This window comes from Luteimonas sp. FCS-9 (assembly GCF_001014645.1).
Classification (GTDB): Bacteria; Pseudomonadota; Gammaproteobacteria; order Xanthomonadales; family Xanthomonadaceae; genus Luteimonas.
Map to the genome: position 1 here is coordinate 1 of NZ_LASZ01000014.1, position 57,215 is coordinate 57,215.

General features: G+C 72.3%; 43 protein-coding genes, 2 tRNA genes, 2 rRNA genes and 2 pseudogenes (1 of these 49 running past the window's edge). 29 read left to right on the forward strand and 20 right to left on the reverse strand.

Annotated elements, in window-relative coordinates; translation table 11 throughout:
- From WQ56_RS12155 to hemC, 7 genes are all read left to right on the forward strand, one after another.
- Positions 1-1,006, forward strand: a 23S ribosomal RNA gene (locus WQ56_RS12155); the annotation flags it as partial.
- A gap of 159 nt (positions 1,007-1,165) precedes the next feature.
- Positions 1,166-1,279, forward strand: a 5S ribosomal RNA gene (rrf, locus tag WQ56_RS12160).
- Positions 1,280-1,794: 515 nt separating this feature from the next.
- Positions 1,795-1,870, forward strand: a tRNA-Ile gene (locus tag WQ56_RS12165).
- Between the two features lie 366 nt (positions 1,871-2,236).
- Positions 2,237-4,123, forward strand: a complete 1,887-nt coding sequence (gene mdoH / locus WQ56_RS12170; RefSeq protein ID WP_047137396.1) for a glucans biosynthesis glucosyltransferase MdoH — start codon at positions 2,237-2,239, stop codon at positions 4,121-4,123.
- A 60-nt stretch (positions 4,124-4,183) separates the two neighbouring features.
- On the forward strand, positions 4,184-4,864 hold the full coding sequence (locus WQ56_RS12175; RefSeq protein ID WP_047137397.1) for an alpha/beta hydrolase: 681 nt from the start codon (positions 4,184-4,186) through the stop codon (positions 4,862-4,864).
- Between the two features lie 170 nt (positions 4,865-5,034).
- The gene (locus WQ56_RS12180) at positions 5,035-5,760 is read left to right on the forward strand and encodes a LytTR family DNA-binding domain-containing protein (protein ID WP_047137398.1); all 726 of its coding nucleotides are present in this window, start codon (positions 5,035-5,037) and stop codon (positions 5,758-5,760) included.
- A 49-nt stretch (positions 5,761-5,809) separates the two neighbouring features.
- Positions 5,810-6,721 carry a hydroxymethylbilane synthase gene (gene hemC / locus WQ56_RS12185; protein ID WP_047137399.1) on the forward strand — a complete coding sequence of 304 codons (912 nt, stop codon included), beginning with the start codon at positions 5,810-5,812 and terminating at the stop codon, positions 6,719-6,721.
- 26 nt (positions 6,722-6,747) lie between these two features.
- On the opposite strand, the gene WQ56_RS12190 is transcribed toward hemC, so the two are convergent.
- Positions 6,748-7,440 (reverse strand): DUF481 domain-containing protein, encoded by a 693-nt coding sequence (locus WQ56_RS12190; protein WP_082132381.1) that lies wholly within the window; start codon positions 7,438-7,440, stop codon positions 6,748-6,750.
- A 171-nt stretch (positions 7,441-7,611) separates the two neighbouring features.
- Between WQ56_RS12190 and WQ56_RS12195 the strand changes: the two genes are divergently transcribed.
- A complete protein-coding gene (locus WQ56_RS12195) occupies positions 7,612-8,991 on the forward strand; it encodes an FAD-dependent oxidoreductase (protein WP_047137401.1) in 1,380 nt (459 codons plus the stop codon).
- A gap of 16 nt (positions 8,992-9,007) precedes the next feature.
- Here the strand turns inward: WQ56_RS12195 and WQ56_RS12200 are convergent, their stop codons facing one another.
- Positions 9,008-9,613 (reverse strand): hypothetical protein, encoded by a 606-nt coding sequence (locus tag WQ56_RS12200; protein WP_047137402.1) that lies wholly within the window; start codon positions 9,611-9,613, stop codon positions 9,008-9,010.
- Positions 9,614-9,721: 108 nt separating this feature from the next.
- Between WQ56_RS12200 and WQ56_RS12205 the strand changes: the two genes are divergently transcribed.
- The 9 genes and pseudogenes from WQ56_RS12205 (at position 9,722) to bfr (ending at position 21,870) form a co-directional block, all read left to right on the forward strand.
- Positions 9,722-10,690, forward strand: coding sequence for a YafY family protein (locus tag WQ56_RS12205; RefSeq protein WP_047137403.1), 969 nt, complete (start codon positions 9,722-9,724; stop codon positions 10,688-10,690).
- A gap of 269 nt (positions 10,691-10,959) precedes the next feature.
- Entirely contained in the window at positions 10,960-11,310 is a 351-nt protein-coding gene (locus tag WQ56_RS12210; RefSeq protein WP_047137404.1) for a hypothetical protein, read from the forward strand.
- A 184-nt stretch (positions 11,311-11,494) separates the two neighbouring features.
- Positions 11,495-13,603 carry a prolyl oligopeptidase family serine peptidase gene (locus WQ56_RS12215; RefSeq protein WP_047137405.1) on the forward strand — a complete coding sequence of 703 codons (2,109 nt, stop codon included), beginning with the start codon at positions 11,495-11,497 and terminating at the stop codon, positions 13,601-13,603.
- A 73-nt stretch (positions 13,604-13,676) separates the two neighbouring features.
- Positions 13,677-15,887, forward strand: coding sequence for a S9 family peptidase (locus WQ56_RS12220; protein ID WP_231583410.1), 2,211 nt, complete (start codon positions 13,677-13,679; stop codon positions 15,885-15,887).
- An 81-nt stretch (positions 15,888-15,968) separates the two neighbouring features.
- Positions 15,969-16,045: transfer RNA gene (locus WQ56_RS12225), tRNA-Met, on the forward strand.
- A 345-nt stretch (positions 16,046-16,390) separates the two neighbouring features.
- Positions 16,391-20,209 (forward strand): FAD-dependent oxidoreductase, encoded by a 3,819-nt coding sequence (locus WQ56_RS12230; protein WP_047137406.1) that lies wholly within the window; start codon positions 16,391-16,393, stop codon positions 20,207-20,209.
- 204 nt (positions 20,210-20,413) lie between these two features.
- A pseudogene (locus WQ56_RS12235) lies at positions 20,414-20,923 on the forward strand (RNA pyrophosphohydrolase); the annotation flags it as partial.
- Positions 20,924-21,075: 152 nt separating this feature from the next.
- Positions 21,076-21,285, forward strand: coding sequence for a (2Fe-2S)-binding protein (locus WQ56_RS12240; protein WP_047137407.1), 210 nt, complete (start codon positions 21,076-21,078; stop codon positions 21,283-21,285).
- A 111-nt stretch (positions 21,286-21,396) separates the two neighbouring features.
- On the forward strand, positions 21,397-21,870 hold the full coding sequence (bfr, locus tag WQ56_RS12245) for a bacterioferritin (protein ID WP_047137408.1): 474 nt from the start codon (positions 21,397-21,399) through the stop codon (positions 21,868-21,870).
- Between the two features lie 36 nt (positions 21,871-21,906).
- Here bfr and WQ56_RS12250 read toward each other — a convergent pair whose 3' ends face one another.
- Genes WQ56_RS12250 through WQ56_RS12260 form a run of 3 tightly spaced genes read right to left on the reverse strand, consistent with a single transcriptional unit; the run spans position 21,907 to position 26,734 of the window.
- Positions 21,907-24,270 (reverse strand): hybrid sensor histidine kinase/response regulator, encoded by a 2,364-nt coding sequence (locus WQ56_RS12250; protein ID WP_047137409.1) that lies wholly within the window; start codon positions 24,268-24,270, stop codon positions 21,907-21,909.
- 6 nt (positions 24,271-24,276) lie between these two features.
- Positions 24,277-26,085 carry an EAL domain-containing protein gene (locus WQ56_RS12255; protein WP_047137410.1) on the reverse strand — a complete coding sequence of 603 codons (1,809 nt, stop codon included), beginning with the start codon at positions 26,083-26,085 and terminating at the stop codon, positions 24,277-24,279.
- A 52-nt stretch (positions 26,086-26,137) separates the two neighbouring features.
- Positions 26,138-26,734: a DUF4126 domain-containing protein gene (locus WQ56_RS12260; protein WP_047137411.1), complete on the reverse strand. Its 597-nt coding sequence runs from the start codon at positions 26,732-26,734 to the stop codon at positions 26,138-26,140.
- Positions 26,735-26,843: 109 nt separating this feature from the next.
- Here WQ56_RS12260 and WQ56_RS12265 point away from each other — a divergent pair, with 109 nt between their 5' ends.
- From WQ56_RS12265 to nudC, 3 genes are all read left to right on the forward strand, one after another.
- Positions 26,844-27,584, forward strand: a complete 741-nt coding sequence (locus WQ56_RS12265) for a DUF6776 family protein (RefSeq protein ID WP_047137412.1) — start codon at positions 26,844-26,846, stop codon at positions 27,582-27,584.
- Between the two features lie 32 nt (positions 27,585-27,616).
- Entirely contained in the window at positions 27,617-27,991 is a 375-nt protein-coding gene (erpA, locus tag WQ56_RS12270) for an iron-sulfur cluster insertion protein ErpA (protein ID WP_047137413.1), read from the forward strand.
- An 85-nt stretch (positions 27,992-28,076) separates the two neighbouring features.
- On the forward strand, positions 28,077-28,964 hold the full coding sequence (nudC, locus tag WQ56_RS12275) for an NAD(+) diphosphatase (protein WP_047137414.1): 888 nt from the start codon (positions 28,077-28,079) through the stop codon (positions 28,962-28,964).
- Positions 28,965-28,971: 7 nt separating this feature from the next.
- Here the strand turns inward: nudC and WQ56_RS12280 are convergent, their stop codons facing one another.
- From WQ56_RS12280 to WQ56_RS12295, 4 genes are all read right to left on the reverse strand, one after another.
- A complete protein-coding gene (locus WQ56_RS12280; protein WP_082132384.1) occupies positions 28,972-29,421 on the reverse strand; it encodes a DUF2752 domain-containing protein in 450 nt (149 codons plus the stop codon).
- The gene (locus WQ56_RS12285; protein WP_047137415.1) at positions 29,421-29,801 is read right to left on the reverse strand and encodes a CD225/dispanin family protein; all 381 of its coding nucleotides are present in this window, start codon (positions 29,799-29,801) and stop codon (positions 29,421-29,423) included. The genes WQ56_RS12280 and WQ56_RS12285 overlap by 1 nt, the downstream gene beginning before the upstream one ends.
- 96 nt (positions 29,802-29,897) lie before the next feature.
- Positions 29,898-30,215, reverse strand: a complete 318-nt coding sequence (locus tag WQ56_RS12290) for a hypothetical protein (protein WP_156170527.1) — start codon at positions 30,213-30,215, stop codon at positions 29,898-29,900.
- A gap of 112 nt (positions 30,216-30,327) precedes the next feature.
- The gene (locus tag WQ56_RS12295; RefSeq protein WP_047137416.1) at positions 30,328-32,289 is read right to left on the reverse strand and encodes an MFS transporter; all 1,962 of its coding nucleotides are present in this window, start codon (positions 32,287-32,289) and stop codon (positions 30,328-30,330) included.
- Between the two features lie 186 nt (positions 32,290-32,475).
- On the opposite strand from WQ56_RS12295, the gene WQ56_RS12300 reads away from it, so the two are divergent.
- The 3 genes from WQ56_RS12300 to WQ56_RS12310 all read left to right on the forward strand — a co-directional run bounded on the left by WQ56_RS12300 (position 32,476) and on the right by WQ56_RS12310 (position 37,366).
- A complete protein-coding gene (locus tag WQ56_RS12300) occupies positions 32,476-33,558 on the forward strand; it encodes an alpha/beta fold hydrolase (protein ID WP_156170528.1) in 1,083 nt (360 codons plus the stop codon).
- 105 nt (positions 33,559-33,663) lie between these two features.
- Positions 33,664-36,012: a TonB-dependent receptor gene (locus tag WQ56_RS12305; RefSeq protein WP_047137417.1), complete on the forward strand. Its 2,349-nt coding sequence runs from the start codon at positions 33,664-33,666 to the stop codon at positions 36,010-36,012.
- 232 nt (positions 36,013-36,244) lie between these two features.
- Positions 36,245-37,366: a glycerophosphodiester phosphodiesterase family protein gene (locus tag WQ56_RS12310; RefSeq protein WP_082132385.1), complete on the forward strand. Its 1,122-nt coding sequence runs from the start codon at positions 36,245-36,247 to the stop codon at positions 37,364-37,366.
- Positions 37,367-37,387: 21 nt separating this feature from the next.
- On the opposite strand, the gene WQ56_RS12315 is transcribed toward WQ56_RS12310, so the two are convergent.
- From WQ56_RS12315 to purD, 3 genes are all read right to left on the reverse strand, one after another.
- Complete coding sequence (locus WQ56_RS12315) at positions 37,388-37,885, reverse strand: acyl-CoA thioesterase (protein ID WP_047137418.1); 498 nt, start codon at positions 37,883-37,885, stop codon at positions 37,388-37,390.
- Between the two features lie 67 nt (positions 37,886-37,952).
- Positions 37,953-40,202, reverse strand: a complete 2,250-nt coding sequence (gene yccS, locus WQ56_RS12320; protein WP_047137419.1) for a YccS family putative transporter — start codon at positions 40,200-40,202, stop codon at positions 37,953-37,955.
- A gap of 102 nt (positions 40,203-40,304) precedes the next feature.
- Positions 40,305-41,597 carry a phosphoribosylamine--glycine ligase gene (gene purD / locus WQ56_RS12325; RefSeq protein ID WP_047137420.1) on the reverse strand — a complete coding sequence of 431 codons (1,293 nt, stop codon included), beginning with the start codon at positions 41,595-41,597 and terminating at the stop codon, positions 40,305-40,307.
- A gap of 118 nt (positions 41,598-41,715) precedes the next feature.
- On the opposite strand from purD, the gene WQ56_RS12330 reads away from it, so the two are divergent.
- A complete protein-coding gene (locus tag WQ56_RS12330; RefSeq protein WP_197076486.1) occupies positions 41,716-43,200 on the forward strand; it encodes an alanine/glycine:cation symporter family protein in 1,485 nt (494 codons plus the stop codon).
- A 70-nt stretch (positions 43,201-43,270) separates the two neighbouring features.
- Here the strand turns inward: WQ56_RS12330 and WQ56_RS17755 are convergent, their stop codons facing one another.
- The 8 genes and pseudogenes from WQ56_RS17755 to WQ56_RS12375 form a co-directional block, all read right to left on the reverse strand.
- A complete protein-coding gene (locus WQ56_RS17755; RefSeq protein ID WP_052773000.1) occupies positions 43,271-44,197 on the reverse strand; it encodes a hypothetical protein in 927 nt (308 codons plus the stop codon).
- 377 nt (positions 44,198-44,574) lie between these two features.
- Complete coding sequence (purH, locus tag WQ56_RS12345; protein WP_047137423.1) at positions 44,575-46,179, reverse strand: bifunctional phosphoribosylaminoimidazolecarboxamide formyltransferase/IMP cyclohydrolase; 1,605 nt, start codon at positions 46,177-46,179, stop codon at positions 44,575-44,577.
- A gap of 72 nt (positions 46,180-46,251) precedes the next feature.
- Positions 46,252-46,524, reverse strand: coding sequence for a DNA-binding transcriptional regulator Fis (gene fis, locus WQ56_RS12350; protein WP_052773001.1), 273 nt, complete (start codon positions 46,522-46,524; stop codon positions 46,252-46,254).
- Positions 46,525-46,626: 102 nt separating this feature from the next.
- Positions 46,627-47,403, reverse strand: a complete 777-nt coding sequence (locus tag WQ56_RS18150) for a DUF3426 domain-containing protein (RefSeq protein ID WP_082132387.1) — start codon at positions 47,401-47,403, stop codon at positions 46,627-46,629.
- 34 nt (positions 47,404-47,437) lie between these two features.
- Complete coding sequence (prmA, locus tag WQ56_RS12360; protein WP_047137425.1) at positions 47,438-48,355, reverse strand: 50S ribosomal protein L11 methyltransferase; 918 nt, start codon at positions 48,353-48,355, stop codon at positions 47,438-47,440.
- 70 nt (positions 48,356-48,425) lie between these two features.
- On the reverse strand, positions 48,426-48,725 hold the full coding sequence (locus WQ56_RS18155) for a hypothetical protein (protein ID WP_047137426.1): 300 nt from the start codon (positions 48,723-48,725) through the stop codon (positions 48,426-48,428).
- Positions 48,726-48,796: 71 nt separating this feature from the next.
- Positions 48,797-49,573 (reverse strand): annotated as a pseudogene (locus WQ56_RS12370) (alpha/beta fold hydrolase); the annotation flags it as partial.
- On the reverse strand, positions 49,548-50,714 hold the full coding sequence (locus WQ56_RS12375; protein ID WP_231583411.1) for a DUF3182 family protein: 1,167 nt from the start codon (positions 50,712-50,714) through the stop codon (positions 49,548-49,550). The pseudogene WQ56_RS12370 and the gene WQ56_RS12375, both read right to left, overlap by 26 nt.
- Before the next feature lie 275 nt (positions 50,715-50,989).
- Here WQ56_RS12375 and WQ56_RS12380 point away from each other — a divergent pair, with 275 nt between their 5' ends.
- The 5 genes from WQ56_RS12380 to treZ all read left to right on the forward strand — a co-directional run.
- Positions 50,990-51,913 carry a hypothetical protein gene (locus WQ56_RS12380; protein WP_047137428.1) on the forward strand — a complete coding sequence of 308 codons (924 nt, stop codon included), beginning with the start codon at positions 50,990-50,992 and terminating at the stop codon, positions 51,911-51,913.
- Positions 51,910-52,362 (forward strand): hypothetical protein, encoded by a 453-nt coding sequence (locus WQ56_RS12385; RefSeq protein ID WP_343123209.1) that lies wholly within the window; start codon positions 51,910-51,912, stop codon positions 52,360-52,362. The genes WQ56_RS12380 and WQ56_RS12385 overlap by 4 nt, the downstream gene beginning before the upstream one ends.
- Before the next feature lie 542 nt (positions 52,363-52,904).
- The gene (glgA, locus tag WQ56_RS12390) at positions 52,905-54,458 is read left to right on the forward strand and encodes a glycogen synthase GlgA (protein WP_047137477.1); all 1,554 of its coding nucleotides are present in this window, start codon (positions 52,905-52,907) and stop codon (positions 54,456-54,458) included.
- On the forward strand, positions 54,455-56,665 hold the full coding sequence (glgB, locus tag WQ56_RS12395; protein WP_047137429.1) for a 1,4-alpha-glucan branching protein GlgB: 2,211 nt from the start codon (positions 54,455-54,457) through the stop codon (positions 56,663-56,665). The genes glgA and glgB overlap by 4 nt, the downstream gene beginning before the upstream one ends.
- Positions 56,653-57,215, forward strand: partial view of a malto-oligosyltrehalose trehalohydrolase gene (treZ, locus tag WQ56_RS12400; protein ID WP_047137430.1) — the start only. The gene runs 1,198 nt beyond the window's last position; the window shows 563 of its 1,761 coding nt (coding positions 1-563); its start codon is at positions 56,653-56,655; its stop codon lies off the right edge, out of view. The genes glgB and treZ overlap by 13 nt, the downstream gene beginning before the upstream one ends.

The window sequence follows — 57,215 nt, forward strand, 5'->3', positions numbered from 1 at the left end:
TAAACGGCGGCCGTAACTATAACGGTCCTAAGGTAGCGAAATTCCTTGTCGGGTAAGTTCCGACCTGCACGAATGGCGTAACGATGGCGGCGCTGTCTCCACCCGAGACTCAGTGAAATTGAAATCGCTGTGAAGATGCAGCGTTCCCGTGGCAAGACGGAAAGACCCCGTGAACCTTTACTATAGCTTTACACTGAACGTTGAGTTCGTCTGTGTAGGATAGGTGGGAGGCTATGAAACCCTGGCGCCAGCTGGGGTGGAGCCAACCTTGAAATACCACCCTGTCGTGCTTGACGTTCTAACCTAGGTCCGTTATCCGGATCGGGGACCGTGTATGGTGGGTAGTTTGACTGGGGCGGTCTCCTCCCAAAGAGTAACGGAGGAGCTCGAAGGTACGCTCAGCGCGGTCGGACATCGCGCACTGTGTGCAAAGGCATAAGCGTGCTTGACTGCAAGATCGACGGATCAAGCAGGTAGGAAACTAGGACTTAGTGATCCGGTGGTTCTGTATGGAAGGGCCATCGCTCAACGGATAAAAGGTACTCCGGGGATAACAGGCTGATACCGCCCAAGAGTTCATATCGACGGCGGTGTTTGGCACCTCGATGTCGGCTCATCACATCCTGGGGCTGTAGTCGGTCCCAAGGGTATGGCTGTTCGCCATTTAAAGTGGTACGCGAGCTGGGTTCAGAACGTCGTGAGACAGTTCGGTCCCTATCTGCCATGGGCGTTGGAGATTTGAGAGGGGCTGCTCCTAGTACGAGAGGACCGGAGTGGACGAACCTCTGGTGTTCCGGTTGTCACGCCAGTGGCACTGCCGGGTAGCTATGTTCGGAAGCGATAACCGCTGAAAGCATCTAAGCGGGAAGCGCGCCTCAAGATGAGATCTCCCGGGAGCTTGACTCCCCTGAAGGAACCATCAAGACCAGGTGGTTGATAGGCTGGGTGTGTAAGTACAGCAATGTATTGAGCTAACCAGTACTAATGATCCGTGTGGCTTGACCATATAACCTCAAGTTGCTTCGCAACCCGAAGCATCCTTGGCCCACGACACGTAACGTCGTCCCAATGTTCGCTACTTCCCAACCTACGAGAGCGTGAGCGCGATCGGTCCGTCCTCGACATCCGTCGATCACCGGACCCAACCGCGACCCTCCACCCTCTCCCTGGTGACAATAGCTGTATGGAACCACCCGATCCCATTCCGAACTCGGAAGTGAAACGTACATGCGCCGATGGTAGTGTGCATCTAGCATGCGAGAGTAGGTCATCGCCAGGGTCTTTACCCCAAAACCCCCGCCGGGCTTCCGGCGGGGGTTTTTCTTTGCGCTGCTCTCTCTTCGGATGGGCAGCCGCCTGCCGCCCGGAAGCCGCTTCCCTCTCGGTCAAGGCATCGTGCCTTGACTCGGGCGTGCGCCATCCATGGCGCACTCGACGCGGCCACCGGCCGTCAGTCCGCTGCCGAGGGCGTTTACAAGCTGTCTTCGGGAAGCACAGAGTCCGTCTGTTGGAAGAAATTTCTCTGCCTTGCGAGCGAGTCGCTACTTGCCTGCCGGATGCCGGGACGGCCAAGCGGATATCGGGCCGCGACTCGGCGCAGTGCCCGGCAGGCGCTCGCGGGAAAGCGACTTGCGGCGACCGTCCAGACGCCGATCGATACTCAGCTCGGCAGTGCTCGCGAAAAGTAGGCGTGCGACGAGGCGACTGGACTCAAGCGATGCCTGCTCCAGACTCTCCGCCTTACTGCGCCGGCATGGTCCTGGGTCGGCCCGGCTTGATACGATGCGCGCACGCGGGCCTATAGCTCAATGGTCAGAGCAGAGGACTCATAATCCTTTGGTTCCAGGTTCGAGTCCTGGTGGGCCCACCACCTGCGCCCCGTTTCGCGAAACCCTTACAACCGGCCCGCTACATTGCGTTCGACCTGAATGCGATGCGGCGGAACGATGTTGCGAGAACTTGATCGGTTGGCCGCCGCGACGGCAGGTCCCTTGCCAGGACTCGCCGTCGCAATGCCAGTCCTGCCGGCAGTGGCCACGCGCCGTTCCATGCCCGCTTGCCCGATGGCGATGACGGTCCGTTTCGGCGACGGCTGGCTATCCACGACGCCGCCTCTGTCATCTGCCCTCCGCGTTCGGGGGGCTGCTGCGCGTGTCGGCGTTGGCGCCTTCCTGGGTCGCCCGTCCGTTGCATCACGCATGTTGCCGGCCAAGCGGTGGCACGCGTGACCGCGGGCATGTCCCAGGCGGCGCCGCCCCAGCGCGGGGTGTTGCCGCCCGAATGCCCCATCGCCATGCCGGTGCAGTCGCTGCGCGAAGGCGATCTGGTCGGCGCGCGCCTGCCCAGCGCCCCCCGCGGCATGGCCTGGCGTCGCGCCGCGATCCTCGGCCTGACCGGCAGCCTCACCGTGCTTGCCGCCTACCAGATCTGGTGGCTGCTGCGCATCGGCGGGATCGACGTGCTCGAGGGCCTGCTGCTCGCCGTGTTCGTGCCCCTGTTCGCGTGGATCGCCCAGTCGTTCGCCAGTTCGCTGGCCGGCTTCGCGATGGTGCTGCTGCGTCGGCCGGCTCGGCTCGGCATCGATCCGCAGACCCCGTTGCCGGCTCTCGGCGCGCGGACCGCGTTGCTGATGCCCACCTACAACGAGCACCCCGAGCGCCTGTTCGCGGGCCTGCAGGCGATCTGCGAATCGCTGGACGAAACCGGGCAGGGCGACCGTTTCGACCTGTTCGTGCTCAGCGACACCCGCGACGCCGGCATCCATGCGCGCGAACTCCAGGCGTTCTCACGGCTGCGCGCGCAGTGTCCCGGGACCCGGCTCTACTACCGGCGCCGCGACGACAACCGCGAGCGCAAGGCCGGCAACATCGCCGACTGGGTGCGTCGCTGGGGCGGCGGCTACCCCAAGTTCCTGATCCTCGACGCCGACAGCCTGATGACCGGCGACACGCTGGTGCGGCTGGCCGGTGCGATGGAGCGCCACGACGACGTCGCGCTGATCCAGACGCTGCCGGTGATCGTCAACGGCACCACGATGTTCGCACGGATGCAGCAGTTCTCCGGGCGCATGTACGGCCCGGTGATCGCCCAGGGCGTTGCCTGGTGGCATGGTGCGGAGAGCAACTACTGGGGCCACAACGCGATGATCCGCAGCGCCGCGTTCGCCGCGCACGGCGGCCTGCCCGAGCTCCATGGCCCCTCGCCGTTCCGCGGCACCGTGCTCAGCCACGACTTCGTCGAGGCCGCGCTGCTGCGCCGCGGCGGTTGGGCCCTGCACATGGTGCCCACGCTCGAAGGCAGCTACGAGGAAGGCCCGCCGACGCTGACCGACATGCTCATCCGCGACCGTCGCTGGTGCCAGGGCAATCTGCAACACGGCGGCGTGCTGCCGGCCCGCGGTCTGCATTGGGTGAACCGTTGGCACCTGCTGATCGGCATCGGTCACTACCTGACCGCCCCGCTGTGGGCGATGCTGATCCTGGTCGGCATCGCGGTCCCGCTGCAACACGGGATGCCCGGCGTCGACGGTTTCTCGGCCGCCGGCTACTGGATGGCGATCGACGACGGCCGTTTCCTGGGCGTATTCGCGCTGACGATGGCGCTGCTGTTCGCTCCCAAGGTGTTCGGCTACGTGGCCACGCTCAGCGACGCGCGCATGCGCCGCGGCTGCGGCGGCGCGTTGCGCGGGCTGGTCAGCCTGCTGATCGAGAATGTCCTGGCCGCGTTGATGGCGCCGGTGACGATGTACGTGCAGTCGCGCGGCGTGGCCGAGGTGCTGGCCGGCCGCGATTCGGGCTGGGACGCGCAGCAGCGCGACGACGGCCGGCAGACCTACGCCGAGCTGTGGCGCAGCTACCGCGGCACCACGGTGCTGGGCATCGGCATGGGCATCGTGGCCTGGTGGCTGTCGCCGGGTCTGGCGCTGTGGATGTCGCCGATGATCGTCGGCCTCGCCGGCTCGATCCCGATCGTCCGGCTCACCTCGTCGCGCGGGCTGGGGCTGGCGATGCGCCGTGCGCGGCTGTTCGCCACGCCCGAGGAGGCCGCGCCGCCGCGCGTGCTGCTGCGCGCCAGCGAATTGCGCGCGCAGGCCGACGCCCCGCTGGCGCCGCGTGCGGACTGACGCGCGGCGGCCCCGGGAGCCAGCGCTTACACTGGCGGGCGGTCCCACGACGACATCCGCATGAACGACGACACCGCACTGCTCGACTGCATCGAACGCGAGACCGGCCGCGACCCGGCCTGGAGCGTGATCTGGCTGCACGGCCTGGGCGCCGACGGCCACGATTTCGCGCCGATCGTACCCGAGCTGCTCCGCCCGGACTGGCCGGCGATCCGTTTCGTGTTCCCGCACGCGCCGATGCGCGCGGTAACGATCAACAACGGCGTGCGCATGCGCGCGTGGTACGACATCGTCGACATCGACCTGGGCAACCGTGCCGACGAGGCCGGCGTGCAGGCGTCGGTGACCCAGGTCGATGCATTGATCGCCCGCGAAGCCGAGCGCGGCGTGCCGGCCTCGCGCGTGATCCTGGCCGGTTTCTCGCAGGGCGGTGCGATCACGCTGGCCGCCGGCCTGCGCCGCTCGGAGCCGCTGGGCGGCCTGGTCGGGCTGTCGACCTACCTGCCCGCCGCCGGCACCGCGCAAGGCGCGCTCGTCGCCGGCGCGAACGCGCAGCCGGTCTTCATGGCGCACGGCACGCAGGACCCGGTCGTGCCGGCGATCGCGGGGCAGCAGAGCGCCGCGCTGCTGCGGCAGTTCGGGTTCGACGTGCGGTGGCAGACCTATCCGATGCCGCACTCGGTCTGCGCCGAGGAGATCGCCGACCTGGGCGTCTGGCTGAGCGCACGGTTCGCCGACTGACGGCGTGGCGCCGCATGCGCAGCGGGCACGGCGTGTGATGCGGCGCCACCGGCCCTGCCTCGGCAGGGCGCGCGCTGCGGCGGCCCGCTGGCGTGCCGATGCCCGTCCGGGCACCATCGCAGGACCGGGCCACGGGCCCAGGGACCGTGCCTTGACGGGAGCGGAGGACCATGAAGGTCGTGATCGCCGATGACGAGCCGCTGGCGCGCGAGCGCCTGCGGATGCTGCTGGCGCAACTGCCTGGGGTCGAGGTCGTCGCCGAGGTGGGCGACGGCCGCGCCGCGCTGGAAGCCTGCGCCGCGCACGATCCGGCCCTGGTGCTGCTCGACATCGCGATGCCGGGCATCGACGGCCTGGAGGCGGCGCGCCATCTCAACGCCTTCGAGCCGCGCCCGGCGATCGTGTTCTGCACCGCGTACGACGCGCACGCGCTCAAGGCGTTCGAGGCCGCGGCGGTCGACTACCTGGTCAAGCCCGTCCGCGCCGAGCGCCTGCAGGCCGCGGTCGAGCGCGCGCGCGCGTTCACCGCCGGACGCGAGGCGACGTCGGTCGTCGCCGACCGTCAGCGGACCCATCTGTGCGCGCGGCTGCGCGGCAGCTTGCGGCTGATCCCGGTCGAGGACATCCGCTACCTGCAGGCCGAGGAGAAGTACGTCGTCGTGCACCATGCCCGCGGCGAGGACCTGGTCGAGGAATCGCTCAAGTCGCTGGAGGAGGCGTTCGGCGACCGCTTCGTGCGCATCCACCGCAACTGTCTGGTCGCCCGGCACGAGCTGGTCGAGCTGCGACGCGACGCCGACGGCCACGTGCACGCGGTGCTGCGGCATGCCGAGCGTACGCTCGAGGTGAGCCGGCGCTGCGTGGCACAGCTGCGCGACGCGGTGCGCCAGCTCTAGGGACGCGCGCCGTTCGCGTCCCGGCGCCGGGATCGTCGATAATGCCCGGATGGAACGACTGCGCATCGCCACCCGCAAGAGCCCGCTCGCGTTGTGGCAGAGCGAACACGTGGCCGCCGCCCTGCGCGCGCGCCATCCCGGTCTCGAGGTCGAGCTGGTGCCGCTGAGCACGCGCGGCGACGAAGTGCTGGACCGCTCGCTGGCCGCGATCGGCGGCAAGGGCCTGTTCCTCAAGGAACTGGAGATCGCGATGCAGGCCGGCGACGCCGACTGCGCGGTGCACTCGCTCAAGGACGTGCCGATGGAGCTCGAGCCGGGCTTCGCGTTGCCGGCCATCCTGGCGCGGGCCGACCATGCCGACGCGTTCGTCAGCAATGCGTTCGCATCGATCGACGCGCTGCCGCTGGGCGCGCGCGTGGGCACCTCGTCGCTGCGGCGCCAGGCGCAACTGCGCGCCCGCCGTGCGGATCTGGAGATCCTGGACCTGCGCGGCAACGTCAACACGCGGCTGGCCAAGCTCGACAGCGGCCAGTACGACGCCATCGTGCTGGCGTGCGCCGGGCTGCAGCGGCTCGGGCTCGACGCCCGCATCCGCGCGCGGCTGGACGCGCCCGACTGGCTGCCGGCGCCGGCCCAGGGCGCGATCGCGATCGAATGCCGCGACGACGCTCCGCAGCTGCAGGCGCTGCTGGCGACGCTCGACGACGCACCCACGCGGCGCTGCGTCGAGGCCGAGCGGGCGATGAACCGGGCGCTGCACGGCAGCTGCCATGTGCCGGTCGCGGCGTTCGCGCGGCTGCACGACGGCCGCATCCTGCTCGAAGGCCTCGTCGGCTCGGCCACCGACGGCCGCGCGGTCCGGGCGGGCGGCGAGGCCGGCGAGGGCGAAGGCGAGGCGCTGGGCTCGGCCGTGGCCGCGCGCCTGCTCGAGAGCGGCGCGGGCGCGTTCCTGCCGGGGTGAGCGTCGGCCGCGGCGACGCGCGCGGATCAGAAGTGGTACTGCACCTTCACCGAGCTCTCGGTGTCGGTGCTGCCGCGGCCGCCGTTGCCCAGCGTGTCGTGGCGTAGCTCGAAATCCGAGCGCAACGTCCACTGCGGGAACAGCTCGTAGTCGAAGGCCAGCGTCTGCCGCAGGAAGGTGTTCTCGCGACCGGTCTCGACCTGCACCTGCTGGGTGAACGATGCGCGCCGGCCCAGTTCCTGCGACAGCTGGACCTGGCCGCGCGCGACCGGCCCGGGCACCGCGGTGCCGAAGTCGGTGTAGGGCTCGATGCGCACGCCGGTGCCGAACTCGAGCCGCAGCGAGGTCTCGGGGCTGCGGATCGCCTCGATGCCGTAGCTGGCGTCCCATTTCACGTGGTTGCCGCCGGAGCGGAAGCTGTCGCGCTGCGCGAACGGCGAGTGCAGCGCGATCGCGGGGCGGTCGGGCAGGCGGATGACCGGCGGCGCGACCGTCCTGGGGCGGACGCCCGGCGCGCGTGGCGCCCAGATGCGGCGCCGCGCCGCGCTCGCGGTCCATTCCGCGTCGGTGCACTTGAGCCGGAAGCACGGACGGCGCAGCGGCACCTGGCGCATCGCCACGGCGGCCACGGCGGGTTGCTCCGGCGCCGCCGGAAGCGGTTGCGTGTAGATCGGCAGGCCTGCGAAAGCCAGCCACCAGCCAGCGAGCATGTCAGCCATTCATGAAATCGGTTCCAACCGATTATGCCGACGGATCGCGGCGCTTCCAAGCCGATCGCCGTCGATCGGCGCGGCGGGTTCAGCTCGGGTGCGCAGGCGAGTGTCCGGGGGCGTGCGGGGCGGCGGGCTGCGACGGGCGATAATGCCCGCCCCGCGCCGAAGGAACCCACCGTGTCCCAGCCCGCTGTTCCCGACGTCGATGTCGCCGTGGTCGGCGGCGGCGCCACCGGTGCGCTGGTGGCGCTGCACCTGCTCGCCGCGCCCGGCCTGCGCGTCGCGCTGGTCGAGCCGCGGCCGGCGCCGGCGCGCGGCGTGGCCTATTCGACTCCGCGCCCCGAGCACCTGCTCAACGTCAACGCGGCACGGATGAGCGCCTTCGACGATCGGCCCGACGACTTTCTCGCGTTCCTGCGCGACGCGCCCGAGGCGGCGGCGATCCCGGATACGGCCCTGCCGGCGATGTTCGCGCCGCGCCGCGTCTACGGCGACTACCTGCAGGCGCGGCTGGCGACCCAATCGCGGATCGACGCCCTGGCGCGCCTCGAGACGACGGTGGAGGACCTGGTGCCGGGCGAGGGCGGCTTCGAACTGCGGACCGCATCCGGGGCGCCGCTGCGCGCGCGGGCGGTGGTGCTGGCGACGGGCGGCCTGCCTGCGGCATTGCCGGTGCCGGCAGGCGGCGCGCTCGCGGGCGTCGTCGATGCCTGGCGCTACGACGCCGTCGCCGCGATCGACCCCGGGGCCGATGTCGCGATCGTCGGTGCGGGGCTGAGCATGGTCGACGTGCTGCTGACCCTGCACGCCAACGGACATTGCGGCCGGATCGTCGCGATCTCGCGCCACGGCCTGATGCCGCTGGGCCACGTGCCGGGGACGGTGCCCCAGGCCGGTGGCGTCGCGCCGCTGCTGCCGCTGGGCGTGCGCGCGCGCATGCGTGTGCTGCGGCGATGGGCGGCCGAGGCGCAGGCGCACGGCCGGCCGTGGCAGGACGCGCTCGAGCGTCTGCGGCCGCAGGTCCAGGCACTGTGGCAGGCCTGGCCGCCGGCCGAACAGGCCCGCTTCCTGCGCCATGCGGTACGTCACTGGGACATCCATCGCCACCGGATCGCGCCCGAGGCGGCCGCGGTGGTCGAGGCCATGCGCCGGGACGGTCGCTTCTCGCTGCACGCCGGCCGGGTGCTGGCGGTGTCCGTGCACGACGACGGGCGGCTGCGGCTCGACTGGCGCCGCCGCCGGGGCGAACGCGACGAGACGCTCGCGGTCGACCGCGTCGTCAATGCCACCGGCCTGGAGAAACGGCCGACGCAGGTGCCCGGCAGCCTGCCGGCGGCGTTGCGCACCCGCGGGCTCGCGCGTCCCGGCCCGCACGGCATGGGGCTCGACACCGACGAGGCGGGCGGCGTGCGCGACCGGGCGGGCATGCCGGTGCCGGGCCTGTGGACGCTCGGCGTGCCGCGGATCGGCACGCTGTGGGAAAGCATCGCGATGCCCGAATTGCGCGGCCAGGCTGCGCGCGTGGCCGCCGCGGCGCTCGCCCACGTGCGCGGCTGACGACCGCGTCGTCGCGCTACAGGCAGTCGCGGCGCAGCCGGTGGAGTTCCTCCTCGGCCAGCGCGCGACCGGCGCCGAGGTCGGCATTGGCGAGGTTGCGGCGGATCTGCGGGCAGGGATCGGTCGGGCCGCCGCCGAACAGCAGCGCGCCGATGCCTTCGACCACGTCCTGCGCCGAGATCGGCTCGCGCATCGCGAACGCGCCGTCCGGGCGCGGCGGCTCCCGGTGGCGCAGCGGGTCGGGCGCGAAGTCGACCGGGGCGGCCTGAGCCCGCGCCCAGGCCCGGGCCTGGGTTGCCAGCGCCGGCGTGGGCGTGTCGTCGGCGGCGGGCGCGGGCGACGCAGCGAACTCGCCCGCGGCCAGGGCGGGCCGCGGCGCCGGTGCGGCCGGCACGTCGGCTCGCGCCGACAGCGGTTGCCCGGCCGGGGCCCCGGGCGGTGGCGATACGGGCACCGCTGCGGGCGGTGGATCGATCCAGGCCACCTGCAGCGGACGGTCGTGCGCCCTGGCGCGCGGCGGAGCGTCCGGACCGTGCAGCAGCCAGACCGCGATCGCCAGGTGGCAGGCGAGCGTGGCCGTCGCGGCGATGCGGCCGGTGCGCTCGCGTCCGGGCTGGGTCATGACGTCCTGTCCTCCTGTGCGTGCGCGAGTCTAGGGCCGACCCGTTAGCGGGGAGTTATCCGGCTCGCCATCGCGCCGCCGGCCGCGACGACGCGCCATAATCGGCCCATGGACCGATACGAACGCATCCTCTCGCTGCACCGCATCCTCAAGACGTCGCGCTACCCCGTCACGGTGGCCCGGCTGCAGGACGAGCTGGAATGCTCGCGCGCCACGGTCTACCGCGACCTGGCGTTCCTGCGCGATGCGCTGATGGCGCCTGTCGTCGGCGACGGCGATGCCGGCTTCCGCTACGACAGCGACGAGGGCGACCGCTTCGAACTGCCGGGGCTGTGGCTGAGCTCGGGCGAGCTGCACGCGCTGCTCGCCGCGCAGCAGTTGCTCTCGCGCAGCGGTGGCGGGGTGCTGTCGAGCGCGTTGGCGCCGCTGCAGTCGAGGATCGAGAAGCTGCTCGACGAGCACTCGGCCGGCAAACAGTGGCCCGTGCAGCGCGTGCGCGTGGTGCCGCACCGCGGCCGGCGCATGGACGAGCACGCGTTCCGCAACGTCTGCTCGGCGGTGCTCGAGCGCCGGCAGCTCGCGTTCGAATATCGCGCGCGTTCGACCGACGAGCGCACCCGCCGCACGGTCTCGCCGCAGCGGATCACCCACTACCGCGACAACTGGTACCTCGACGCCTGGGACCACGACCGCGACGCGCTGCGCAGCTTCTCGGTCGATCGCATCGCCAATGCGCGCATGCTGCCCGGGCAGGCGCGCGACATCGAGGATGCCGAGCTCGACACCCACCTGGCGGGCAGCTACGGCATCTTCTCCGGACCGCCCAAGGGCGTGGCGACGATCCTGTTCGAGGCCCGCGCCGCGCGCTGGGTCGCCGACGAGCACTGGCACTCGCAGCAGCAGGGTCGGTTCCTGCCCGACGGCCGCTACGAGCTCAAGGTGCCCTACAGCAACGCGCGCGAGCTGTTGATGGACGTGCTGCACTACGGCGCGGACGCGCAGATCGCAGAACCCGTCGCGCTGCGCGAGCAGGCCCGCTCGCTGCTGGAGCTGGCGCTGTCGAAATACGAGCGCTGAGCCCGCGCCTGCCGTCCGCGAGGCCTGTCGCGGCGGCCGCCGCGTCCGCGTAGGGGAGGCGGGCCGCGTCCCGTTGCGCGAGCGTCTTCCGACCTCCGACCTCCGACCTCCGACCGTTGGTCGTCGGCCGCGGCGCGCGCATGACGGCCCGGCCCGGGCGCCGACATCGGGCGTGTGCCTGCCCGGGTGCGCGAAGTCGCAGCCCATGAGATGGGGGCGTTCCAGACTTGCCGCATGGCCCGTCCGGGCAGGCTGCGAGGTCCGTCATCGTGTCGAACGTCGAACATCCCGCTTCCGATCCCCGTCCCCTGCTGGGCGCCGCCCTGCTCGGGCTGCTGTTCCTGGGCGCCGTCGCGCTGCTGTCGTTCCCGGGCCTGCGCACCGGCGTCGGGTTGGCCGGCTGGCCGCCGCTGTGGTTGGTGGGCATGCCCGCGGCCGCATGGACCACCTGGTGCGCGCTTTGCCTGCCGCGCCGCCGCAAGCCGGCCTCGTCAGCGGTCTTGCGGCGGCGTCGGCCGGGCCTTGCCCAGGCCGCGCGCCGTCCCGCGCCGCGTCGCCGCGGGCACGTCTCGGTCCGCGCCGCGCTGGCCGCGGCCGGCCTGTTGCCGATGCCGCGCTGACCGGGGCGCCGCCGGCTCCCCCCGCTGTAGGAGCGCGCTCGCGCGCGATGAAGCTTTCCCGGGAGCGCCTTCGCGCGCGAGCGCTCCCACAGGAACCCCGCCGCCGTGACTTTGGTCACGCGGCCGGCGGCGGTGGTGCGTGCTAGCGTTGGCGGTTGTCCGCCCAGGCACCACCGGAGCCGCCATGTCCCCGTTGTCCAAGTTCTGCCTCGCCGCCGGGGTCGCCGCCGGCCTGTCGATGGGCGCCGCATCCGCCCAGGAGACCGCCGTGAACGACCCCCACCAGTGGCTCGAAGCCGTCACCGACGACAAGGCCCTCGACTGGGTCCGCACCCAGAACGCGAAGGCCGAGGCCGAGCTCGCCGACACGGCCGAATTCCGGCGGCTCGAGGCCGACCTGCTGGCGATCTACGACTCCGACGACAAGATCCCCGTCGCCTACAAGCAGGGCGAGTGGTACTACAACTTCTGGCGCGACCGGAACCACGAGCGCGGCATCTGGCGCCGCACCACGCTCGAGGAATACCGCAAGCCGCAGCCGAAGTGGGAGACCGTGCTCGACCTCGACGCGCTCAACAAGGCCGAGGGGGAGAACTGGGTCTGGCACGGCGCCAGCTGCCTGCGTCCGGCCTACACGCGTTGCCTGATCGCGCTGTCGCGCGGCGGCGCCGATGCCGACGTCACCCGCGAGTTCGACCTGTCGACCAAGTCCTGGGTCGAGGGCGGCTTCTTCCGCGACGAGGCCAAGGGCGGGCTGGGCTGGATCGACGAGAACACCGTCTACGCCTACACCGACTTCGGCGACGGCTCGCTGACCAGTTCGGGCTACCCGCGCATCGTCAAGCAGCTGGCGCGCGGCCAGTCGATGGACCAGGCCACGCTCGTCTACGAGGGCCAGGCCGACGACATGTACATCGCCGCGATGCGCGACGACACGCCGGGCTTCGAACGCGACTTCGTCAGCCGCACGCTGGCGTTCTACAACGACGAGTTGTACCTGCGCGGTGCAAATGGCGAGCTGACCAAGGTCTATGCCCCCAACTCGGCCAACAAGTCAGTCCACCGCGAGTGGCTGATGCTCGAGCTGCGCGAGGCCTGGGAGGTCGGCGGCCGCAGCTATCCGGCCGGCGCGCTGCTGGTGACGAAGTTCGACGACTTCATGGCAGGCAAGCGCGAGTTCGAAGCGCTGTTCGAGCCCAGCGAGACCACCTCGCTCGCCGGCGCGACGTGGACGAAGCACCACCTCGTCCTCAACGTGCTCGAGGACGTCAAGAACACGCTCACGGTGCTGACGCCGGGCGCCGACGGCTGGGCGCGCAGCGCGCTGGCCGGCGTGCCGGAACTGGGCACGGTCGCGGTCAGCGCGGTCGACAGCGACGAGTCCGACGCGGTGTGGATGACGGTCACCGACTACCTCACCCCGAGCACGCTGATGCTCGCCGAGGTCGGCAGCGACAAGGCGCCGGACACGCTCAAGACGATGCCGGCGTTCTTCGATGCGTCCACGCATGAGGTCGAACAGCATTTCGCCACGTCCAAGGACGGCACCCGCGTGCCTTACTTCCTCGTGCGCCCGAAGGACATGCAGCTCGACGGCAGCAACCCGACGCTGCTCTACGGCTACGGCGGCTTCGAGATCTCGCTTACCCCGGGCTACTCGGGCGGCGTGGGCAAGGGCTGGCTGGAGAAGGGTGGGGTGTACGCGGTCGCCAACATCCGCGGCGGCGGCGAGTACGGCCCGCGCTGGCACCAGGCCGCGCTCAAGCAGAACCGCCACAAGGCCTACGAGGACTTCGCCGCGGTCGCGCAGGACATGATCGCCCGCAAGATCACCTCGCCGGCGCACCTGGGCATCCGCGGCGGCAGCAACGGCGGCCTGCTGACCGGCAACATGCTCACCCAGTATCCCGAGCTGTTCGGCGCGGTGGTGATCCAGGTGCCGCTGCTCGACATGCAGCGCTATCACCAGCTGCTCGCCGGCGCGTCGTGGATGGCCGAGTACGGCAATCCGGACAAGCCCGAGGAGTGGGCGTTCATCCGCACGTTCTCGCCCTACCACCTGTTCGACCCGGCGAAGGACTATCCGCCGACGCTGATCCTGACCTCCACGCGCGACGACCGCGTGCACCCCGGCCATGCGCGCAAGATGATGGCCAGGATGTCGGAGGCCGGAAAGGACGTGCGCTACTACGAGAACATCGAGGGCGGCCACGGCGGCGCGGCGAACAACCGCCAGCAGGCGCACATGGACGCGCTGTACCTGACGTTCCTGTGGCAGCAGCTGGCCAAGTGATTCCTCCCCGCACCGGTCGCGCCCGCGGCCGGTGCCCCTGGCAGCGTCGCGATCGCGGCGCACGGACCCCTCGATGACGACCTCCTTTTCCCGCGCCGCCATGCTGGCCGCGCCGATCCTGACGAGCCTGAGCCTGATGAGCGTTTCCCTGTCCGCGTCCGCCGCGCTGCCGGCGCCGCCCGACGCCGAGCAGCGTCCGCATACCGTCGAGGCGCCGCACGGCGCCAAGCGCGAGGATCCCTACTACTGGCTGCGCGACGACAAGCGCGAGGACCGGGCGATGCTCGGCTACCTGGAGGCCGAGAACGCCTACGCCGACGCTGTGCTCGCGCCGCTCAAGGCAGTCGAGGACCGCCTGTACGACGAGATCGTCGGCCGCATCCAGCAGGACGACAGCTCGGTGCCCTACCGCGACCGCGGCTTCTGGTACTACTCGCGTTTCGAGACCGGCAAGGACTATCCGGTGCATGCCCGCCGCGCCGACGCCCCCGGCGTCGACGCGCTGTCGATCCAGGCCGCCAACGCCCGGGGCGACTTCGCCGGCGAGCAGGTCCTGCTCGACGTCAACCAGCTCGCCGAGGGCAAGGACTACTACTCGGTCGGCGACTGGGACGTGACCCGCGACAACCGCATCCTCGCCTACGCCGACGACACCAACGGACGTCGCCAGTACACGGTGCGCTTCAGGAATCTCGAAACCGGCGAGGTCTATCCCGAGACCATCCCCGGCGTGTCGGCGAACCTCGTCTGGGCCGACGACGGCAAGACCCTGTTCTACGTCGAGAACGACCCCGAGACGCTGCTGACCGTGCGTGTGAAGAAGCACGTGCTCGGCACGCCGGTCGCCGACGACGTGCTGGTCTACGAGGAGAAGGACGACAGCTTCTACATGGGCATCGACCGCACGCGCGACGACAGGTTCATCGTCATCGGCGTCGGCAGCACCGTGTCGAGCGAGACGCGCTACGCGCCGGCCGATAACCCGGAGACCTTCACCGTGCTCGCGCCGCGCGCGCGCGACGTCGAGTACGACGCCGATCATCTGGGCGACCGCTGGGTCATCCGCACCAACGCGGACAAGGCGACCAACTTCAAGCTCGTCACCGCGCCGAGCAATGCCACGTCGCGCAAGCAGTGGACCGATCTGGTGCCGCATCGCGACGACGTCTACATCGAAGGCTACGAGCTGTTCGACGGCTTCACCGCGATCGAGGAACGCGCGCAGGCGCTGACCCGCGTGCGCGTGCTCAAGAATGATGGCAGCGACACGTTCGTGCAGGCCGACGAGCCGGCGTACGCGATGGGCCTGTCGATCAACTCCGAGCCCGACACCGACTGGCTGCGCTACAGCTATACCTCGCTGACCACGCCGGCGACGGCGTTCGAGGTCAACACGCGCACCGGCGAGCGTCGCCAGCTCAAGCAGCAGGCGGTGATCGGCTACGACCCGGCGAACTACGTCACCGAGCGCGTGTGGACGACCGCGCGCGACGGCAAGCGCGTGCCGGTCTCGCTGGTCTACCGCAAGGGGTTCGCGAAGGACGGCACCGCCGCGCTGCTGCAGTACGGCTACGGCAGCTACGGCGCGTCGATGGATCCGGGCTTCTCGGTGACCAATGTCAGCCTGCTCGATCGCGGCATGGTCTACGCGATCGCGCACATCCGCGGCGGCGAGGAGATGGGCCGCGCCTGGTACGACGATGGCAAGCTGCTCAACAAGGTCAACACCTTCACCGACTTCATCGACGTCACCGACGATCTGGTGAAGCAGGGGTATGCGGCGCCCGATCGCGTCGCCGCCTACGGCGGCAGCGCCGGCGGCCTGCTGATGGGCGCGATCTCGAACATGGCGCCGGACAAGTACCGCGTGATCCTGTCCCAGGTGCCGTTCGTCGACGTGGTCACGACGATGCTCGACCCGAGCATCCCGCTGACGACCAACGAGTACGACGAGTGGGGCAACCCCGAGGACAAGCGCTACTACGATTACATCCTCGGCTACTCGCCCTACGACAACCTCGAGGCCAAGGCCTATCCGGCGATGTTCGTCGGCACCGGCCTGTGGGACTCGCAGGTGCAGTACTGGGAGCCGGCGAAGTACGTCGCGCGGCTGCGCGACCTCAACACCGGCACGCATCCGGTGGTGTTCCGGACGAACATGGAGGCCGGCCACGGCGGCAAGTCGGGCCGCTTCCGCCGCTACCGCGAGTCGGCCGAGATGTATGCGTTCATGCTCGACCAGCTGGGCCTGCGCGAGGCCCAGGCCGCGCAGGCCGGTCGCTGAGGCGTGCCCGGCGGCCCGTTGACGCGGGCCGCCGGGCGTAGCAGAATGCGCGGCTCGTCGCGAATGCGACGGGTGCCCGATGGCTATGTAGCTCAGCCGGTTAGAGCACAGCACTCATAATGCTGGGGTCGGTGGTTCGAGTCCACCCATAGCCACCATCGGCGCATCCCCGAAAAACCCGCCTGCATGGCGGGTTTTTGCTGTCCGGGGCCCGGTCGCGCCGCGGCTGTGCCGGCCGTATCGCAGGCAGGGTCCGGCCTCCGGCTTGTCCGGCCGCTCCCGGATCGCGCCGCGCGCTCGGCGGCGATGCCCCCCCCCGGCGGGCCCCGTGCCAACGATGCACGCTCGGCCTGCCGCCCGGCAGGTCCGCTCACGGCAACGTGGCGATGTCCGGCGCAGGGTCGATGCATGGACGCCTCTTTCGATCTGCTGTCGCCCTCGCGTGCCGCCCTGCACGGCGGGATCGGCAACGGAATGCGATCGATGCCGCGGGCGCATTGCCGATGAGCGCGCCGACTGCGCCGTTCGCCGGGTTCTGGCAGGCCGGGTTCGAAGGCGCTGACCACGTCAACGGCAGCGCGCAGGCGCTGTGCATGAATTCGGCGACCGGCCACTTGGCCGACCCCGCTGGCGACTACCGCCGCATGGCGCGGCTGGGCCTGCGCTGCGCCCGCGAGAGCGCGGGCTGGCGCTCGATCGAGCGCGCCGGCGACGGGCGCTACGATTTCGACGGCGTTGGCCTCCGGGCGCGTGCTGCGCGTGCGCACGGCATTCAGCTGCTGTGGACGTTCTTCCACTACGGCATGCCGCAGGGTCTGGACATCTTCTCGCCGACGTTCGTCGCGCGCTTCGCCGACTACGCGCATGCGCTGGCGCGGTTTCTGGTCCCGTACCACATGGACGGCGAGGTGCCGGTCTACACGCCGGTCAACGAGATCTCGTTCCTCGCCTGGGCGGTGTGCGAGACCGGGCTGATGCACCCGCACCGCGGCGATCGCCCGCATGACGGCCATGCGCTGAAGATGCAGCTGGTGCGCGCGGCGATCGCGGCGACCGACGCGATCCACGCGGCCGATCCGCGCGCGCGGATCCTGTCGGTCGACCCGCTGATCCACGTCGTGGCCGACACGCCCGAACGCGCCGACGACGCGCAGCGCGAGGCCGGATTCCAGTACCACGCCTGGGACATGCTCGCCGGCCGCCTGGAGCCGCAGCCCGGCGGGTCGATGCGGCACCTGGACATCGTCGGCATCAATTACTACCCACACAACCAATGGATCGTCGGCAGCCGCGACACGTTGCGCTGGCCCGACGATCCACGACGCCGGCCGCTGTCGGCGCTGCTGCTCGACGTGCACGCGCGCTACGGCCGGCCGATGGCGATCAGCGAGACCAGCCATACCGACGCGCAGCGCGGACCGTGGCTGGCCGACGTCTGCGCGGAGGTCGCGCTCGCCCGTGACGGCGGCGCCCGCGTCGACGGGATCTGCCTGTACCCGGCGCTCGACCGGCCCGACTGGGAGCAGCCCGCGCACTGGCATCGCAGCGGCCTGTGGCACGTGCAGCCGGGCACGCTCGAACGCCGGCTCGACGCCGACTACGCGCAGGCGCTCGCGCGTGCGCAACACACGATGCGACGCGCGGACCGTCCGCCGTCCGTCCACTTCGGAACCACCATGAAGACTCTGATCGTGTTCTCGCACCTGCGCTGGGGCTTCGTCTACCAGCGCCCGCAGCACCTGCTCGGCCGCCTCGCGGCGCACTGGGACATCCTGTTCGTCGAGGAGCCGGTGCCCGGCGATCCCGGACTGCACGTCACCACGCCGGCGCCCGGGGTCACCGTGCTGCAGCCGCGCACGCGCGCCGAGGGGCATGGCTTCGCCGACAGCCAGTTCGAACCGGTCGGCGCGCTGCTGCGCGCGTATCTCGCGGGACACGACGTCGGCCGCTACGGCGTCTGGCTCTACACCCCGATGGCGCTGCCGCTGCTCGCCGGTCTGGCGCCGGAGGTCGTCGTCTACGATTGCATGGACGAGCTGAGCGCGTTCAAGGACGCGCCGCCGCAACTGCTGCGGCGCGAGACCACGCTGCTCGACATCGCCAGCGTGGTGTTCACCGGCGGGCCCTCGCTCTACGACGCCAAGCGCACCGCCAGTCCCAACGTGCATGCGCTGCCCAGCAGCGTCGACGCGGCGCACTTCGCGCCGCGCGAGGCAGGCGCGGTGGCGGAGCGGCTGTTCGCGGGCATCGCGCATCCGCGGCTGGGCTATTACGGCGTGATCGACGAGCGCCTGGACCTGGACCTGCTCGCCGGCCTGGCCGACGCCCGGCCCGACTGGCAGGTCTGCCTGGTGGGCCCCGTCGTCAAGATCGACCCGGCGTCGCTGCCGCAGCGCGCGAACCTGCACTACCTGCCGCAGCAGGCCTACGAGGATCTGCCCGAGGTGCTCGCGGCCTGGGACGTCTGCCTGATGCCGTTCGCGCGCAACGAGGCCACCCGCTTCATCAGTCCGACCAAGACGCTCGAGTACATGGGCGCCGGCAAGCCGGTGGTCAGCACCGAGATCGCGGACGTGCGCCGGCTGTATGCCGATGGGGTCGCGCTGGCGACCGGCACCGACGCGTTCGTGGCGGCCTGCGAGGCGGCGCTGGGCGAATCGGGGCCGCAGCGCGAGGCGCGGCAGGCGGCGCAGCGGCGGCTCGTCGCGCGCACGTCCTGGGATGCCGCGGCCGAGACGGTCGCGCGCGAGATCGGCGCCGCACTGGCCCACGGGCTGCGGCCGCGGGCGAAGGCGTACCTGGCTGGCCGCCAGGTCGTCCCGCTGGCGGCGTCCGAGCGCGCGGGTGCGCGCGCCGCACCGGTCGACTGCCTGATCGTCGGCGCCGGGCCCACCGGCCTGTCGGCGGCGCTGCACTACGGTGCCGGCAGCCTGCTCGTCGAGGCCAACGACCGGGTCGGCGGCTGGTGCCGGTCGATCGAGGACCACGGCTTCGTGTTCGACTATGCCGGCCACATCATGTTCTCCAACGACGCCGACGTACTGGCGCTGTACGAGAAGCTGCTCGGCGACAACCTGCATTGGCAGGACCGCGAGGCCTGGATCTACAGCAAGGGCGTGCACACGCGCTATCCGTTCCAGAGCGCGCTGTACGGACTGCCGACGGACGTGCTCAAGGAATGCCTGGTCGGCGCGATCGAGGCGCGCTTCGGCGCGATCGACGGCAGCGGCGAGCAGGCGACGCCGCGGTCCTGCGACGCCCGGGCCGCGCGGCTGGAGGACTGCTGCGCCGACGGCGTCGTGCCCGCGGACCCGGCCGGCGACGTCAAGGACCACGCCGGCACGGCGGTCGCGCTGTCGAAGCGTCGCGCGCCGCGCAACTTCGAGGCGTTCATCTACGAGGTCTGGGGCGCCGGCGTCGCGCGGCATTTCGCCGTGCCCTACAACCTCAAGCTGTGGACGGTGCCGCTGCGGGAGATGGAAACCTCGTGGCTCGGCGGCCGCGTGCCGCTGCCCGATCTGGAGGAGATGATCGACGGCGCGCTGCGCCCGGTCGCGCGGCCGGTCGGACCCAACGCGCGCTTCGGCTATCCCCGCCACGGCGGGTTCCAGGCACTGATGGACGGGTTCCTGCCGCACCTGGAAGGCGAATTGCTGACCTCGACCCGGATGACCGCGCTGCATCCCGAAAGCCGCGTCGCCGAGTTCTCCGATGGCCGACAGCGCAGCTATCGCGCGCTGGTCAGCACGCTGCCGCTGCCCGAACTGGTCCGGCTGATCGGGGACGAGGCGCCGGAGGAGATCCGCGCCGCCGCCGCGGCATTGCGGCACGTCTCGGTGCGGTGCGTCAATCTGGGCATCGGGCGTGCCGGGCTGACCGACAAGCACTGGATCTACTACCCCGAGGACACGGTGTTCCACCGCATCTTCGTGCAGGGCAACGCCAGCCCGCACAACAATCCGCCCGGCGGCTTCGGATTGACCTGCGAGATCACCTATTCGCCGACCAAGCCGCTGCCCTGCGACGATGCCGGGCTCGTCGCGCGCTGCATCGCCGAATGCCGCCAGGTCGGCATGCTGCGCGACGACGATCCGGTGCTGACCGCGAACGTGGTCGACATGCCCTACGCCTACGTGATCTACGACCACGCGCGCGCGGCCAGCGTCGCGACGATCCGGCAGTGGCTCGCCGCGCGCGGCATCGTGCTCGCCGGGCGCTACAGCGAATGGGAGTACTACAACTCCGACCATGCGTTCCTGGCCGGCAAGCGCGCCGCGCAGGCGCTGCGGCAGGCGCGGGTCGCGGGCGTCGGAAGTGCGTGAGGGAGCCGGGCGGCCAGACGGCCGCCCGCCCGGCAAGGCGTCGGGCGGGCAGGCACCGAGCCGGCCGTGTTACCGCATGGCCTGAACGGCACGGTCGCCACCACGGCCCCCGGTGAGGCGTCGCCGGCGCGCTTGTCGCCCCGCGGCGCCCATGGCAGAGTCGGGGACAGTGACGCCAAGTCAATCGCATTAGGAGTCCGCATCGTGATCGATCCGGACGGGTTCAGGCCCAATGTCGGCATCGTGCTGATGCACCCGGACGGGCGCGTGTTCTGGGCGCGCCGGGTGCGTCGCGATGGCTGGCAATTCCCGCAGGGCGGGATGAATACCGACGAGACGCCGCTCGAGGCCATGTACCGCGAGCTGCGCGAGGAGACCGGGCTGCTGCCCGAGCACGTGGCCGTGCTCGGCGCCACGCCCGGCTGGTTGCGCTATCGCCTGCCGCAGCGAGCGATCCGCCGCAACGACCGGATCGTGTGCATCGGCCAGAAGCAGGTCTGGTTCCTGCTGCAGTTCGTCGGCGACGAGACCCACCTGCGGCTCGACCTGTCGGACAAGCCGGAGTTCGATCACTGGCGCTGGGTGGATTTCTGGTATCCGCTCGACCACGTGGTGATGTTCAAGCGCGGGGTCTACGTCAGCGCGCTGCGGCACCTGGCCCCGTACGCACGCCAGGTCGCCGGGACGCAGGCGATCCCCCAGACCGCGGTCGAGCGGCCCCGCGGCCGCCGGCCCCAGCGCCGGGCACGGCGGCCCGAGGCCATGCGCAACCGGGATTCCGACGGGCACAGCTGAACGTTTCTCATTTGACAGTGATTCTCGTTTGTGGCCGAATAGTGTCCTCAGCCCCGGCCAGGACCGCAGCCTTGTTCGTCTGCATCTGCAACGGCGTCACCGACGCCCAGATCCGCCAAGCCGCCGCCAACGGCTGCCGCGAAGTGTCCGAGCTGACGATGCGCACCGGATGCGGCGCGACCTGCGGCAGCTGCACCGACATGGCCGCCGGCCTGCTCGACGAGTACCACGCCGCGCGCACGCAGACGTTCGAGCTGCCGCTGATCGCTTCGGCCGCCTGACGCGCGGCCACCCGCCGTTCAAGTCCCGAGGAATGCGCACGATTCGCGTTCCTTCATCGGCGTGCGCGTCCCGCTAGAGTGGGCGCCTTTCCCCCGACAGGACGCACCGCGATGAAGGGCGACGCGCAGGTCATTCGCTACCTCAACCAGGCGCTGTACAACGAACTCACGGCGATCAACCAGTACTTCCTGCACGCCAAGATGCTCAAGCACTGGGGTCTGGAGGCGCTGGGCAAGCACGAGTACAAGGAATCGATCGAGGAGATGAAGCACGCCGATGCGTTGTCCGAGCGCATCCTGTTCCTCGATGGGCTGCCGAACTTCCAGGCGCTGGGCAAGCTGCGCATCGGCGAGACGCCGCGCGAGATGCTCGAATGCGACCTCGCGCTGGAGATGGACGGCCTGCCGGTGCTGCGCGAGGCGATCGCGCATTGCGAGCAGGTCGGCGATTTCGTCAGCCGCAAGCTGCTGGCCGACATCCTCGAGAACGAGGAGGAGCACGTCGACTGGCTGGAGACGCAGCTCGACCTGATCGCCCGCATCGGCGAGGAGAACTACCTGCAGAGCCAGATGGGCGACGACTGAGCCGTCCGCCGGCGTCTGCGTGGCGCCGGCGGCGTCTCAGCCGGGGACCGGCCCCCGGGCCCGCAGCGCGTCGCGCGCACGGGCGAACGCCGCAGTCAGCCGCCCGACCGCGGCCTCGGCATCGTCGAGCGTCCCCGCACGTGCCGCCGCCTCGATCCCCCGGGCCTCGGCCGACAGCGCCAGCGCGCCGAGGTTGGCGCTCGAGGACTTGAGCGAATGTGCGGCTTCGCGCATCGCCTCGTGGTCGCCCGCCGCCGCCGCGCGTTCGAAGGTGGCGAGCAGGCGCGGCGTGTCGTCGAGGAACACCGCGACCAGCCGGTCGACGTCGTCGCCGAGCAGGTCGCGCAGATCGTCGAGCACCTCGCCGTCGAGGACCGCAGGGCCGGCCGCGACCGGCGCCGCCACCGCGGGCGGCGCGACGACCGGCGACGACGCAGGTCCGCCGGATGCGGACGTCGCCGGCAACGGGACTGCCGGTGCCGGGACCGCATCGGGCGCCGGCGCGGCAGCGCCGCCGGGCGGCCACCAGCGCGCCAGGCAACGCGCCAGCTCGTTGCGGGTGACCGGCTTGGCGAGGTAGTCGTCCATGCCGGCATCGAGGCACTTCTGCCGGTCGCCGGCCATTGCGTTGGCGGTCATCGCGACGATCGGCAGCCGGTGGCCGGCCCCCGATGCCGCCTCGCGCTCGCGCCAGCGCCGGGTCGCGGTGTAGCCGTCCATCACCGGCATCTGGCAATCCATCAGCACGATGTCGTGGCCGCCCTCGGCCAGCCTGGCGAGCGCGATCTCGCCGTTGCTGGCGGTCTCGCAGCGCATGCCGAGCACGTCCAGCAACCGCTGGCCGACCATCAGGTTGACCGGGTTGTCCTCGACCAGCAGCACGCGCGGCGTGCCGGCGGGCGCGTCCTGCGGCGCACCGGTGGCGGGCGGGCGCGGGACCGGTGCGGTCGCGCCGGCAAGCGTCGGCGGCTCGGGCCCGGGGCGCGATGCCGCCGGCGGATCGCCGAGGATCGCCTCGCGCAGGCGCGCGTCGGAGACCTGCCGGCCGAGCAGGATCGCCTCGTCCTGCGGCCCGTCGGCCGGCGGCGCCTCGTCCTGCAGGCACACTAGGCGCGGCCGGCCGTAGTCGGCGTGGCGGGCGAGGTTGCGCCGGAGCGCGACGCCCCCGTCGCGCAGCCCGACCAGGTCGGCGACGACGACCGAGCACGCCGCCGACGGGCCCTTGCCGGCCGCCTCGCGCAGCAGTTCGAGCGCCTCGTGCGTGGTGTCGGCCGACATCACGCGCAGGCCCCAGTTCGACAGCAGCAGTCCCAGGCGCGTGCGCAGCCGCGCATCGGTGGTCAGCAGCAGGGCGTGGCCCGAACCGCCGGCCGCATCGACCGCCGGCATGTCGCCCTGGGCCTTGCGCAGCGGGATCTCGAACCAGAACGTCGATCCGGCGCCGGGCGCGGACGTCACGCCGATCGTCCCGCCCATCAGCTCGACGATGCGCCGCGAGATCGCCAGGCCCAGGCCGGTGCCGCCGTAGAGCCGCGTCGTCGACGCGTCGGCCTGGCTGAAGGCCTGGAACAGCCGCGCCTGGCCCTGCGCGGAGATGCCGATGCCGGTGTCGCGGACCTCGAACCGGAGCTGGTGGCGCGTCGGCGTCTCGCCCAGCCGGCGCACGTCGACGGTGATGCCGCCGCGCTCGGTGAACTTGACCGCGTTGCTGAGCAGGTTGCTGAGGATCTGCCGCAGTCGCACCGGATCGCCGCGGACCGCCAGCCGGACCGCCGGGTCGATCTGCAGCTGCATGTGCAGGCCCTTGGCCTGCGCCTGGCGGTCCATCGGCTGGACCACGCCCTGCAGCAGTTCGCGCAGGTTGAAGCCGGTGACCTCCAGGTCGAGGCGGTCGGATTCGAGCTTGGAGTAGTCGAGGATGTCGTCGACGATGCGCTGCATCTGCTGCGCCGACAGGTAGGCGGTCCGGACCAGTTCGAGGTGGTCGGCCGGCAGCGGTGCGTGCAGCAGCAGGTCGAGCATCGGCGTGATGCCGTTGAGCGGCGTGCGGATCTCGTGGCTCATCGTCGCCAGGAACTCGCCCTTGGCCATCACCGCCGACTCGGCTGCGGTCTTGGCTTGGCGCAGCTGCTGCTCGAGATGGGTGTGCGCGTCGAGTTCGCGCTGCAGCCGCGCGTGGGTCTGCGCGTCCTGCTGCGCCTGCGCGAGGGCCTCGTCGAGTGCCGCGTCGTGGCGGCGCAGCGGCGCGGCGAGCGCCCAGGTAGCGAGCGCGGCGACGGCGGCGAGCGCCAGCGCGACGATCGCCCAGGGGCCGGGGACGGCCAGCGCCTGCAGCAGCGAAGCGGCCGCCGCGGCGAGGGCCGCCGCGAACGCGCTCCAGCGCAGCGCCGATGCCGACATCGCGTCCTACAGCACCGAGTGGTGGAAGTCGAAGTCGAGCGCGTCGGCCACGCGCTGCACGAGGTTGCCTTGGATGTAGTCGATGCCGCTCATCCACAGCGTGGCCGCGGCCTGCGGGTTCTCGACCTGCTGGCCGATCACCTGCAGCCCGAGCCGGTGCGCGCGCTCGACCGCGCCGCGCATCTCGTCGCGCACGCGCGGTTCGTCGAGCTGGCGCGAGTAGCGGCCCGACAGGCGCACGAAGCCCAGCGGCAGCTGCGCGAGCAGCGCGTTGGCCTCCTCGCCGTCGCTGTATTGCCCCAGGCACAGCTGCACGCCGGCCGGCACCATGCGCGCGCAGAACTCCTGCAGCGACAGCGCGTGGATCAGCGCGTCGTCCTGACGGACGTCGATGACCAGCGCGGCGCCCGGGACGCCGGCCTCGTCCAGGCGCTGCAGCAGCCAGTCCGCGTAGCCCGGGTGCACCAGGCTGCGCGAGGACTGCGACACGAACAGCCGCATCGCGCCGCCGCGCTGCGTGCGTTCGGCGAGCGTGGCCACCGCCAGCTCCAGCACGCGCCGGTCGATGTCGAGCAGCAGGCCGGCCAGCTCGGCGGCCGGCAGGATGCGCGCGGCCGAGTGCAGCTCGCCGTCGCGGCCGCGCAGGCGCAGCAGCGTCTGGTACTGCGGCTCGTCGCCGCCGGCGACCGAGACGATCGGCTGGAACGCCAGCTCGATGCGGCCTTCGTCGAGCGCGCCGCGCAGGTCTTCCGACAGCGACGGCGCCGCGTCGCCGGGCGCGGTGGCCGGCGCGGGGATGTGCACCGCGATGCCGGCCGGGGTGCCGCGCGCGTCGCGCAGCGCCTGCTCGGCGGCGGCCAGTGCGCTGCCCGGGTCCTCGTAGGCGTGCGCGAGATCGGCGTAACCGATCAGCGCGCGCAGGCGGATGCTCTGGCCCGCGAGCGGGAACGGGTGGCTGCCGATGCCGTCGCGCAGCCCGCGCGCCCAGGCGTCGAGCGCGGTCCGGTCGACCGTCGGCGCGAAGATCAGGAACGTGTTGTCGTTCAGGCGTGTCGCCGCGGCGCCGTCGACCAGCTGGCGCAGGTGCCGGCCGGCATCGGTGAGGATGGTCTCGAGCCCGGCGTAGCCGTAGCGGTCGCGCAGTGCGGTGATGCCCTCGATCTCGACGAACGCGAGCGCGCCGCGCGGCTGCGCGGGGATCGCCTCGGCCAGCTGCTGCAGCAGTTGCAGCCGGCTGTTGAGCCCGGTCACCGGGTTGCGGCCGGGGTCGGGCATCTGCTGCAGGGTGCGCGCGCGCCGGATGCGGTTCTGGACCGCCGACACCAGATGCCGCGGCCGCACCGGCTTGGTCAGGAAGTCGTCGGCGCCGACCTCCAGTGCCTCGAACTGGCGTTCCGGATCGACGTCGCCGGTCAGGAACACCACCGGGATGTGGCGGTGCGCCGGTTGCTGGCGCAGCAGCGCGGTCAGCTCGGCGCCGTCCATGCCAGGCATGTGCAGGTCCATCAGCACCAGGTCGGGTGCGAAGTCGGCGACGGTCGACAGGAACTCGTTGGCGATCGCGACCACGCGCGCCTGCAGCCCGGCGCCGTTGAGCACGCTCTCGGCGAACAGGGCCTGGCTCGGATCGTCCTCGACGACCAGCACGCGGTATGGCCGGCCCTCGTCGGACAGCGGCACGGTGCCGGCCTCGGCGGCGCCGGCGGCCGCGTCGGTCGCGTCCGGCAGCGACGGCCGGCCGGCATCGGCCGCCCACCGTCGCCAGTACGCAGTGGGGGGGAACTCCGCGCGTTGCGGATTGTCGGCGTCGGACATGGGGGGACTGTGGCGCGAAGCTCGGGAAGGCGCAACTTTACCCGGGCCGCAATCAGGAGCGCGGCAAGGCGGTGGCGCGACGCCGGCGGCCGCGGCCGAACACGCGGCGCCACAGCCAGGCCAGCGCGACCGCGCAGGCCAGCGCGACCGTCGCCACCAGCGCCAGGGCCAGCCACGGCGAGGCCAGTGCCAGTCCGAGCGCGCCGACGGTCAGCACGTCCTCGGCCGACGACGCGGCCAGGTTGCTCGCCGGCCCGGGCGAGAGGTTGAGCAGTGCCCGGGAGCCTGCCTTGAGCGCGTGGCTGGTCAGTGCGACGCCCGCGCCGGTGGCGAGCATGCCGGCGCCCAGTTCGCCGTCGGGCGAGAGCGCGGCGGCGGCGAGGAACGCGCCCGCCGGCACCCGCGCCAGGGTCTGCAGCAGGTCCCAGCCCGAATCGACGCCCGGGATCTTGTCGGCGAGGAACTCAGTCAGCGCGAGCACGCCCGACACGCCGAGCACCCACGGCGAGCTCGTCGCCTCCAGCGCCGGCGGCAGGTCGAGCCAGCCCAGCGCGCCGGCCACGCCGACGCCGAACACGGTCAGGTAGGCGCGCACGCCTGCCAGCCACGCCAGCAGCACGCCGACCGCGAACAGATGGGCTTCGGACATCGGACCTCCGGGCGGCACGGCAGGAAAGGACAACCCACCCCAAACGCCGGCGAGTATAGGCAGCCCGGCGGCTTGACTGCGATTCGCCGCGCTCGCTATATCTCCCCGGATGACCCGACCCGCGCCCTCCGGGCAGTCCCCGTCGCCGTCGCCGCCCGGCACGCCCGTCCGCTCCGCGCAGGGCCTGCGCTGGACGCTGGCCCTGCTGGTGCTCGTGGCCCTGTCGCTGCTGTTCGGCAGCTGGGGCGCCTGGCAGCTGTTCGCGCCGGGCGCGGCCAACCCGCAGCGCCAGCTCGCGGCCCAGGCCGCGCAGATCGAGGACCTGCAGCAGCAGGTCGCCACGCTGACCCGCTCCGACCAGATCAGCCGCGACGCCAACCGCGAACTGCAGGGCACGCTGGCCGAGCGCGACGAGGAGATCGCCGCGCTGCGCGCCGACGTCGCGTTCTACGAGCGCTTCGTCGGCTCTACGACGCAGGGACGCGGCCTGACCGTGCACGAGCTGCGGATGCAGCCGCGGACCGACCAGGGCTGGCACTACACGGCCACGCTGACCCAGAGTCTGGCCCGCGACGCGGCCAGCGCCGGCGAGATGCGCCTGGCGATCGAAGGCACCCGCGACGGTCGGCTCGAGACGCTGGCCTGGTCGGACCTGCGCCAGCGCGCGGACGCGGCCGGCGTGCCGTACTCGTTCAAGTATTTCCAGCAGGTCGAGGGCGACGTCGTGCTGCCGCCCGGGTTCCAGCCGCTGCGGGTGACGGTGCGGCTGGCGCCGGCCGGTCGCGGCGCGGCGGTCGAACGCGCGTTCAGCTGGGCGGACGTGACGCCGCGTTCCGTCCCCGACGCTTGAACGCGGTCGCCGGGCCCCCCATCCTGTCGGGCATGAGCGAAGTGCTGACCATCGAAGGCCCCGGCTACCAGTCCCTGGAGCGGCCGCTGGAGTTCACGCCCGCCGCCGCGGCCAAGGTGCGCGAGCTGATCGACGGCGAGGGCAACCCGGCGCTGAACCTGCGCGTCTACATCCAGGGCGGTGGCTGTTCGGGCTTCCAGTACGGCTTCGAGTTCGACGAGGAGCGCGCCGAGGACGACCTGGCGATCGTCACCGACGACGTCACGCTGGTGGTCGACCCGCTGAGCCTGCAGTACCTGATGGGCGCGGCGGTCGACTACGTCGAAAGCCTGCACGGCGCGCAGTTCACGATCCGCAACCCGAACGCGAAGTCGACCTGCGGCTGCGGCAGCAGCTTCACGGTCTGAGCCAAGGGCGGCGTGCGCGCCGCCGCCTCCCGCCGGTCCCGGCCCGTGTCGCCATCGCGACACAGCGGCCGGCGATAATGCCGGCATGGACTTCCGTTTCGTCGACGCCCCGCTCGATCGCGCCGAACACCTGCGGACCGACAGCGCCGCGCCCGCGCGGCTGTGGCCGGATGCGCGCGTGCTGGTGGTCGACGCGCACGGCGATGCGGCCGTCGACGGCGACGGCGCGCCGCCGGCGCTGACCGGTACCGCACTGGGCGAGCGTCCGGCCTCGGCGGTGTTCCTGGGCCTGCACGGCGAGCGCGGCTGGTTCGCGCTGCCGGCCGAGGATGCGCCCGACGGGCTGCCGGTGCAGGGCTTCGTGGACCTGCGCAGCGCGGCGGCGCAATGGCCGCTGCGCGATTCCACCGCGTTCGCGCAGGCGCGCGCGGTGCTGCACTGGCGGTCGCGGCACCGGCACTGCGGCGTCTGCGGCGCGGCGCTCGCATGGGCGCGCGCCGGCTGGCTCGGCCGCTGCCCGCAGTGCGGGACCGAACACTATCCGCGGACCGATCCGGCGATCATCGTCGCGGTGACCGACGGCCCGCGGCTGCTGCTCGGGCGGCAGGCGGCCTGGCCGGCGCGCCGCTACTCCACGCTCGCCGGCTTCGTCGAGCCGGGCGAGACGCTCGAGCAGACCGTCGCACGCGAGGTGTTCGAGGAAAGCGCGGTGCGGGTGCGCAACTGCCGCTACCTCGCCTCGCAGCCCTGGCCGTTTCCGTCGTCGTTGATGCTCGGGTTCCTCGCCGAGGCCGAGCCCGACGTCCCGCAGGTCAACGACGAGCTCGAGGACGCGCGCTGGTTCGACGCCGAGGCGGTCGGTGCCGCGTTGCGCGACGCCCATCCCGACCTGCTGCTGTCGCCGATGCTGTCGATCTCGCGCTGGCTGATCGCGCGCTGGCACGCGCTGCGCACCGGCACCGACGCCGCTTGAGGCGGATTCAGCCAAGCCCGCCGGGCGCGAGCCAGGTGAAGGGCGGCCAGGGCAGGTTGCGGGCGACCCAGTAGACCGACAGCAGCACCAGCCAGAACGTCGCCGTCGACAGCCGCGCGGCGACCGGCTGCAGCCACGCGGGCCGCCAGCCCAGGCGCCAGGCCAGCGCCAGCGGCGAGAGCGCGAGCAGCACCAGCAGCAGGGGATTCATCGAGAACGCCTGCGGCAGGTCGCCGTGGACGAGTGCGTGCAGGCAGCGGGTGAGCCCGCAGCCCGGGCAGACCCAGCCGGTCGCGGCGTAGAACATGCACGGCGGGAACGGACTGCCCGGCGCGTTCGGATCGAAGGTGCGCAGCAGCCAGACGCCGGCCGCGGCGGCCGCCAGACCGCCGCCCGCGAGGGCGACGGTGGCGGTGCGCACGCGCGCCACGGGGTGCTGGCCGTGCACGTGGGACATCAGACGCCGCTCTGGATCTGGTCGAAGATCATCTGGTACTGCTCCATGCCGCCGCCGAGCGTGAGCGAGTAGATCGTCCACAGCAGGCCGAGGATGCACAGGCCGGTGGTGACCCAGCACCAGGTCTTGGCGGTGTTGGACGCGCGCTGTGCGCCGGCCAGGTCGCCCTGGCCCAGCAGCGTGTTGACCTTGGCCGCGAACACGATCGCGACGATGCCCGGGATCGTGCCGACGATGCAGCACAGGCACAGCGAGAGCACGGTGGCGATGATCGCCCACGCCAGGTGGTTGGGCACCGTGCCCGGGGCGATCGGCGCGCCGGGCAGCGGGGTGCCCGGGGCGGCGTACGGACCGGGCGGGGGCGGCGGGATGGTGCTCATGTGGTGCTCTCCTCGAGGATGGGTAGAACGGTGGACGACAACACGGAACGGCGGATCGAAACGACGGCCGGTGCAGCCTAGGCGCGGACCGCGTCGCTAGCGCGTGGACGACTGGGTGGCGTTGGCCGCGAGCACCGAGGACACGATGGCGGTGGCGATCCAGCACACCGGCCAGGTGAAGAACCCGACGACCACGAAGCACAGCAGCAGGTTGACCAGCGCGACCGCCCAGTAGCCGAACATGAAGAGCAGGCCGGTGCCGACCCGGCCCGCATAGAGGTGGCCGACGCCGAAGGTCTGGACCAGCGCCCCGGGCAGCAGTTCGAGCAGGACGGCGACGCCGCTCGACCGCGTCGATGCGGGTGCGGCCTGCACGTAGACCACGTGCGGCGACGATGGCGTTGGATCTGGCATGCGGCTCCCCGGTGCGGCGGCCGGCACCGGCGCTGGGCCGGTGTGACCTGAACGGCCGCCAGCGTAACCGAGTCGCGCGCCGCTGGGCAGACGGTCGGGCGTCGCCGGCGCCTCAGGCGGCATCGCCGCGCAGCGCGCGCACCTGCGCCTCGAGCGCGGCGGCGGTGAGCCCGGCGGGGTCCTCGACGCGCGGCGCGGCGACGACCTCGACGTGCGCGCGCAGACGCCGCGGCACGCGCATGCGCGCCAGCCGGTCGCCGGCGTGCGCGTGGTGCCGGCTCCACAGGCTCGTCCACATGCCGCGCAGCGCCAGCGCGACCACCGGCACGCGCTGGCCGCGCGCCTGGGCCCGGGCGAGGATGCGCTCGACCCCGGAGCGGAAGGCGGCGATCTCGCCGTCGCCGGTCAGCCGGCCCTCGGGGAAGATGCCGACCAGCTCGCCCTCGGCCAGCGCCGCGTCGATCGCGTCGAACGCGCGCTGCATCAGCGCCGGGTCCTCCTTCGCGCCGGCGATCGGGATCGCCTTGGCGTGCCGGAAGATCCAGCGCAGCCCGGGAATGTCGAAGATCCGGTGGTACATGACGAACCGCACCGGACGCGGGATCGCCGCCGACAGGATCAGCGCGTCCATGTAGCTGACGTGGTTGCAGACGATCAACGCCGCGCCGTCGGCCGGGATCGCCGGATCGACGTCGCGCTCGCGCAGCCGGTACAGCGTGCGCACCAGCAGCATGCTGGCCAGGCGCATCAGGAACTCGGGCACGATCGTGAAGATCCAGATCGCGACCAGCAGGTTGGCGATCGCCAGCGCCAGGAACACCTGCGGGATCGTCAGGCCCGGCAGCGGAATGGTCAGGCCGCCCAGCGACAGCGATTCGCGTTGCACCAGCACGCCGATCACCGCCGCTGCGACGATGAACAGCGAGTTCTGGATGTTGAGCCCGGCGATCACGCGCGAGAGCTCCGAACGCGGCGTGCGGCTCTGGATCAGCGCGAACAGCGGCACGACGAACACGCCGGTGAACAGTCCCACGCCGACCAGGTCGACCACGATGCGCCAGCCGCCCGGGCCGTCGAGGAAGGCGCCGATCGTCAGGCCGGTCTGCGGCGGCAGGCCGGGCCGGGCGAAGTACAGGTCGAGCAGGAACGCGCTGATGCCGAACGCGCCCAGCGGCACCAGCCCGATCTCGACCGTGCGCCCGGACAGCTTCTCGCACAGCAGCGAGCCGGCGCCGACGCCGACCGAGAACAGCGCCAGCGCGAAGATGTAGAGCGCGGTGTCGTTGGCCACGCCGCCCAGGTACACCTCGGCGTAGGTCGGCAGCTGCGCGGTCAGCACCGTGCCGACGAACCAGAACCACGACACGCCCAGGATCGCGTTGCGCACCGCGAGCTGGCGCCGGGCCAGGCGCAGCACCGCCTTCGATTCGGGGATCGGGTTCCAGTTGACCGTCAGGTCCGGCGCGCCGGCGTCGACCTTCGGGATCAGCCGCGCGACGAGGTTGCCGGCGACCGCGAGCGCGATCACCGAGACCGCTGCCGCTTCCGGTCCGTGGCTGCCGGCCAGCTTGAACACCAGCCCGCCGTAGATCATGCCGGCCAGGATCGAGATCGACGTGCCCATCTCGACCAGGCCGTTGCCGCCGGTCAGCTCCTCGGGCCGCAATACCGACGGCAGGATCGAGTACTTCACCGGCCCGAACAGCGTCGACTGGGTGCCGGTCAGGAACAGCGCGACCAGCAGCACCGGCATGCTCTGCAGCAGGAAGCCGGCGGCGGCCAGCGACATGATCGCGATCTCCATCGCGGTCGTGATCACGATCAGCTTCTGCTTCTCGAGCTTCTCGGCGATCTGGCCGGCGATCGCCGAGAACAGGAAGTAGGGCAGGATGAACAGCGCCGGCGCAAGGTTGGTGTAGAGCGTGCGTTCCTCGGTGCCCACGCCCAGGAAGAACAGCAGCGCGATGATCGACTGCCGATAGACGTTGTCGTTGAAGGCGCCGAGCGCCTGGACCGCGAAGTAGGGCGCGAAACGCCGCTGCCGCAACAGCGCGAACTGGGACTGGCCGGACATGGCGGCTCCTGGACGGACTGCGCGGAGCCTAGCAGGTCGGCATCACCGTCGGCCGGGGCAGGGCGGGTGGCACGCGGCTGTCATCGAGCGTATCCAGACTGCCGCGTGCGGCATGCAGGCCGTGCTTTCGGTCTCGATCGATGTCGGTGTCCCCCGATCCCGCGCCGCGCGCCGGCGCCCGCCTCCATGGCTGAGGCCGTCCGCCGTCCGCGGTGGCGCCGGCTGCTGGCCGGCGTGTGTCTGGCGCTGTTCGCGGCGGCGCTGCTGGGGCCGCGTTCGCGCGCGCTGGCGCCGCCGTCGCTGTCGCCGGACGTGCCGCGATCGCCGGCCGCGCTGGCGGCGTGGATCGAGGCGCGCGAGGCCGCCGTGCCGGGACTTCGGGCAGGCACGGCGGCCCGGATCGTCTGGGCCGATCCCGCGCGGCCGGCACGCGCGCCCTGCGCCATCGTCTACCTGCACGGCTTCACCGCCAGCCACGGCGAAGGCGCGCCCACCCACGCGCAGCTCGCGCGCCGCTTCGGCTGCAACCTGTACCTGCCGCGCCTGCCCGGGCACGGCCTGGACGCGGACGACGCGCTGCGCGGGATCGATGCCGCGCAGTTGCATGCGGCGGCCGCTGAAGCGCTGGCCGTGGGCGGCGTGCTGGGCGAGCGCGTCGTGGTCGTCGGCAGTTCGATGGGCGGTGCGCTGGCCCTGCAGGCGGTCGCGGGCCGGCCGGCCGGTGTGCGTGCGCTGGTGCTGTGGTCGCCGCTGGTGCGAGAGACCGGAGACCGGCTCCGGGCGCTGGGTTGGCCATGGGGCGCGCATGCGCTGTCGTGGTCGAAGAACGGCGGCGACCCGGTGATGCGCTGGCGCTCGGACCATCCGTACTGGGCGTCGGCGGCGCACCTGGACGGCTATCGTGCGCTGTATGCGCTGACCCGCGGCGGCATGACCGCCGACACCTATGCCCGGATCACGGCGCCGGTCTTCCTCGGCTACTACTACCGCGATCCCGAACACCAGGACCCGACGGTGTCAGTGGCGCAGATGCACAGCATGTTCGCGCAGCTCGGCACGCCGCCGGCGCTGCGCGAGGCGGTCGCGTTCCCGGATGCGGAGGCGCACGTGATCGCCTCGCCATTGCGGTCCCGGGCCGTGCCCGACGTGTTCGCCGCGACGTGCCGGTTCCTGCATGCGCGTGCGGAGATGCCGCTGGCGGCCGGCCGGACCGGCTGCGAACCCGAGGCGGACAACATCGTCGACACACCCGCTGCGCACGGCCGATGAGCCCGGCGCGAGGGCGCGGTCATCGTGACGTCTTCTGCGTTCCATCCTGCGGACATACGCCCGCAGGATCCTCTGCGGCTTCGCAGTTCCAGGGAATGTCGCCCGATGCCGTTTCGCGTCCGTCCACTTGTGCCGGCACTGCTGGTCAGCCTCGCCGTTCTGGCATCCGCCCAGGCACGTGGGCAATCGACACCGCAGCAACTGGATGCGGTCGTCGTCACCGCGCAGAAACGCGAGCAGCAGGTGCACGACGTGCCGATCGCGATCAGCGCGTACTCGGGCGAGTTTCTCGACGCCCTGGGCATCGACGGCTTCGAGCAGCTCGGCCACTACGTGCCCGGCCTGCAGACCCAGGTGCAGAGCCCGAACAACCCCGGGTTCGTGATCCGCGGCATCACCTCCGACAGCGGCGATGCCAGCAGCGAGCCGCGCGTGTCGGTGTTCCAGGACGGGGTGTCGATCAGCCGCTCGCGCGGCTCGGTGGTCGAACTGTTCGACATGGAGCGCGTGGAGGTGCTGCGCGGCCCGCAGGGCACGCTGTTCGGCCGCGGCGCGCAGATCGGCGCGATCCACCTGATCCAGAACAAGGCGCGCAACACGTCCGAGGGCGGCTTCCGCTTCGGCTTCGGCAACCACGACGAGACCTACTTCACCGGCCACGCCAATGCGCCGCTGGTCGACGACCGCCTGTACGGCCGCTTCGCGGTGTTCCACCAGCGCCGCGACGGCACCGTGGACAACCTCGCCGGCGGTGCGCTCAACGGCCGCGACACCCAGGCCTTCCGCGGCGCGCTGCGGCTGGACCTGGGTGAGACCGGCGGCTTCGACCTGATCCTCAACCACCAGCAGGACACGCCGCCGGGCACGGCCTTCCGCAGTGGCGTCATTCCCACCCGGCAAGGCAGCACGGATTTCTGGAATGCGCCGGCCGATCTCAACCGCGGCCGGGCGCTGGGCCTGGACCGCAGCGTCGACAGTGCGACCCTGCTGGGCGAGTTCCGCCTGGACGACGACTGGCGCCTGTCGACCGTCACCGGCTGGCGCCGCTTCGATTCCACCGAGGAATTCGACGGCGACGGCTCGCAGGCGAACCTGCTGGAGTTCGCCGAGGTGGCGCGCGGGCGGCAGTTCAGCCAGGAGGTGCGTTTCCAGTACGACGCCGGCGGGCGCTTCCGCGGCTTCACCGGCGCCAGCGTCTTCGACGAATCGGGCTCGCAGCGGGTGCCCTTCAGCACCGACGAGCGCAGCCTCTACGCACTGTTGTCGCCGACGCTGTCGGCCGTGGTGGGCGGGCTGTTGCCGGTGGTGCCGCTGCTCGATCCCGACGGCACGCCCAACACGAGCCTGTCGGCGGTGCCGATCCACCCGGCGCTGCAGCAGATGCTCGGGCTGCCGGCGTTCCTGCCGCTCAAGCCGGTCCACACCGAGGAATACGCCAACCACGGCGACGTGCAGGCGCTGGAGGTGTTCGCCGACGGCACCTGGTCGCTGACCGATCGTCTCGACCTCACCCTGGGCGCGCGCTACACCCGCGAGAAGATCGAATCCGGCTACGAGGCCCTCCATCACGGCACCCCGAGCGTGCTGGGCCTGTTCCTGCCCGCGTTCCCGGACAGCGTGGCCTTACCCAACGCGCTGTTCCCGGTCACCGGCGGCCGCCTGACGGCGTCGGACACGTTCTCGTCCGTGATCGGGCGCGCGGTGGCCAACTACCGCTTCACCCCCGACCTCAACGGCTACGCCAGCGTTTCGCGCGGGCGCCGCCCGGACCTGCTGCAGTACAACGACGGCGCGATGGAGCAGGTCGACGCCGAGATCGTGTGGAGCTACGAGCTGGGCCTGAAGGGCGCCGCAGCCGGCGGCCGCTTCGTCTACGACCTGGCCGCCTACTACTACGACTACAGCAACTTCCAGGCCCAGATCGAGAACCCGGACGCGCCGCCGTTCTTCGTCACCGCCAACGGCGGCAACGCCCACGCGACCGGCTTGGAGGCCTCGCTGATGCAGCGCTTCGGCGAGCGGCTGACCGGCTTCCTCAACTACGGCTGGATCGACGCCGCGTTCAACGCCTTGGACGACGACGGCAACCCGCAGGCGCTGGCCGGCAACCGCTTCCGGCTGACGCCCGAGCACACCGTCGCGCTGGGCCTGGACTGGCGCAGCCCGGTGGGCGACGGCCACGAACTGTACGTGCGGCCGAACTACAGCTGGCGCTCGAAGGTGTACTTCGAGGACGACAACGCGCCCGGCATCGCCCAGGACGCGTATGGTCTGCTGAACCTCAACCTGGGCGTGCGGCTGGCCAACGGCTGGGACGTGCAGGCCTATGCCCACAATCTCACCGACGAGGCCTACCTGGTCGATGCAGGCAACACCGGCGCGCAGTTCGGCATTCCCACCTACGTCCCCGGCACGCCGCGGCTGTACGGCGTGCGCTTCGCCCATGACTTCTGAGAACGCATTCAAGATCCCGCTGGGCTTGCCAGCTGGCGCGCGTACGGTGCTCGAAAGAACCGCCTGGAGCGGTTCTTGGCATCGCGCCAGCGATGGCCCAAAGGGTGGCCGCCAGGGATGGCGGCCACAAACGCGCATTGGCCCCACGTCCACTGCGCATCCTGCGCTCCGCCGCGCGCCATCTGGCGGCGCTCGCGACGGATCGCGAATACGTTCTGAGCGCCTGTTGCGGATGGTCGCCGGCGTCCTGGCCGCGGCGATGGCGCTGCCCGCCGCCGCAGGGCCCGGCGAACGGCTCGCGCCCGATGTGCGCGAGGCGATCCGCGCCGCCGCGCGCGGTCCGGCGGTGATCGCGCACCGCGGCGCCAGCGCGCTGCTGCCCGAACATACCCTGGCCGCGTACGAACGGGCGATCGCCGACGGCGCAGACTTCGTCGAGCCGGACCTGGTGATGACCCGCGACGGCGTCCTGGTGGCGCGCCACGAGAACGAGATCGGCGACACCACCGACGTCGCCGCGCACCCCGCGTTCGCCGACCGGCGCCGCGTCCGCGACGTCGACGGTGCGCAGGTCGAGGGCTGGTTCGTGGAGGACTTCACCTTGGCCGAGCTGCGCACGCTGCGCGCGCGCGAACGCCTGCCGCAGTTGCGCGGCACGGCGCACGACGGCCGGTACCCGGTGCCGACCTTCGACGAGATCGTCAAGGCGGTCGCCGCGGCATCGGCGCGCACCGGCCGGACGATCGGCATCGTCCCGGAGCTCAAGCATTCCAGCCATTTCCATGCACTGGGGCTGGACCCTGAGACGGCGTTGCTGGCGGCGCTGCAGCGGCACGACTACGCTCGCCGCGCGCCCATGGGCATCCAGTCGTTCGAGGTCGGCAACCTGCGCCGCCTGCGCGGGATGCTCGACGCGGCGGGCCTGCGCAACGTCTTCCTGGCGCAGCTGATCGGCGACCCCGGGCAGTCGCCATCCGACCTGGCGCGGGCCGGAGCGCCCGTGCCGTATCTGCAGATGCTCGGTCCCGACGGCCTGGCCCGCATCGCCGAGTACGCCGACGTGCTCGCGCCGCATCTGCGCTACGTGCTGCCGGTCGACGACGCCGGTGCGCTGGCGGCGCCGACGCCGCTGGTGGCCGCCGCGCACGCCGCTGGCCTGGCGGTGCACGTGTGGACGCTGCGCCCCGAGGATCCGTTCCTGCCGCCGGCGCTGCGATGCGGGGGCGAGGGGCCGCGCTGCGAGGCCGGTGCCCGCGCCGAGGCGCGCGCCTTCGCCGAGGCCGGGGTCGATGCGCTGTTCGGCGACGACCCGGGGCTGCTGCGCGAGGCGCTGCGCGCGCCACCGGCGGAGTGACCCCGGAGCGGCGGTCAGCGGTCAGGAGACGGCGTCGGCGCTGGCGTCGCGCATCGCCCGGTAGCGTTGCTCGAGCTCCTGGCGGATCTCGCGCCGCTGCCGGCCCTGCTCGAAGCGGCGGCGTTCCTCGGCGCTGGCCGGTTCGCGCGGGGGCACCGGCACCGGACGCCCGTCCTCGTCGACCGCGACCATCGTGAAGAAGCAGCTGTTGGTGTGGCGCACCGAGCGCGCCTGGATGTTCTCGGCGATGATCTTGATGCCGACCTCCATCGAGGTGCGGCCGGTGTAGTTGACCGAGGCGAGGAAGGTCACCAGCTCGCCGACGTGGACCGGTTCTCGGAACGTCACCTGGTCGACCGACAGCGTGACCACGTAGCGTCCCGCGTAGCGGCTGGCGCAGGCGTAGGCGACCTCGTCGAGCGACTTGAGCAGCGTGCCGCCGTGCACATTGCCGGAGAAGTTGGCCATGTCGGGCGTCATCAGCACCGACATCGTCAGCTGGGCATTGCCTGGGGTCATGCGGGCCGGAACCTGGCGGGGACGCGCCGAGGATGGCACGTCCCCGCCGTGACCGACACCCGCCGGCTCAGCCGGCGGCGGGCACCGGCTGCGCTGGCGTGCCCTGCGGCGCGCCGGCGGCGGCCGCCGCCGCGCGCAGCGCCGGCAGCAGGCGCAGCAGCAGCGCGAGCTGGTCGCCCAGCAGGCGCCGCCGGGCGTCGACCGGCGCATCGCCGGCGCGTTCCAGCGCTTCGGCCATCGCGGTCTCGGCCGCCGCGTCGGCCGCGGGCGGCGGCTGCTGGGCGGCCAGCGCCGCGTCGGCCGCGGGCGGCGGCTGCTGGGCGGCCAGCGCCGCGGCGATGTCGGCCAGCGCGCGCTGCAGGTGTTCGCCGGCCGCGAACACACCGTCGTCGGCCGTGCCCTCGAGCGTTCCGCGGTGCGCGCCGAGCCCGGACAGATAGCCGAGCACGGTGTTGGACAGCGCCAGGAACCGGAACGCTGCGTCGAGGTCGCGGCGGTAGCGGCCGGGCTCGCGCAGTCGGTTGGACAGCGCCACCGACAGCGCCGCGTCGGCGTTGTGCATGTCGCGGCGCGCGACGCGGTAGGGCAGGTCGTCGCGCATGCCGCTGCGGTACTGCGCCAGCACCTCGCGCAGGTAGCGCGCGTAGGCATCGAGCACGCCGGCCATCACCAGGTGCAGGCGCCGGCCGCGCCAGTCGGGCAGGATCAGGAACGAGGCCGCCGCGGCGATCGCGCAGCCGATCAGCGTGTCGAGCAGCCGCGGCCAGATCAGCACAAAGCCGTCGCCGATCAGGTTGAAGCACAGCAGCGCCATCACCGTGATCGCCGCGGTCGCCAGGGCGTAGCGGTCGGTCCGGCTGACGAAGAACACCACCGCCGCGACCAGCGCCAGCAGCAGTTGCAGCTCGACCCCGACGAAGAGCTGCATCAGCGCCCAGGTCGCGGCCAGGCCGATCAGCGTGCCGGCCACGCGCTGCGCCAGGCGCCGCCGCGTCGCGCCGAAGTTCGGCCGGCAGACGAAGGCGATGGTCAGCAGGATCCAGAACCCGTTCTGCGCCGCGGTCGCGTGCATGACCGCGTAGCCGGCGGTCAGCGCGACGGCCATCCGCAGGCCGTGGCGGAACAGTACCGAGGTCGGGCTGAGCTGGCGTCCCAGCCGCGTGGCCATCTCGCGCAGCGTGTGCGGCGAGGAGTCGCGCAGGCGCGTGTCCATGCCGTCGAGCGGCGCGTCCGACAGCGTGTCCTCGGCCAGCCGGCGGTCGATCGCCTGCAGGTTGCGCACCAGCGATTCGAGCGAGGCCAGCAGCCGCGCCTGCCGCCCGTCGCCGCGCGTGTGCAGGTAGTCGAGCGACTCCCGCAGATCGACCATCGCCTGCCGCGTGGCCGCGCCGTACTGGAACGGGCGCCGCAGGCGGATCGCCTCGCCCAGCGCGCCGCAGGCGCGGCCCTGCAGCTCGAGCAGCCGCTGGCCGCGGTAGAGCACGTCGCTGTGGAAGAACGCCTCGGCCAGCGCCTCGTAGGGGTAGTGCGACGAGCTGGCGCGCTCGTGGAACTCCTGCGCCATGTAGTACAGCCGGAAGTACAGGCCCGACTGCACGCCCGGCCGCCCGGACCGGCCGAAGCGGCTGATGATCGCGTTCTTGGTCGCGTCGAGGGCGGCCACCACGCGTGCGTTCTGCTCCGACAGCGCCAGCCGGCGCGCGTGCAGGTCGCCGTGGCGGACCGGTTCGAACAGCGCCGCCTTCAGCCGCAGGTAGCGGCCGAGTTCGACGAACAGCCGCGAGAGCCGTTCCCGCACCGGGCGGTTGGCGAACAGGATCGTCCACAGGATCGACAGCGCGCCGTACCAGGCCGCGCCGGCGAGCAGTTCGGCCGCGCCGCGCCAGGCCGCGCCGGTGTCGCCGGCGCCGTGCTGGTCGATGCCGATCGCCGCGTAGAGCATCAACGCGACCGTGCCCTGGGCGATCGACGCGTAGCGCTCGCCCAGCGCACCGAGCAGCGTCAGCGCGAACGTCGCACCGGCCAGGCACGCGATGAACGCCGGCGGGTAGGGGAACAGCACGGTCACCGCGCCCGCCGCCGCGCCGAAGCACGCCAGCGACAGCAGCACCGCCTTGGTCCGGCCGAGCCAGTTGTCGTCGGTCTCGGCCATCGCGCTGGCGATGATCCCCAGGAACAGCGCCGGCAGCGCGGGCAGCTGCTGCAGCTGCCAGCACAGCGCCATCGCGCCGCCGAACGCGATGGACACGCGCAGGCCGCTGCTGGCCTTCTCGTGGGCCCAGAGGCGGTTCAGGCGTTCCTTGAGCGGCGACGGCATGACGACTCGGTGCAGCGGAGGGGCGGCGTTAGACGGCAGCGCGCGGTGGCGTGCCCGGAGGCCCGCTGATGCCCCGGCGCAGCCGGTCCGGCGGCAACCGGTTCAGCGGCGCTCGCGCTCGATCGCGCGCCAGCCGATGTCGTGGCGGTGGAACTCGCCCGGCCACGAGATGCCGGCGATCTCGCCATGGGCGCGGCGCTGCGCGTCGGCGACCGAATCGCCGAGCGCGACCACGCACAGCACGCGGCCGCCGGCGGTCACTGCCTGGCCGTGTTCGTCGAGCTTCGTGCCGGCATGGAAGACCTTGGTGTCGGCCAGCGGCGGGGTGTCCCAGGTGTTGATGACGTCGCCGGTGCGCGGCGTGTCGGGGTAGTGCTCGGCGGCCATGACCACGCCCAGCGCGGGACGCGGATCCCACTGCGCGTGTACGCCGTCGAGCGCGCCGTCGATCGCCGCTTCGACGAGAGCGGCGAAATCCGAGGTCAGCCGCATCATCACCGGCTGCGTCTCCGGGTCGCCGAAGCGGACGTTGAACTCGATGACCTTCGGCGCGCCGGTGGCGTCGATCATCAGGCCCGCGTAGAGGAAGCCGGTGAACGCCGCGCCGTCGGCGGCCATGCCGCGCACGGTCGGCTCGACGACCTCGCGCAGGATCCGCGCGTGCACCTCCGGCGTGACCACCGGCGCGGGCGAGTACGCGCCCATGCCGCCGGTGTTCGGACCGGTGTCGCCGTCGCCCACGCGCTTGTGGTCCTGGCTGGTCGCCATCGGCAGCGCGGTCGTGCCGTCGACCATCGAGATGAAGCTCGCCTCCTCGCCGTCGAGGAACTCCTCGACCACGACCCGCGCGCCGGCCGCCCCGAACGCGTTGCCCGAGAGCATGTCGTGGATCGCGGCTTCCGCCTCGTCCAGCGTCGTCGCGACGATGACGCCCTTGCCGGCGGCCAGCCCGTCGGCCTTGATGACGATCGGCGCGCCGTGCTGGCGCACGTACTCGACCGCGGTGTCGGCATCGGTGAACACCGCATAGGCCGCGGTCGGGATGCCGTGGCGGGCGAGGAAGTCCTTGGCGAAGGCCTTGCTGCCTTCGAGCTGCGCGGCGGCGGCGGTCGGCCCGAAGATGCGCAGGCCGGCGGCGCGGAAGCGGTCGACGACGCCCGCGACCAGCGGCGCCTCCGGTCCGACGACGGTGAAGGCCACGTCGTGCTCGCGCGCCAGCGCCAGCAGCCCGTCGAGATCGGTCGCGGCGACGTCGACGTTCCGGCAACCCGCCTCGCGCGCCGTGCCGGCGTTGCCCGGCGCGACCAGCACTTCGCCGACCTGCGGCGACTGCGCGAGCTTCCAGGCCAGCGCGTGCTCGCGCCCGCCCGAACCGATGACGAGGACCTTCTTCATGCGCACTGACCGGCTGTCCAGGGGGCGCCAGTTTAAGCCCTGTGGGCCCGGCTGTCGGCGCGCGTGCCTCGCAGGCCCGGCGGACGCGCACGACGACGATGCTAGGCTCGACGGTTTCGTGCACAGGCGCCCGGATGTGGTCCAGCTGATCGAGAACGCCCTCTCGCCGATCGTCGGCGCCGTCAACGGCGTGCTGTGGAACTACGTGCTGGTCGGCGTGCTGCCGCTGGTCGGCATCTGGTTCAGCCTGCGCCTCGGCGTCGTGCAGCTTCGGCGCTTTCCGCAGATGCTGCGCAATCTGCGGCGCGGCACCGAAGACGACGCCGCCGGCATCTCGCCGATGCAGTCGCTGTGCACTTCGCTCGCGTCCCGCGTGGGCACCGGGAATCTGGTCGGCGTGGCGATCGCGCTGGGCGTCGGCGGTCCGGGCGCGATCTTCTGGATGTGGCTGGTCGCGTTCCTCGGCATGGCCACCGCGTACGCCGAGAGCGCGCTCGCGCAGCTGTACAAGCGGCGCGATGCGGCCGGGCACTATCGCGGCGGTCCGGCCTTCTACATGGCCCACGGCCTGCGTGCGCCGTGGCTGGGTGCGATCTTCTCGGTCTGCCTCGTGCTGGCTTTCGGCCTGGTGTTCAGCGCAGTGCAGGCGAATTCGATCTCCGAGGCGGTGTCGGAGGCCTGGGGCATCGACGCGGCATGGACCGCCATCGTGCTGGTGCTGCTGTCCGCACCGGTGATCTTCGGTGGGCTGCGGCGCGTCGCCCGCATGGCCGAACTGGTGGTGCCGGCGATGGCCTGCGGCTATCTGCTGCTGGCCGGCTGGGTCGTCCTGACCCACCTGGCCGAGGTGCCCGCGATGCTGGCCCTGATCGTGCGCAGCGCGTTCGGCCTCGACCAGGCCGCCGGGGGCATGCTCGGCGGCCTGGCGGTGGCGCTGCTCAACGGCGTCAAGCGCGGACTGTTCTCCAACGAGGCCGGCATGGGCAGCGCGCCCAACATCGCGGCGTCGGCGACGCCCGTGCCGCATCACCCCGCGAGCCAGGGCCTGATCCAGGCATTCGGCGTCTTCGTCGACACGCTGCTCGTCTGCACCGCGACGGCCCTGATGATCCTGCTGTCGGGCGTGCTCCCGGCGGGCGGCGACGGCGCGGTGCTGACCCAGCAGGCGATGGCGGTGCATTTCGGAGGATGGGGGCCGGCGTTCGTCGCGGTGGTCCTGTCGCTGTTCGCGATCACGTCGATCCTCGGCAACTACGCCTACGCCGAGAGCGCGGTGCTGTTCCTGCGCGGCGGACGCACCGGGCTGTTCCTGCTGCGCCTGGGCTGCCTGACGATGGTGGCCTGGGGCGCGATCGCCAGGCTCGACATCGTCTGGGCCACTGCGGACGCGGCGATGGGCCTGATGGCCACGGTCAACCTGGTCGCGGTCGTGCTGCTGTCGGGGGTGGTGATCAAGCTCACGCGCGACTACGACCGCAAGCTCCGCGCGGGCGATGCGTCGCCGCGGCTGGACGCGACGGACTTCCCCGAACTCGGCGACGCGATCGACCGCAGCATCTGGACGGCCGGGAAGACGGCCGCGGCCGTGCGCCGGGGCGGCTGAGCGGGCGCATCGCGCCGCGCGCGCGTGCGCGGCGTCGGCACCGCGTCCCGCCCGCGCGCGGCCGGCGACGTCAGTCGCAGCCGTCGCGCTGCAGTTCGGGCGGGACCCGCCAGGCCATGGTGGACGTGTCGAAGGCAACCTCGTGGGTCCGGTCGATCCGCTGTCCGCAGGCGTCGCCGCGTTCGCGCACGCGCAGCGGCCACGCGACGGCGCTTGCGTCGCGTGCGTCGACGTCGACCTGGAAGGTGAGGTCGTAGCCGGCATCGGGCGGGCAGTCGTCGCGTTCCGCGCATCCGGCCATCGCGCCCAGGTTGTCGAGGCTGCTGCGCAGGCTCGCGGCCAGCTTGAAAGTCCCGCCGTCGGGCAGCACGAGACTGGTGTTGCCGATGGTGAGTCCCTGGGCCGTGAACCCGTCTTCGACGACGAAGCCGTGCAGATGCGGTCCCAGGCGGCGGACCTCGACGTCGGCGACATCGCCGGTGCTGCCGAAGCCCGCCATGTGCGTGCGCGCACCCGCTGCGACGCGCGACGCGTCGGACGCATCGGGCCGCAGCAGGAAGAAATCGATCCGCGCCGAGGTCGCGTGTCCGGCGTCGTCCGGCACGCCGCAGACCGCGACCAGTTCGGCAGGCGCGGCGTCGTCGCCGATCGCGGCCCGGGCGCAGACCTCGCGCGTGGCTGCGTCGTCGCCCAGGCCGTCGGCGACCGGCGTCCCCGGCCAGGTGCCGGCGAGCTGCGCGAGCTCGCCGTACTGCGAGACCAGATAGTCGCGAACCCGGCCGCCCGGCAGGCCGACCGCATCGCCGCCGTCGGCGGCCGGGCCGTCGGCGCCCGTGGTTTCGCGCGCGGGCGTCGCGACCGCCTCGGCGGTCGTCGTCGGCAATGCGGCCGCGGCCGGTGGCTGCGCCTCGCCGCAGGCCGACAGCGCCAACGTCGCCGCCAGTGCGGACGGCAGGCCGATCTTCGATGCGGCAGGGAACCGGGACGGACGGGCCATCGCAACCTCGGGGGGCGGAATGACGCCGACCATAGCGTGCGCGTCCGCGGGCCAGAGTGATTGCGGCCGGGGTCAGCGAAAAGCGATGCCAGCCCCCTGAGTCAGGGGGCGATCCGCGCCATCAGCGCGGATGGGGGTGTGGGAGCCGCTGGCCGGGGCCCGAGGTTTGCGTCAGCAAACTTTGGGATTGATGCCAGCCTCGCTGGCATCGGCGTCGACGTCAGTCATCGCTCGAGTGCCCGCAGCTCAGAGCGACGCCGGCCCCCTGAGTCAGGGGGCGATCCGCGCCATCGGCGCGGATGGGGGTGTGGGAGCCGCTGGCCGGGGCCCGAGGTTTGCGTAAGCAAACCTTGGGATTGATGCCAGCCCCGCTGGCATCAATGCCTGAAGTGGCGCACCCCGGTGAACACCATCGCGATGCCGTGCTCGTCGGCCGCCGCGATCACCTCGCCGTCGCGCATCGAGCCGCCGGGCTGGATCACCGCTGCGATGCCGGCCTCGGCCGCGGCGTCGATGCCGTCGCGGAACGGGAAGAACGCATCGGACGCCATCACCGAGCCGGGCACCACCAGGCCGGCGTCGCCGGCCTTGATGCCGGCGATGCGCGCCGAGTAGACGCGGCTCATCTGGCCGGCGCCGACACCGATCGTGCGGTGGTCCTTGGCGTAGACGATCGCGTTGGATTTCACGAACTTGGCCACCTTCCACGCGAACAGCAGGTCGGCGAACTGCGCCTCGGTCGGCGCGCGCCTGGTGACCACCTTCAGCTCGTCGCGCGTGACCACGCGGTCGTCGGCGGTCTGCATCAGCAGGCCCGAGCCGACGCGCTTGGTGTCGATGAAGCGCGTCGACGCCGGCGCCAGCGGGATGCGCAGCACGCGCACGTTGGCCTTCTTCGTCGCGTAGTCGAGTGCGGCCTCGTCGTAGTCGGGCGCGATCAGCACCTCGACGAACTGGCGGTCGAGGATGACCTTCGCGGTCGCGGCGTCGAGCCTGCGGTTGAACGCGATGATGCCGCCGAACGCGGACGTGGGATCGGTGGCGTAGGCCAGTTCGTAGGCATCGCCGCAGGCCGCGCCGACCGCGACGCCGCAGGGATTGGCGTGCTTGACGATCACGCACGCCGGCGCGTTGAACTGGCGCACGCATTCCCAGGCCGCGTCGGCGTCGGCGATGTTGTTGTACGACAGTTCCTTGCCCTGCAGCTGCTCGAAGGTCGCCAGCGAGCCCGGTGCGGGATACAGGTCGCGGTAGAACGCGGCCTGCTGGTGCGGGTTCTCGCCGTAGCGCAGGTCCATGACCTTGACGAAGTTGCCGTTGCTCTGGCCGCCGAACGGCGCGCGCGCGGCGGCGCCCGCGTCGGAGGGCTCGGCGATCGACGACAGCACGTCGCTGATGCGCGCGTCGTACTGGGCGACGCGGTTGAACGCGGCGACCGACAGCGAGAAGCGCGTCGCGGCCGACAGTGCGCCGTCGCCCGCGTCGAGCTCTTCGACCAGCGCGGCGTACTGCGACGGGTCGGTCGCGACCGCGACGTGCGCGAAGTTCTTCGCGGCCGCGCGCAGCATCGCCGGACCGCCGATGTCGATGTTCTCGACGATGTCGTCGAACTTCGCGTCCGGCGCATAGGCCACGCGCTCGAACGGATAGAGGTTGAGCACCAGCAGGTCGATCGCCTCGATGCCGTGCTCGGCCATCACCGCGTCGTCGGTGCCGCGACGGCCGAGCAGGCCGCCGTGCACCTTCGGATGCAGCGTCTTGACCCGCCCGTCCATGATCTCGGGAAAGCCGGTGACCTCGCCGACGTCGCGCACCGCCAGCCCCGCCTCGCGCAGCGCCTTCGCGGTGCCGCCGGTCGACAGCAGTTCGACGTCGCGCGCGGCCAGCGCGCGGGCCAGGTCGAGCAGGCCGGTCTTGTCGGAAACGGACAGCAGGGCGCGGCGGATCTGCACGGGCGCGCCGGACGGAGCGGAGACGGTCATGGGGTGGCTGCGGAGCGGAAAGAGCCCGCGATTATAGCGGCCGGCACGATGTCCCCCGGCGGCGCCGCGGCACTAGGTCGTCAGCCCGTACTCGCGCAGCTTCTTGCGCAGCGTGGCGCGGTGGATGCCCAGCATCGCGGCCGCACGGCTCTGGTTGCCGTCGCAGAAGTTGAGCACCTCGGCGAACAGCGGGATCTCGAGCTCGCGCAGCGCGACCTCGTAGAGGTTGTCGGTGTCGTTGCCGTTGAGATCGCCCAGGTAGCGCTGGATCGACGCGGCGACATGGTCGCGCAAGGGCGTGCGCGGTGCCTCGCGCATGCTGCTGTCGGATCGGTCTGCGTTCAAGGCGACTCTCGAAAGAGGAAGCGCCGACGGGCATTGCGGCCCGGGCAGTCTATCGCGCGGCGCGGCGGCCGGACAACGCGCCGACGGGCGGCGCGGCCCCGTTCACAGCAGTTCGAACGCGAACGACACCGCACCGGTGGCCGGCTCGGCCACGGTCAGGCGGGCCTGCGCGCTGGCGCCCGGCGCGAGCGTCGGCGCGGGCGGCGGCCCGCCCAGATACTCCTGGGCGGTGAATTCGCGCCGGCCCACCTCGCGGCCGTCGACGTCGGAGAGCACCAGCCGCAGCCGCGGCCAGGCCTGCGGCCAGCGTGCGTCGTTGCGGAAGGTCGCGGTGACCTGCAGCCGCGCGGGATCCTGCGGCTGGGCGCGCACGTCGCGCGCGAGCAGGGCCAGCGCGGCCGGCTCGCGCCACGGCGGCAGCGTGCAGCCCAGCGCGCCGCACAGCGTTTCGAGCAGCGGCCGCCAGGCCGGATCGCCGGCCAGCCGCGCGCGGTCGGCGAGCAGGCCCTGCAACGCGAGCAGCAACGCAAGCCCGATGGCGGCGGCCCACAGCCAGGGACGCGTGTCCGGGCCGCGGGTCCCGCGTGCGCGCGGCCGGGCGAAGCTCGGGACGGTGCGTGACGCATCGCCGGCCCGGGATGCGGGCCGCGGCGCGTCGTCCGTCGTCGCGGCAGGGACCGGGAGCGGGGGCGCCGGGGGCGCAGGCACGACGAGGGCAGGCTCGGGGCGAGGCTTGAGCAGGTGCGCCACCGAAACCGGCGGCCCGGGCGCCGCCGGTTCGCGCAGCAGGCCGTCGCAGCGCGGACAGCGCGCCGGCGGAAGGCCGCTCGCCCGGTCGGTGGCGACCAGATCGCCGCAGTGCCGGCAGTGGATGAACATCCGTCTATTGAAGCATGCGCGCGCCCGGCCGGGCTCAGCCGCGGCGCACGCCGTCGATGCGCACCCAGTCGCCCTCGCGCGCGACCGCCAGCTGCTCGAACCAGGGCCGGTAGCGGCGCAGCAGCGCCTCCTCCTGGCCGTCGAGGATGCCCGACAGCGCGATCCGCCCGCCCGGGGCGACGCGCTCGGCCAGCGTCTCGGCCAGCGCGTCGAGCGCCGAGGCCAGGATGTTGGCGACCACCACCGGGTAGTCCCCCTGCGGCGCGTCGCCGGGCAGGAAGACCGTCAGCGCCGCGTCCACGCCGTTGCGGGCGGCATTGTCGCCCGAGGCCTGCAGCGCCTGCGGATCGTTGTCGACGCCGATCGCCTGCGCGGCGCCGAGCTTGAGCGCGGCGAGCGCAAGGATGCCGCTGCCGCAGCCGTAATCGAGCACGGTTCTGCCGGTCAGCTCGCCGTCGGCGGCCAGGACGTCGAGCCACTGCAGGCACAGCGAGGTCGTGGGGTGGGTGCCCGAACCGAACGCCAGGCCCGGGTCGAGACGCACGATCGCCGCGTCGTCGCCGGCCTCGTCGGGCACCTCGCTGTTCCACGGCACGATCCAGGTGCGCGTGCCGAAGCGCAGCGGCACGTACTGGTCCATCCAGGCGCGCTCCCAGTCCTGGTCCTCGACCTTGGCAAAGCCCGCGCGGGTCCAGTCGAGCCCGCCGTCGAAGGATTCGAGTGCGGCCAGCAGCGCCAGCGCATCGGTGTCGACGTCGAACAGCGCGGTCAGCACGACCGAGTTCCACAGCGGCGTCTCGCCGACGCCCGGCTCGAGGATCGCCTGCTCGTTGGAGGTGTCGGCGTCGGCGTCGAGCATCGTCACCGCCAGCGCGCCGACGTCCTCGAGCGCCCGCGCATAGCGCGGCTGCTCGGCTTCGCTGCAGCGCAGGCTCAGTTCGAGGTGAGGCATGGTGAATTTCCGCGACGTGGGGCCGGCATCTTCGGCCCCGCGTCCCGGCGCGTAAAGAGCGGGCGTCGGCTCAGGGCGTCGGCGTCGGGTCGGGCGGCGGAGGCGCGGGATCGCCGACCGGCTCCGACAGCGGGCCCTGCTCGACGCTGTCGGGCGGCGGCACGGCGGTGCGCCGGCCGTCGACGTCCTGGGCGGTGATGCCGGCGTCGGCATCGGGATTGCGGTTGGCGTCGCGGTCGGCCGGCTCGACCGTCTGCGGGTCGGTCGACAGCGCTTCCTGCTGCTCGCGCCGGTCGCAGCCGGCGGCCGCGAGCAGGGCCAGCGAGGCGAGGACGGGGACGAGCGGGCGCGCGAACGGCGAGGGGCGCATGGCGGACTCCGGGTCGACGGCGGGTGGTCCACCTTGCGGCGGGCGCTGCATGCGCGGCGTCAACGGGATCCGAGCGCCTTCTGGCGCGCGACCGCATCGCGCGCCAGCGCCTCGCGGGTGCCCACGACCATCTCGGTCAGCCAGTCGATCAGCACCGCGGTGTACTGCAGCTGGTGACGCTTCTCGGTCAGCGCGTGGTCGGCGCCGCGGATCACCCGCGAGGTCAGCGACCGCGCCGCGCCGAACGCGCCCTCGAAGTTCTTCGTCACCCGGTGCGGCACGATCGTGTCGTGCTCGGCCTCGACCAGCAGCACGTCGCCGGCGTAGGCGGCCGCGGCGGCGAGCGCGCAATTGTCGGCCGGCCCGAGCGCCGAGGCGCGATAGGCCATCAGCCCCGGGTCGGCGTTGAGCGAGGTCTTGGGCGCGTCCCAGCCGGCGTCGGGGTAGAGCGCCGGCGAGCGCAGCGCCAGCCAGCGCACCGCGCGCTGGCGGGTCAGCAGCGCGGCCAGGTAGCCGCCGTAGCTGATGCCCACGACCGCGATCGCGTCCGGATCGACGTTGGGCACCGCAGCCAGGCGGTCGTAGGCCGCCAGCAGGTCGTCGAGGTTCTGCGCGCGCGAGACGCTGTCGCGCTGCGCGGCGTCGCGCGCGTGTCCGCGCAGGTCGAAGGTCAGGCACACGCAGCCCAGGCCGACGGCTTCACGCGCGCGCACCAGGTTGTGCTGCTGGCGGCCGCCCCAGCCGTGCACGAACAGCACGCCGGGCAGCGATTCGGCCGGCGAGAGCAGCGTCGCGCTGAGGCGCTCGCGCTCGACGGCGATCTCAAGGGTCGACAGGCGCGCTTCCATCGGGACCGGCGAAGTGGAGGGGAAGGTCGACGTCGCGACCGGCGTGGCGGTACTTGGTGATCAGCCCGCAACGTGGATCGTCGAGCGCGCAGTAGACGTCGGCCTGCGGCGGCACCCGGACGGGGCCATGGCGCTCGACGGTCGATGCTAGCACGCGGCTCAGCGCCGGCTCGCGCCCGAGCAGCTCGAACGCGGCGAGCTCGGCCGGCGTCGCGCCGCCCACGCGCCACGACTGCTCGAGCACGCCGCCGTGCGGATGGCCGTGGCGGTCGCTGCCCCACAGCACGTCGTAGTTGCGCCGCGAACACAGCAGGCCCGGGTAGGCGGCCTGCGTGCAGCGGTCGTAGGCGATCGCCATCTCGACCGTGCGCCGCAGGCGCGGCTGGACGAACACGTCGAGCAGGTCGGGCATGCGCCCGCGCACCACGCATAGCGTCGACCCGCCGTAGACCGGGCCGCCGTCGCGGCCGCGGCCCAGGCCCTGGGTGCCGACGTAGGCGATGCTGCGCCCGCCCAGCCGCAGCTCGCCGACGCTGTAGGTGGCCGGCGCCGCGACGTCGGTCTCCACGACGACGCCCGCGGCGACCTGCGCGGGCGACAGCGTCGCGAGCAGCCGCTCGCAGCCGGCCGCGTCGCGCACCACGTGCTGGCCGCCGCCGCCGACCCCGTCGGCGAGCTTCACGCGTGCGGCCGTGCCCAGGTGCAGCACGCGCGCGCAGGCCTCGCGCACGTCGTCGGCGGCGAACGCGCTGAAGCCGGGGAACGTGACCTCGCGCAGCATCGCGCCCAGGTCGCGGTGCCAGCCCTCGGGCGCCCGGGCGCCGGCGTCGACCAGGCCGTGGGTGATCAGCTTGCTGGCGACGAAAGCCCGCGGCACCACGCCGCCGAGCAGCGCCGCCTCGTCTGCGATGCCCCAGGGCGCGGCCTGCGCGGCGGTCAGCGTGTCCTGCGGCACCAGGTAGGCGTCGCCGGGTCGCGCATCGGACGCGGCGGCGAAGCCGTCGAATGGCAGGCCGAGCAGGCGCGCGACCTCGCTGGCGACCCAGCCCAGCGTCGCCCGTTCGTGCCCCGGTCGGGTGGCGCGTGGGCCGGGCAGTGCGAGCACGCGTGTGGGCGGTGGCGGGAGCGGATCGGATGGCATGCGGTTCCCCGTGCGTGCGTGGCGGTGCCGGTCCCCCCGCCGCGAGTCTCGGTCGGCCGGCCGGGCCGGTAAAGGGGGCGGCAGGCCGCAACCACGGCCCTGTGATGCAGGTCACGGCCGGCGCGCCGGGACCGCGCCCCCGATCGGCTAGAATCGCCGCGCGCGCCCGGTCCTCTCCCGGCACGGCCGGCGCACGCGATTCCAACCGTCGCGCGACCCCCGGGAGGTCCGCCTTGCCGTTCCGAGTGTCCGCCGTCCTCGCGATCGCAGCCGCCATGATCCTGGCGGTGGCGGCGTGGCGCGCGAGTGCGCCGGCGCCCGGCCACCGCGGGGCGGCGCGTGACGTCGCGGCCGCCGTGGACACGCGCCGGGCCGATGCCGCGCCGGACGTCGCGCTGCCGACGCGCCGCGTGCCGGGCGATGCGACGGCGCAGCCCGGCGCATCGGCGGTGCCGGTGCCGGTGCCGCCGCGGCAGGCGTTCGAGCGGGCCACCGACCTGTTCGCGCTGGTGCAGCGGCTGCAGCCGTTGGCCGACACCGGCGATGCCGAGGCGCGCTGGCTGGTCAGCCGGATCCACGAGTACTGCGCCGGCTACGCCCGCGCGCCGGTGGACTACGCGCGCGACACGCTGCTCATCGCCAGCCTGCAGTTGCCGGCCGCCCGCCCGCTGCACGCCGCGCGGACCCGCATCGAGCGGCGTTGCGGGCGCTTCGTCGCCGGCGACGCGCCGAGCTTCGTGCAACTGGTCGAGCAGCGCCGCGAGGCCGCGCTGGCCGGCAGCCTGCCCGCCGAGGCGGCGCTGCTGGCGATGGGCGAGCCGCTGGAGGACGACGAGGACTATCGCCGCGCGCTGGTCGAGCGGGTCCGCGACTCGGCCGATCCGGAGGCCTACGTGGCGCTCGCGCCGGCGATGGGACTGGCCGCGGCCGGGGACCCGGCGCTGGCGAGCGAGGTCGCGGGCTCGCAGCTCACCGAGATGGCCTGGCAGAACGCGGCCTGCGGGCTGGGGCTCGACTGCAGCGGCGATGGCGCCCTGATGACCCAGTACTGCGCCGAGGGCGGCATCTGCGCGCAGGACGCGGCGCAGGATTTCTCGAGTTTCGTCCGGCAGGCGGCACCGCCGGAGGATGCGGAACGGATCGATCGGATGGCAGCTGAACTACGACGCGACCGGCAGGTCGGGATGGTGACGAAATGAAGCAGCGGGCGTTTTCGCGCAGGGTGCGGTTCTGGTTCTGGACCGCGGTATTCCTCGGCTACTCGGTCGCGGTGGCGGGCGTGGTCGTCGACGCGATCGGCGACAGCTACCGCGGCCTGGCCAAGGTCGCCGAGACCACGATCGAGGCGCCTGCCGAGCAGCGCCGGCTCGGTGCGGCGCAGGTCGCCGCGCTCTACCGCGCGCAGAGCGCGACCCCGCTGCGCACGTTGCCGGCAGGCGCGACGTTCCGCGTGGTCTGGCCCGACGGGTCCAGCGAGATGGTGCGCATCGTCAGCCCGTCGAGCGAATACGGCACGCGGCTGGTCGAGGGTTCGCAGCTCGGTGCGCCCGACCTGCTGCAGCCCGCGCATGCCGAACTGCAGGTGGTGCCGGTATCGACCGCGACGCCGTCGCGCCGCGCACCGCGCGGAGACGTCGCCACCGACTGACGGCGCGGGGCGGACGGGCGGGCAGCTTCCTCGTGCGATGCCCCGTTTCGGCCCGGGCACATGGCCGTTGGAAACGAGCGGCGAACGACCCGACGACGACCGTCCGCGCGATCCGCAAGCCGATGCCCGGCGCGGTCGGCTGGCCCTTGCGCGGAACCAAGGAGGAGGCCGCCACCGTACGGCGGTGGCCGGAGGCGTCGCGGCAAGGGCCTGCCGGCCACGACGGGGACCGTCGGGTCGCGATGAAGAGAAGCGAAGCGCAGCACCGACGCGCCTCGATGTCGCCGGCAATCTCCGCAGTCGGGCGAAGCCCATTTTTTGTGCGCTGGCGCACACACGGCGCAAGATCGTCGCGTGGCGTCATGGCGCGGCCATGCGCGCTTCACGACGTTTTTATTGGGTCATCCCGATAGTCCATTCAGGCCGGCGCACTGCCGCCGGTCGGTGACTCCCCCGCACGCCAAAATCCGCCATGGACCGCCGCCCGCCCGGGCAGCGTGCCGTATGACGGCCGTTCGTCGCCACGTTTCACGGACTTCGTCATGCCCCAGCCGATCGACCACCCAGGACCCGTGGTCCGCCCCAAGACCCCCCGCGCCGCGCAACGCCAGCGCGATGCCCGCGGCCGCTTCACCCGCCGCGCACCGCTCGCCGCGCAGGCCGCCGCCGGATCGTCGCGGCAGCCGTCGCTGTTCGTGACCTCGGAAATGAGCGATTTCGTCAAGGCCGGCGGCCTGGGCGAGGTCGCCGCGGCGCTGCCGCGCGTGCTGCGCGCGCGCTACGACGTGCGGGTGCTGATTCCCGGCTACCCGGCGGTGCTCGAGAAGGCCGGCGCCCTGGAGATCGTCGGCGAGGTCGCCGGCGTGGCCGCGCTGCCGGCCTGCCGCATCGGGCTCGTGCGCCAGGCCGACGGGCTGCCGGTCTACGTGCTGCTCAACGCCGCGCTGTTCGAGCGCGAAGGGTCGCCCTACGTGTCCGATGCGGGCACCGACTGGGACGACAACGCGCTGCGGTTCGCGACGCTGTCGCACGCGGCCGCGCAGATCGCCGCAGGCCGCGCCGGCCTGGGCTGGACGCCGCGGCTGCTGCACCTCAACGACTGGCCGTGCGCGCTCGCCGCCGGCTACCTGCGCTGGTCCGCCATCCCGGTGCCGAGCCTGCTGACGATCCACAACCTCGCCTACCAGGGGCTGTTCCCGACCGCGATGGCGGCGCAGCTGGGCATCCCCGACGCCGCCGCGCCGGCGCTCGACTTCTACGGCCGGCTGTCGTTCCTGCAGGCCGGCATCGTGCATGCCGACCAGGTCAACACGGTGAGCGTGAGCTACGCGCGCCAGATCACCGGGCCGGAGCTGGGTTGCGGCCTCGACACGCTGCTCGCGCGCCGCGCCGCGGCCGGCCGCCTGAGCGGGATCATCAACGGCGTCGACCCCAGCTACGACCCGCGCACCGACGCCCACCTGCGCGTGCACTTCAGCGTCAACCAGTGGCAGGGCAAGAACGTCAACGCCGAGCAGGTGCGCCGCGAATTCCACCTGCCGCAGAGCCGCGGCCCGCTGTTCGCGGTGGTCTCGCGGCTGGTGCACCAGAAGGGCATGGACCTGGTGGTCGAGGTCGCGCCGCAGATCGCCGCGGCCGGCGGCCAGATCGTGTTCGTCGGCCAGGGCGAGCGCCAGATCGAGCGTGCGGTGCGCACGCTGTGCGGCCGCTACCCGGCGCACATGGCGGCGATGATCGGCTTCGAGGAGAGCGTCGCGCGGCGCGTCTACGCCGCGTCGGACTTCCTGCTGATGCCCTCGCGCTTCGAGCCCTGCGGGCTGAGCCAGATGTACGCCCAGCGCTTCGGCAGCCTGCCGATCGCGCATGCCACCGGCGGGTTGATCGACACCGTCGACGACGGCGTGACCGGCTTTCTGTTCGCCGAGCCGTCGGCCGACGCGCTGCGCCGCTGCGTGGGGCGGGCGTTCCGCACCTGGCGTCTGCCCGGCCTGATGTCGGCGATGCGTCGCGCGGCGATGCTGGCACCCTCGGGCTGGGAGCATGCCGGCCAGCGCTACGCAGACCTCTACGCGCGCACCGCGGCGCGCGCGGCATGAGCGATCCCGACACCGCCACCGATCCGGCGCACCCCGAGGCCGTTCCCGGACCCGCACTGGAGGCGCTGCTCGAGGCCTGCGCGGCGGATGCGTTCGCGCTGCTCGGACCGCACGGCGATGCCGACGGTGCAACGACGGTGCGCGCACTGCTGCCCGGTGCGCATGGCGCGTCGCTGGTCGATGCGGCCGGCGCGGTGCTGGCGCCGATGCGCGAGCGCGATCCGCGCGGCCTGTTCGAGGCGCGCCTGCCGTCGGGCACGGACTACCGCCTGCGCATCGAATGGCCCGACGCGGTGCAGCTCACCGAGGACCCCTACCGCTTCGGCCCGGTGCTGGAGGAGGCGACGCTGCACGCGCTGCGCGACGGCGATCCCGACGCCACGCGCCGCGCACTCGGCGCGCACGCCAGAACCCTCGACGGCGTGCCCGGCACCGGCTTCGCGGTCTGGGCGCCGAACGCGCAGCGCGTCGCGCTGGTCGGCGACTTCAACGCCTGGGACGAGCGCCGCCATCCGATGCGCCTGCGGCACACCGCCGGCGTGTGGGAGCTGTTCCTGCCGCAGGACCTGGCCGGGCAGCGCTACAAGTTCGCGATCGTCGCCGGCGACGGCCGGCGCCTGGCGCACAAGGCCGACCCGCTGGCGCGGCAGGCGGAGCTGCCGCCGGCGACCGCGTCGATCGTGCCGCGGCACGCGCCGTTCGCCTGGACCGACCAGGCGTGGATGGCCGGACGTGCGACGCGCGCCGACCTGCCGATGAGCATCTACGAGGTCCACGCCGCGTCCTGGAAGCGCAACGTCGACGGCGCGTCGCTGGACTGGGACGCGCTCGCCGCGCAGCTCGTGCCCTACGTCGCCGGCCTGGGCTTCACCCACGTCGAGCTGCTGCCGGTTGGCGAGTATCCGTTCGGCGGTTCCTGGGGCTACCAGCCGACGGGGCTCTACGCGCCGACCGCGCGCCACGGCGGCCCTGACGGCTTCGCCCGGTTCGTCGACGCCTGCCACCGCGCCGAGCTGGGCGTGATCGTCGACTGGGTCGGCGCGCATTTTCCCGACGACGCGCACGGCCTGCAGGGCTTCGACGGCACCGCGCTCTACGAGCACGCCGATCCGCGCGAGGGGCTGCACCGCGACTGGAACACGCTGATCTACAACTACGGCCGCAACGAGGTGTCCGCCTACCTGGTCGGCTGCGCGCTGGAGTGGATCGAGCGCTTCCATCTCGACGGGCTGCGCATCGACGCCGTGGCCTCGATGCTCTACCGCGACTACAGCCGCGGCGACGGCGAGTGGGTGCCCAACGAGCACGGCGGCCGCGAGAACCTGCAGGCGGTGGCGTTCCTGCGCCGGCTCAACGCCGAGATCGCCGCGCGCCATCCCGGCGTCTGGGTCATGGCCGAGGAATCGACCGCCTGGCACGGCGTGACCGCGCCGGTCGACGAGGGCGGGCTGGGCTTCTCGCACAAGTGGAACATGGGCTGGATGCACGACACGCTGCAGTACATGCAGCGCGACCCGGTGCATCGCCGGCACCACCACAGCGAGATGACCTTCGGCATGGTCTACGCGTTCTCCGAGCGCTTCGTGCTGCCGCTCTCGCACGACGAGGTCGTGCACGGCAAAGGCGCGCTGCTGTCGAAGATGCCCGGCGACGAATGGCGCCAGCGCGCGAACCTGCGCGCGTACTTCGGCTTCATGTGGGCGCACCCGGGCCGCAAGCTGCTGTTCATGGGCGGCGAGTTCGGCCAGCGCCGCGAATGGGCGCACGACGGCGCGCTGGACTGGCACCTGCTCGACGATTCCGGGCACGCCGGCATCCAGCGCCTGGTCGGCGACCTCAACACGTTGATGCGCACGCATCCGGCGCTGCACGTCGCCGACGACCGACCCGACGGCTTCGACTGGAGCGTCGGCGACGATCACGCCAACAGCGTGTTCGCGTTCCTGCGCCACGAGCCGGTCGGCGGCCGCCCGGTGCTGGTGGTCAGCAACATGACCCCCGAGGTCCACCACGGCTACCGGGTCGGCGTGCCGCACGCCGGGCGTTGGCGCGAGATCCTCAACACCGACAGCGCGCACTATGGGGGCAGCAACGTCGGCAACGGCGGTGCGGTCGCGACTGCGCCCGAGAGCATGCACGGCCACGCGCAATCGCTGCGGCTGACGCTGCCGCCGCTGGCGACGATCTGGCTGGAATGCCTCGGGTGAACGCCCGGGCCGGCGCCTGGGGCGCGCAGCCGCAGGCCGACGGCACGGTGCGGTTCTCGATCTGGGCGCCGGCCTGTACGCAGGCCTGGCTCGTCCCCCAGGACGGTGCCCCGGTGCCGATGCGCGCCGACGGCGACGGCGGGTTCGTGCTCGAGCATCGCGCCGCGCCCGGCCTGCGCTATCGCTACCGGCTCGATGACCGGATCGTGCCCGATCCCGCCTCGCGCTGGCAGCCCGAGGGCGTCGACGGACCGAGCGCGGTCGTCGATCCGGCGGCCTACCGCTGGCGCCACGACCACTGGCGCGGGCGTCCCTGGAACGAGACCGTGCTCTACGAGCTGCACGTCGGCGCCTGCGGCGGCTACGCGGGCGTGCGTGCGCAACTGCCGCGGCTGGCGAAGCTTGGCATCACCGCGATCGAGCTGATGCCGCTGGGCGAGTTCCCGGGCACGCGCAACTGGGGCTACGACGGCGTACTGCCGTACGCGCCGGCGTCGGCCTACGGCACGCCCGACGACCTGCGTGCGCTCGTCGACGACGCCCACGGCCA

What these genes read in the sequence shown, in the direction of transcription:
- WQ56_RS12310 (WP_082132385.1), top strand. Translation starts at nt 36,245, where the DNA reads ATGGTCGCCGGCGTCCTGGCCGCGGCGATGGCGCTGCCCGCCGCCGCA.
- WQ56_RS12205 (WP_047137403.1), top strand. Translation starts at nt 9,722, where the DNA reads ATGGACCGATACGAACGCATCCTCTCGCTGCACCGCATCCTCAAGACG.
- glgB (WP_047137429.1), top strand. Translation starts at nt 54,455, where the DNA reads ATGAGCGATCCCGACACCGCCACCGATCCGGCGCACCCCGAGGCCGTT.
- purH (WP_047137423.1), bottom strand. Translation starts at nt 46,179, where the DNA reads ATGACCGTCTCCGCTCCGTCCGGCGCGCCCGTGCAGATCCGCCGCGCC.
- WQ56_RS12220 (WP_231583410.1), top strand. Translation starts at nt 13,677, where the DNA reads ATGACGACCTCCTTTTCCCGCGCCGCCATGCTGGCCGCGCCGATCCTG.
- WQ56_RS12300 (WP_156170528.1), top strand. Translation starts at nt 32,476, where the DNA reads ATGGCTGAGGCCGTCCGCCGTCCGCGGTGGCGCCGGCTGCTGGCCGGC.
- WQ56_RS12280 (WP_082132384.1), bottom strand. Translation starts at nt 29,421, where the DNA reads ATGTCCCACGTGCACGGCCAGCACCCCGTGGCGCGCGTGCGCACCGCC.
- WQ56_RS12295 (WP_047137416.1), bottom strand. Translation starts at nt 32,289, where the DNA reads ATGTCCGGCCAGTCCCAGTTCGCGCTGTTGCGGCAGCGGCGTTTCGCG.
- WQ56_RS17755 (WP_052773000.1), bottom strand. Translation starts at nt 44,197, where the DNA reads ATGGCCCGTCCGTCCCGGTTCCCTGCCGCATCGAAGATCGGCCTGCCG.
- WQ56_RS12250 (WP_047137409.1), bottom strand. Translation starts at nt 24,270, where the DNA reads ATGTCGGCATCGGCGCTGCGCTGGAGCGCGTTCGCGGCGGCCCTCGCC.
- prmA (WP_047137425.1), bottom strand. Translation starts at nt 48,355, where the DNA reads ATGCCTCACCTCGAACTGAGCCTGCGCTGCAGCGAAGCCGAGCAGCCG.
- WQ56_RS12315 (WP_047137418.1), bottom strand. Translation starts at nt 37,885, where the DNA reads ATGACCCCAGGCAATGCCCAGCTGACGATGTCGGTGCTGATGACGCCC.
- WQ56_RS12265 (WP_047137412.1), top strand. Translation starts at nt 26,844, where the DNA reads ATGACCCGACCCGCGCCCTCCGGGCAGTCCCCGTCGCCGTCGCCGCCC.
- WQ56_RS12230 (WP_047137406.1), top strand. Translation starts at nt 16,391, where the DNA reads ATGAGCGCGCCGACTGCGCCGTTCGCCGGGTTCTGGCAGGCCGGGTTC.
- WQ56_RS12285 (WP_047137415.1), bottom strand. Translation starts at nt 29,801, where the DNA reads ATGAGCACCATCCCGCCGCCCCCGCCCGGTCCGTACGCCGCCCCGGGC.
- purD (WP_047137420.1), bottom strand. Translation starts at nt 41,597, where the DNA reads ATGAAGAAGGTCCTCGTCATCGGTTCGGGCGGGCGCGAGCACGCGCTG.
- WQ56_RS12380 (WP_047137428.1), top strand. Translation starts at nt 50,990, where the DNA reads ATGATCCTGGCGGTGGCGGCGTGGCGCGCGAGTGCGCCGGCGCCCGGC.
- hemC (WP_047137399.1), top strand. Translation starts at nt 5,810, where the DNA reads ATGGAACGACTGCGCATCGCCACCCGCAAGAGCCCGCTCGCGTTGTGG.
- nudC (WP_047137414.1), top strand. Translation starts at nt 28,077, where the DNA reads ATGGACTTCCGTTTCGTCGACGCCCCGCTCGATCGCGCCGAACACCTG.
- WQ56_RS12260 (WP_047137411.1), bottom strand. Translation starts at nt 26,734, where the DNA reads ATGTCCGAAGCCCATCTGTTCGCGGTCGGCGTGCTGCTGGCGTGGCTG.
- WQ56_RS18150 (WP_082132387.1), bottom strand. Translation starts at nt 47,403, where the DNA reads ATGTTCATCCACTGCCGGCACTGCGGCGATCTGGTCGCCACCGACCGG.
- WQ56_RS12190 (WP_082132381.1), bottom strand. Translation starts at nt 7,440, where the DNA reads ATGGCTGACATGCTCGCTGGCTGGTGGCTGGCTTTCGCAGGCCTGCCG.
- yccS (WP_047137419.1), bottom strand. Translation starts at nt 40,202, where the DNA reads ATGCCGTCGCCGCTCAAGGAACGCCTGAACCGCCTCTGGGCCCACGAG.
- WQ56_RS12200 (WP_047137402.1), bottom strand. Translation starts at nt 9,613, where the DNA reads ATGACCCAGCCCGGACGCGAGCGCACCGGCCGCATCGCCGCGACGGCC.
- WQ56_RS12385 (WP_343123209.1), top strand. Translation starts at nt 51,910, where the DNA reads ATGAAGCAGCGGGCGTTTTCGCGCAGGGTGCGGTTCTGGTTCTGGACC.
- WQ56_RS12305 (WP_047137417.1), top strand. Translation starts at nt 33,664, where the DNA reads ATGCCGTTTCGCGTCCGTCCACTTGTGCCGGCACTGCTGGTCAGCCTC.
- WQ56_RS12375 (WP_231583411.1), bottom strand. Translation starts at nt 50,714, where the DNA reads ATGCCATCCGATCCGCTCCCGCCACCGCCCACACGCGTGCTCGCACTG.
- WQ56_RS12175 (WP_047137397.1), top strand. Translation starts at nt 4,184, where the DNA reads ATGAACGACGACACCGCACTGCTCGACTGCATCGAACGCGAGACCGGC.
- WQ56_RS12215 (WP_047137405.1), top strand. Translation starts at nt 11,495, where the DNA reads ATGTCCCCGTTGTCCAAGTTCTGCCTCGCCGCCGGGGTCGCCGCCGGC.
- bfr (WP_047137408.1), top strand. Translation starts at nt 21,397, where the DNA reads ATGAAGGGCGACGCGCAGGTCATTCGCTACCTCAACCAGGCGCTGTAC.
- erpA (WP_047137413.1), top strand. Translation starts at nt 27,617, where the DNA reads ATGAGCGAAGTGCTGACCATCGAAGGCCCCGGCTACCAGTCCCTGGAG.
- WQ56_RS12290 (WP_156170527.1), bottom strand. Translation starts at nt 30,215, where the DNA reads ATGCCAGATCCAACGCCATCGTCGCCGCACGTGGTCTACGTGCAGGCC.
- WQ56_RS12255 (WP_047137410.1), bottom strand. Translation starts at nt 26,085, where the DNA reads ATGTCCGACGCCGACAATCCGCAACGCGCGGAGTTCCCCCCCACTGCG.
- WQ56_RS18155 (WP_047137426.1), bottom strand. Translation starts at nt 48,725, where the DNA reads ATGCGCCCCTCGCCGTTCGCGCGCCCGCTCGTCCCCGTCCTCGCCTCG.
- mdoH (WP_047137396.1), top strand. Translation starts at nt 2,237, where the DNA reads ATGTCCCAGGCGGCGCCGCCCCAGCGCGGGGTGTTGCCGCCCGAATGC.
- WQ56_RS12180 (WP_047137398.1), top strand. Translation starts at nt 5,035, where the DNA reads ATGAAGGTCGTGATCGCCGATGACGAGCCGCTGGCGCGCGAGCGCCTG.
- glgA (WP_047137477.1), top strand. Translation starts at nt 52,905, where the DNA reads ATGCCCCAGCCGATCGACCACCCAGGACCCGTGGTCCGCCCCAAGACC.